We start from the raw sequence: 57,671 nt of genomic DNA on the forward strand, positions 1-57,671 counted from the left end.
CTGAGCAGGGCAGATATCGGATGCGGGGCACTACCGAACGTGTCCGGACACGTAGCACACAAGGTGCGTAGCGATATTACCCGGATCACACTTTGGTGATCACATTTTGATTACTCCCCGATTGGCCGTAGTGTCTCGCTCGGCCCTTCACCCGAGGGGTCGGGCGACCGCCCTGCCGAGGTCCGTCGGCGGCCGCTCAGTAAACCCAGACGGACGCCGGGGAACCACCTGGTACCGGATCCACCAGCAGTCCAGCAGCACCGGATCCGGGCCGCGGGGCGAAGCCGACTCAGCACGAGCCGGCCGGGCATCTTCCGCCCGAGCCCGTCAGCTCACCTGGTAGGCGAGGGAAGGACACCACCTCTTTGGAGAAATCGCGCGTTCGAAGATCCGTCATGCCGCTCGGCGCCGTGGTCACCGGAGCAGCGTTGACACTCACCGGAGGCATCCCGGCGCTCGCAGCCGACGGATCCACCGCCGCGGGCGGCACCGACGAGGCCCAGCAGAAGAGCGCAGGCCTGAAGACCGCCACCGTCAAGGTGAGCGACACCGAGACGGCGAAGATCACGCGCAAGGCGACTGCGAAGTCCAGCGCGCGGTACACGAAGAAGATCAAGGCGACCGCGAAGGTGACGGCCTGGTCCACGCGGACCGCCAAGGTCACCCGCACGGTCACGGTCACCACGAGCGCCTCCGACTACGACACGGCGGTCGCCGAGGCCCGGACCGAGGCCAAGAAGAAGGCGCACGCGCGGGCGAGGTCGGCCGCCATCGCCGAGGCCAAGAAGCAGGCCGTCGCCAGCTCCCGGCAGAAGGCCAAGCACCGCGCCGAGAACAAGGCGGAGCGGCTGGCCTTCGAGAAATTCGGCCAGGAGGTCGTGGCCGACGCCGCGAAGCTCAAGGGCACGCCCTACCGCTGGGGCGGCACCACCACCAGCGGCTTCGACTGCTCCGGCTACGTGGGTTACGTGATGCGCCAGTCCGGCGTGACGCACCTGAGCCGGACGTCGCACGCGATGCGGGGCGACACCAAGAAGATCTCCAAGCGCGCCAAGAAGAAGGGCGACCTGGTGTTCTTCGCCAACAGCGGGGGCAAGGTCTACCACGTGGGCATCTACGCCGGCGCGGGCAAGATCTGGCACTCCCCCGGCTCGGGCCGCTCGGTCACCAAGGCCGACATCTGGACCTCGAGCTACACCGTCGGGCGCGTGGCCTGACCGATCAGCACCCTCGGGGTCCAGACAGTGGGCCCTGATCGTCCACAACCCCCTCCGGTGGACGAAACAGAAGGCCGGGACCCGTAGCGCGGGTCCCGGCCTTCTGGCGTTCCTCAGGTCCGACCAGAGTCAGACCTGGATCAGATCAGGCCCAGCTTGGTGACCGCCTCGCGCTCCTCGGCCAGCTCGGCCACCGAGGCGTCGATCCGGCCGCGGGAGAACTCGTCGATCTCCAGGCCCTGGACGATCTCCCACTTGCCACCGGCCGAGGTGACCGGGAACGAGGAGATCAGGCCCTCGGGCACACCGTAGGAGCCGTCGGACGGGATGGCCGCGGACGTCCAGTCGCCCTCCGGGGTGCCGTTGACCCAGTTGTAGACGTGGTCGATGGCCGCCGACGCCGCCGAGGCGGCCGAGGACGCGCCCCGCACCTCGATGATCTCGGCGCCCCGCTTGGCCACCCGCGGGATGAACTCGTTCTCCACCCAGGCCTGGTCGTTGATCGCCTCGGCGACGCTCCGGCCGTCGACGGTGGCGTGGGTGATGTCCGGGTACTGGGTGGCCGAGTGGTTGCCCCAGATCGCGACCTTCTTCAGGCTCGCCACCGGCACACCGAGCTTGAGCGCCAGCTGGGCCAGCGCCCGGTTGTGGTCAAGGCGGGTCATCGCGGTGAAGCGCTCGGCCGGGACGTCCGGGGCGTGCGACTGGGCGATCAGCGAGTTGGTGTTGGCCGGGTTGCCGACCACCAGCACCTTGATGTCGTCGGCGGCGCCGGCGTTGATCGCCGCCCCCTGGGGCTTGAAGATGCCCCCGTTGGCCTCGAGCAGGTCGCCCCGCTCCATGCCCTTGGTGCGCGGGCGGGCGCCGACCAGCAGCGCGACGTTGGCGCCGTCGAAAGCCTTGGTGGCGTCGTCGAAGACGTCCACCCCGGCCAGGGCCGGGAAGGCGCCGTCGGTGAGTTCCAGCGCGGTGCCCTCGGCGGCGCGCACGGCCTGCGGGATCTCCAGCAGCCGCAGCTTGACCGGGACATCGGCGCCCAGCAGCTGACCGGACGCGATCCGGAACAGGAGCGCGTAGCCGATCTGGCCGGCCGCACCCGTGACGGTCACACTGACTGCTGACTGGGCTGAAGTCATAGCCTTCTCTTCCTCGAGGTTTCTGCCTGCCCAGTCACCCTATCCAGGCGACCGGCCCGGATCTGCAGGGTGTCCGGACAGCTACGTCACACAGCCGGGCGCGAGGCATCACGGGAGCGGCCGGAGCCCACGGCCAGGATCACCCGGTCGGGCCGCAGCAGCACGAAGTCCAGATCCTGGGCGTCCAGCCACTGCCGGACCAAGGGCAGCCCCCCGGCCCGCACCACCCGAGCCCCCAGTTGAGCCCCCAACCCTGCCCCCAAACCTGCCCTCAAACCGTCTGCCGGGACGTCCTCGCGGCGGGTCAGCAGCGCGAACCCGGTTCCGAGAAGGTCGTCCAGGCGAGTATCGGGGCCGACACCGAAATTGGGGACGAGGGTGCCCACCAACGACCGGAACGCCGGCCGGCGAGGTGCGAGCGGCCCAGAACGAAGGGGCGGGCTGGTGCCGGCCAGGATGCGGCTGGTGAGCTTCTCGGATCGCCCCGCGGCGCGCAGCACCGGGCCCAGACGAGCAGCGACGGGGGACGACATGAGGCCCCCGGCGAGGGCGGCGAGCCGGATGAGGGTGGTTGCGTGCGGGGCTCTTTCGGCCTGGTAGCTGTCGAGCAGCCGGTCGTTGGCCGCCCCGCGCAGCACCATGGCCAGCTTCCAGCTGAGGTTGGCCGCGTCGCGCAGCCCGGACCCGAGCCCCTGCCCGATGAAGGGCGGGGTGAGATGGGCCGCGTCGCCCACGAGGAACACCCGGTCGCGGCGCCAGCGGTCGGCGACGGCCGCCCGGAAGGTGTATTCGGCGGTACGCAACACCTGATGAGTGACCGCATGGGTCGCATGGACGGCGTGCACCGCATGGCGGGACGGACCGAGCCACGGGGCGACGAGTTCGGCCCGGCGCTCGGTGAGTTCGTCGATGGTCTCGCCCGGGCGCATACGGAACTCCCAGCGCAGCCGCTGCTCGCCCACCCTGAGGTAGGTGGCGGGCCGGGCCGGATCGCAGATCTGCTCCACCCCGTCCCACGGGCGCACCGGCGCCGGACCGAGAACATCCAGTACGAACCAGGTCTGGTCCGGGGCCAAGGTCCGGAACCTCGAGCCGATGGCACTGCGCACCAGACTGCCCGCCCCGTCACACCCCACAACAGCCTCAGCAGCCAGGACACCAGCCCCCACCTCGGCAGCACCCAACTCATCAGAGCTGGACGTTCGCACCCAGTGCACCCGGCAATCAGCACCCGCCCCGCCCCCCTCCACCCCGGTGACCGTCACCCCACGCCGCAGCTCGATCAGCGGATCCTGCGAAACCGCTTTCAGCAGGATCTCTTCCAGCGCGGGCTGATCGAAAAGGTTGGCCTGAGGATATCCGTGGGCACCGACAGTCTCGGAGCGCCGGAACTCGGCGAGGGGTTCGTGCCGGGCGTCCAGCAGTCGCAGACCGGCGGCCGGGCGGCTGATCCGGACGAATTCTGCGGCCACACCGGCGCTCTGGAGGATACGGACGCACTCGTCGTCCAGATGAACGGCCCGGGGCAGGGGGTACGGGCGGTGGTGGCGTTCCAGCAGCAGCACCTGCACGCCCTGGCGGGCGAGCAGGAGCGCGGTCACCATCCCGGCCGGCCCGGCACCGACGATGATGACCACGCCCCGACGCTACCCCGCCTTACGCTCCGGCGCCCCTGCGGAGGGTTCGGGTTCGGACTCGTCCTGCTCCTGGAACCAGACCCGGTTGCGGCCGTTCTGCTTGGCCTTGTACAGCCCCTGGTCGGCCCGGGAGAGCAGGGCGTCCAGGGCGGTGTCGTCCTCCAGCAGGAAGGTCATGCCCACGCTGACCGTGACGTCCAGGGGCCCGCTGCGGGTCTGCACCGGCTCCTCGGCGATGCAGGCACGCAGACGCTCGGGCAGCGTGCCGTCCGCCTGCTCGCCCTGCAGCAGCACCGCGAACTCCTCACCGCCGTAGCGGCCCAGCACGTCGGTCTTGCGGATCTGGGCGCGGAACCGCTCGGCCACCGTCTTGATCACGTCGTCACCGGTCGGGTGACCGTAGGTGTCGTTGACCTTCTTGAAGTGGTCGATGTCGATCATCAGGGCGGTGAGCGAGCGGCCCTGGCGCTTGGCCCCGGCCAGGTCGCGGGCGCCCACCTCGAAGAAGCGACGCCGGTTGGGCACCCCGGTCAGCTCGTCCACCACCGCCAGGTTCTGCACCTGCTGGAACAGCGTGGAGTTGTCGTAGGCGCTCATCCCCTGCGCGGCCAGCACCGCGGCCGTGGTGATGTTCTCCGACAGCGCGGCCGAACCGGTGGTGGCCACCAGCAGCACGCCCAGGTCGTTGCGGCGTGAGCGCATCGGCACCGCGATCCACGAGCTCGCACTGCCCAGCTGAGGCATCAGCCCGGCCGGAATCAGCTCGGGGTTGCCCACCCGGGGCTGCTGCAGGGCCAGCAGACCGCGCAGCCGGGCGTCCTCGTCGATCTTGATCGGGCGCTCGTCGCCGGCGTCGCGCAGCAGGAACACCCCGTCCCGGACCGAGAGCAGCCAGGCCCGGTCCGCACCGAGCACCGGCCCGGTGGCGTTCAGCAGCTCGGAGACCAGCTTCTCCGGGTCGTCGAGGCGCTCGGCCATCTCCCGCAGGGCGTCGCGCAGGTTGTTGGCCACCTCCCGCTCACGGTCGGCGGTCTCCACGGTGATCTGCAGCTCGGCCATCCGCGCGGTCTCCATCGAGGTCGCGATGTGGTTGGTCAGCGCCGACAGGATGTCCACGTCGCCGGAGGTGAAGATGCCCTTGGCCACCTGGCTGTCCAGGTAGACCACCCCGGTCATCCGGCCGTCCACCTTCATCGGCGCGGCCAGCACCGAGCGCAGGCCGTGCGCGACCACGCTCTTGGTGCCCAGCACGGCGCCCTCCTCGGTGCCGGTGAAGACCTGGGCCTGGCCGGTCTGGCGGACCCGGTCGACCAGGGTCGTGCTGTAGCCGGTCAGCTCGGGCACGTCCCGGCCGTCGGCGTCGCGGCCCAGGTAGGCCACCAGCCCGCCGGCCAGGCTGGCCTCGGCGTCGTCCTCGGGCACCAGGAACAGGTAGGCGCGGTCGGCCGAGAGCAGCTTGATCGTCTCGTCCAGGGCGATCCGGGCCAGCACCCGCGGGTCGAGCACCTTGCCCGCGGCGGCGCTGACGGTCTGCAGGGCCTGCAGCCGCTGCCGCTCGTGCCCGGCGCTGTAGCTGCCGCCGTGGCTGCTGCTGCTCGTGCCGCCGCCGGAGGTACCCAGCCAGTCGGTGCCGAGCGCGAACTCGGTGCCGACCTGCTGGGCCCGGTGCGGCCAGCCCTCGCCGACCGCGATCGCGTAGGCGTGCTGGGCCTGCCGGCGGGCCTCCGGGCTGCCCGGGGTGCCCAGGGCGGCCAGTGCCCGGGCCCGTACCCGGGCCACCTCGAACGCCACGGTCGGGGCGTCCGGGGTGAGGACCAGCCCGATCCCGGCCAGCTCGGCCAGGGCACTGCCGGGGCGGCCCTCGGCCACCTCCAGGTCGGCCCGCAGCAGGGTGGCCAGGGCCACCAGCTCGGGGGCGCCCCGGTGCCGGCCGGCCTGGCGCACCGCGTGCCGGGCCACCTCCAGCCGGGCCTCGCGCTCGTCCTCGTCGGCGTTGCGCAGCTGGCTGAGCCGGCCCGCCGCGATCAGGAAGAAGATCGGGTGATGGGCCCGGAAGACCTCTTCGGGCGCCGGGTGGGCGCCCTCGACCTCGGCCGCGACCGTGTCGAAGAGGGTTCCGAAGTCACGCTGCTCGGCCAGCTGGAACAGGGTGGCCAGCTGGCGCAGCATGTCCAGCGAGGGCACCCGCTCGCAGATCTGCCGGATCTGCCGCAGCTCGGCGCCGGCCTCGGGGAAGCGGCCCAGCAGCGAGAGGGTCAGCGGGGCGGCCACGACGAACGGGGTGGCGTCGACGTTGCGGCCGGTCTGCCGGTTGCGGCCGCGGTCCAGCCAGTGCTGGGCCTCGGTGGTGCGGCCCATCAGGACGGCGCGGGTGCTGAACACCGCCACGGCGTCCAGCTCCTGGCCCAGGTCCATCCAGGGCCCGTCGGCCTCCACCTCCCGGGTCCACTGCACGCCGTCGTCGAGACCGCCCCCGTACAGCGCCAGTCCGCGCACGTAGGAGTTGGACGCGCGCTGGCTGGGCAGTTCCGAGATCGGGTCGGCGTCCATCCTCCGGAACGCCCTCCGGGCGCTGGAACGCCGCCCGCCGAACGCCGCCACCATGCCGAAACTGGCCTGGGCGCTGACGTTCGCGGCCCCCGGCCCGAGCTGCACGGCCAGGGCCCGGGCCCGCAGCGCGTGGGCCAGGGCGAGCTGCCGGTCGCGCACGAACAGCGCCACGAACGACGCGGTGGAGTGCAGTTGCACGGTGACCAGCAGACGGACCCGCTGCTCCTCGGAAAGATCACGAGCACCAGTCAGACCAATGAGCCCCCGGAGCCGGGCCCCGACGAACCGCAGCCAGGAACCGGTCAGCAGCGCCGGCCGGGAACCGGGCAGCTCGACCCCGAGCTCGGCCAGGCCCAGCCCGACGGCGTGCAGCGCGGCCGCGTTGTCCCAGTCGTCCTTGTGCAGATCGGCCAGCAGGGCGAACATCTCGGCCCGGGTGATCGGGTCGGTCTCCCCGGCCAGCGCCTGCTCGGTCCGGTTGCGCGCGGCCTCCAGCCGGCCGTTCTGCTTCAGCGCGTGGGCCAGCTCGATCAGGAACGAGCCCGGCGGCCGGGCCCGCAGACCGGCCGCGAACTCCAGGAAGTTGATCGCCTCGTTGGGGGCGTGGTTGGCCAGGGCCAGCTGCCCGGCCCGCCAGGCGGCCTCGAAGATCTTGTCCAGACGCTCGTCGCTGTCCGGGTCGCACTGCATGTAGTGGTGCGCGATCGCGTACGTGTGCTCCGGCCGCGCGGTCGCCGTCGAGGGCGGGGCGTGCTCCAGCGACTGGGCGATCCGCAGGTGCAGGGCGGCCAGCTCGTCGTCACCGAGCTGGGCCTGCAGCGCCTGCCGCACCCGGTCGTGCAGGAACACGTAGGAACCGCCGTCGCGCATGTCGATCAGGCGCTGCCCGACCGCCTCGGACAGCGCCGGCAGCACCTCCTCGTCGGTCAGGCCGAGCACCGAGGCGAGGATGTCGCCGTGGAACTCGTTGCCCACCACCGCGGCGGTGACCAGCAGCTCGTAGGTGCCCGGGGCGAGGTTCTGCAGCCGGGTCAGGACCAGGCCGACCGCGTCCTGCGGCAGCTCCAGCCGGTCCAGCCCGTCCTCGTCGAGTTTCCAGCTGCCCCAGGAGGGTTCGAGCAGACCGGCGTCGATCACCGCGCTCAGGTACTCACCGGCCACGAACGGGTTGCCGTTGCTGCGCCGGGCCAGGATCTCGACCAGCCGGGAACCGGCCTCCAGGCCGGGGATCAGGGAGCGGATCTGCTCGCCGATCGCCTCCTCGTCGAGCTCCACCACCGGGACCTCGACGTCCAGGGCCAGACCGGCCGCGTGGTAGAAGGACCCCAGGCCCTCGGCGTACTCCACCTCGTCGCGGCTGGCCGCCAGGATCAGCACCTTGCTGCCCTTGCCCTCGGCGATCTGCCCGGCCAGGTGGGCCACCACCTGGCGGGAGCCGGCGTCCAGCCACTGCACGTCGTCCAGGAACAGCAGCAGGTCGCCCGCCTCCCGGGCGAGCGCGGCCAGGAATCCGGCGATGGCCACGGCGAACTGGCTCTCGTTCACCGGCTCGGGCTCGACGCCCGCTGAAGTGTCGGAACCTCCGGCAGCCCCCCGGGCGGCCGGCCCGACCAGCCCGGACCGGGAGGTCAGGTTGGCCTTGCCCTTGAGCGTGTCGGAGCCGTTGAGGATGGCCTCCAGCCCGGGCGCGATCCGGCCGAGCATCGAGGGGGACCAGCCGGCCGAGGCGGCGCGGATCCGGGCCCGCCGCCGCCAGCGGTCGCCCACCGGCATGCGTGCGATCTCCTGCAGGTAGTTCAGCACCGCGTCGCGGATCGGGGCGAACGGCACCGGGCTGTCCGGTACGCAGCTGGCCTGCAGCACCAGGCTGCCGGAGGCCCGCACCTGGCTGAGCAGCTCGCTGACCAGCCGGGTCTTGCCGGTACCGCCGCCGCCGTGCACCAGGGCCAGACCGCTGCGGCCGTTGCGCACCTCGTTCCAGCGCCCGGACAGGATGCTCAGCTCGGAATTGCGCCCGAACAGCGGGGGTTCGGCCCCTCCCGGGGTCAGCGCCTCGCCGCGGCGCGGGGCGCCGGTCAGCGCGCGCAGGTCGGCGGCCAGGTCACGACCGGACTGGTAGCGGTCGTCCGGGTCCTTCTGCAGCAGTGTGGCCACGATCTCGGCGAGCGCCGGCTGGATGCTCGGCACCAGCTCGGTCAGGTCCGGGGCGGGGGCCACCGCGTGCAGACGCAGCAGCTCACCCACGTCGCTGCTCTTGAACGGCAGCACCCCGGACAGCGCCTCGAACATGATCACGCCGAGCGAGTACAGGTCGGAGCGGTTGTCGACCGGGCGCTTGAGCGTGCCGCCCTGCTCCGGCGCGGAGTAGGCCAGCGTGCCCACCGCCACCCCGGCGTCGCTCTGGCCCCGGGCCGTCAGGCCGAAGTCGATCAGCCGGGCCTCGCCGCCGGTCATGATGATCACGTTGGCCGGCTTCAGGTCGCGGTGGACCAGGCCCTTGTCGTGCACCGCGGACAGCGGCTCGACGATGTCGAGGGTGAGCGCGACCACCTTCTCCGGGGTCAGCGCGCCGCCCTCCAGCACCTCCGACAGCGCCCGGCCCAGCACCAGGTCCATCACCAGGTAGGGCCGGCGGTCGAGGGCCCCGACCTCGTAGACCCGCAGCAGCCCGGGGTGGTTGACCCCGCCCAGCAGCGCCGCCTCCCGCCGGAAGGCCACCTCGGCCTCGTGCGAGTCGGCCAGCGGCTTGTCCAGGATCTTCAGGGCGTACTCGGCCCCCGGTCGTCCCTGGGCGTCGTCCTCGAGGCGGCGGACCTTGAACACGGTGCTCTCCGCGCCGCTGCCGAGCTGCTCGACGATCTCGAACCCGGCGAGCACCGGGTGGCCGTGCGGCGTCCGCCCGTCCCGGGACTCCCGGGCACCCGGGACGCGGGCGGTCGCACCGGCCCGGGACGGCGGAAGAACCTGGCGGCTGGAAGTCACGTTCCTCTTATCGGCCCAAGAGCTGCCGGTCATGAGGAATTCTGGAAGTCCCCCTCCCGGGGGACACATCTTCGCAGGTCAGGCGTTAGAACCGGGTGAGCGGCCGCGGGGTTTGAGGCGATATGAGGCCGGAGGGCACCGTCGGCGGACAGTGAGCACGGCCCGCCGCACTGCTCCGGACGAGCTACCCGGGCCGCAGGCCACGTCACTGTCTGCCCACGGCGAACGCGGAACTACGTAATCGTGTAATCGTCGTTGGAGCCGACATGACCAACCAGGCCCGTCCCGCCACCACCACCCTCCCCGTCCTGTTCCTCGACGACGCGGTCGTGCTCCCGGGCATGGCCCTGCCGATCGAGCTGACGGCCCAGGCCCAGCAGACCATCGACGCCGCCCGGGCTGCGCGGGCCGGCGAGTCCAAGCCCCTGCAGGTGCTCGTCGTACCCCGGATCGAGGGCCGCACCGGCGTGATCGGCTCGATCGCCCAGGTCGTGCAGATCGGCCGGCTGCCCAGCGGCGAACCGGCCGCGGTGCTGCGCGCCGACCGTCGCGCCCGGATCGGCCAGGGCGTGGTCGGTACCGGCGCCGCGCTCTGGGTCGAGGCCGAGCCGCTCTCCCCCGAAGAGCCCGACGGCCGCATCCGGGAGAAGGCCGCCGCGTTCAAGCAGGTCCTCACCGCGATCCTGCAGCAGCGCAACAACTGGCAGGTGCTGGACGCGGTGCAGCGGATGAGCGACCCCTCCGAACTGGCCGACGTGGCCGGTTACGCCACCTGGATCGAGCCCGGCGAGAAGGTCACCCTGCTGGAGACCCTCGACGTGGAACAGCGTCTGGACTTCCTGCTCGAACGCGGCCGGGCGCACCTGGCCGAGACCGAGATCAACGAGAAGATCCGCGAGGACGTCCAGGAGGGGATGGAGAAGACCCAGCGCGAGTACCTGCTGCGTCAGCAGCTCGCGGCGATCCGCAAGGAGCTGGGCGAGGAGGACGCCGGGGGCACGGGCGACTACCGCTCGAAGATCGAGGCCGCCGCCCTGCCCGAGAAGGTGCGTACCGCCGCCCTGGCCGAGGTGGACAAGCTGGAGCGGGGCTCCGACCAGTCGCCGGAGGCGGGCTGGATCCGCACCTGGCTGGACACCGTCCTGGAACTGCCCTGGAACGAGCGCACCACCGACAGCACCGACGTCAGGAACGCCCGCGCGGTGCTGGACTCCGACCACACAGGCCTGGACGACGTGAAGGAACGGATCGTCGAGCACCTGGCGGTTCGCGCCCGGCGGGCCGCGCGCGGCCTGGAGGTCGTAGGCGGACGCGGCTCGGGTGCGGTGCTGGCGCTCGTCGGCCCTCCCGGGGTAGGCAAGACCTCGCTGGGTGAGTCGATCGCGCGTTCCCTGAACCGGAAGTTCGTACGGGTGGCGCTCGGCGGCGTACGCGACGAGGCCGAGATCCGGGGGCACCGGCGCACGTACGTGGGTGCGCTGCCCGGGCGGCTGGTGCGGGCGCTCCAGGAGGTCGGCACGATGAACCCGGTGGTGCTGCTCGACGAGATCGACAAGGTCGGCTCGGACTTCCGCGGCGACCCGGCGGCGGCCCTGCTCGAGGTGCTCGACCCGGCCCAGAACCACACCTTCCGCGACCACTACCTGGACCTCGACCTGGACCTGTCCGACGTGGTCTTCCTGGCCACCGCCAACGTGCTCGAGACCATCCCGTCGGCGCTGCTGGACCGGATGGAGGTGGTCCGGCTGGACGGCTACACCGAGCGCGAGAAGGTCGCGATCGCCCGCGACCACCTGCTGGCGCGGCAGCTCGAGCGGGCCGGCCTGACCGCCGAGGAGGTGCAGATCGAGGACGAGGCGCTGCGCCTGGTCGCGGCCGAGTACACCCACGAGGCGGGCGTGCGTCAGCTGGAGCGGTCCCTCGCCCGGATCCTGCGCAAGGTCACCACCGAACTTGAGGACGTCCGTGAGCCCGACGGCTCCGAGAGGTCGCCTCAGGCGGTGGCCGGGGTGGTGGTCGGGAAGGACGAGGTGGCCAAGTACCTCGGCCGGCCCCGGTTCACCCCCGAGTCGGCCGAGCGCACCGCGGTTCCCGGCGTGGCGACCGGCCTGGCGGTGACCGGCGCCGGCGGTGACGTGCTGTTCGTGGAGGCCATCTCGATGGAAACAGGGATGGAGACGGGGGTGAGCCTGGAGCTCACCGGGCAGCTGGGCGACGTGATGAAGGAGTCGGCCCAGATCGCGCTCAGCTACCTGCGGGCCAACGCCGAGAAGCTGGACGTGCCGGTGCAGGAGCTGACCCACCGCAGGGTGCACGTGCACTTCCCGGCCGGCGCGGTGCCGAAGGACGGACCCTCGGCCGGCGTCACGCTGACCACCGCCCTGGCCTCGCTGCTGACCGGCCGGCCGGTGCGGGCCGAGGTCGGGATGACCGGTGAGGTCTCGCTGACCGGCCGGGTGCTGCCGATCGGCGGGGTCAAGCAGAAGCTGCTGGCCGCCCACCGGGCCGGGCTGACCGAGGTGATCATCCCCGCCCGCAACGGCCCGGACCTGGACGACCTGCCCGAGGACGTGCTCTCGCAGCTGGTCGTGCACCAGGTCAGCGACGTGGCCGACGTGCTCCGGATCGCCCTCGAGCCCGCGGCTGCGGCTCAGGGCACGGTTGCGGCATCCGAAGCCGCCTGATCCAGCGCCGCTCGCATTGCCGCGACGAGGGCCGCCGACGTGACTGGTCGGCGGCCCTCGTCGTAGGTCAGGGCAGGATTGGTGTAACGAGCGGCTGAGGCGATGCTTTCGGCCGCCCGGCAGTGCACTTCGGCCACTCCCGTCCGGCGTACCAGCTCAGCCACGTTCCCCGGCCGCACTCCCCCACCGGCCAGGACCATGATCCGCCTATCGGCCTGTTCGACCAGGGAGCGGAGCCCGGCTGCACCTTCGAGCGCCGTCTTCGCCCCACCGGACGTCAGCACCCGGGAAACCCCCTGGGAGATCAGGACGTCCAGGGCCTCGGGCAGGTCCCGGCAGGCGTCGAAGGCCCGGTGGAACGTGACCGGCGCATCACCGCAGGCCTCGAGAAGGCGCTCCAGCACGGCCCGGTCGATCTCCCCGGAAGGAGTGAGCGCGCCGATCACGAACCCGACGCGCCCCGGGGAGGCGAGCTGACGGACGTCTTCAAACATCACTTCGAGCTCTTCGGGGGTAAACACGAAATCCCCGGCGCGCGGCCGGATCAGCACCTGTACGCCGATCCGCGTGGTGGTGGCCAGCACTCGCCGCACGAGACCCGCGCTGGGCGTGAGACCACCCTCCGACAGGGCCGAGCAGAGCTCGACCCTGTCGGCCCCCGAGGCCTCGGCGATCACTGCACCACCGACGTCCTCGAGGCAGATCTCCAGTTGTGCCACCCGACGAGGCTAGCCGGGGTTCAGAACTGCTTCTCCTTGTTGCAGGTGACCAGCTGGTTCACGCAGCTCTTGACCAGGTCGGCCATGGTCTTGGTGTCCCAGGCGAAGAACGCGTCGCCGTGCATCGACGAGGCCAGCCCACTGGCCAGCTCGAAACCGGACGTGGTCCCGGGGGTGTCGTAGTTGATCACGAAGGTGACGGCCGGGATCCGGACCGGGAACTCCTTCGGGCAGGTGCCCGCGCCCCCGTAGCTGACGTGCGACTTGTGGTCCGGGCTGTCCAGGTTCTTGCCGTCCCAGCAGTCCGGGAAGCGCATCAGGAAGTGCAGGGAGCCCTTGGTCTGGCCGTCGTTCTGGCAGACCGGCCAGTTGCCGTCCTGGCTGCGGGCGACCCCGTCGACCGGACCACCGGCGCACCAGAACTGGTTCTGCGCCCCGACCGGGGTGGGCGCCTGCTTCTTGGCGTCACCGACCAGCATCCGCATGCCGTTGGGCATCGGGACGGTCTTGGTCTTGTCCTCCAGCAACGAGCCGTAGTAGACGATCATCTCCTTGGGCTCGACCGCCTTGCCCGTGCTCTTGTCGGTCAGCGTCGGGATCCAGTAGGCCGAGCGGTCCTCGACCGGGATGCAGGTGGTGGTGCCGGACTGCATCAGGTCGTCGGTGTCGGTGTTCGCGTCGGTCACCGCGTTGCCCATGAACGAGTGCAGGTGCGAGGCGCCGGTCTGACCAGGGAACACGATCGGGTCGTTCTTGCCCGAGTGGCTGTAGGTACAGGTGGCGTTGAACTCGGGGTTCTTCTTGGCGGTGGCCGGAGGGGTGCGCGGCTTGAGCGCCTCGAACTCGTCCAGCTGAGCCTTCCAGGCCGCCTGGTCGACCGGGAGCCAGGTGCCCGCCGGGACGGTCATCGTGCCGTCCGGGCCGACGGTGTGCCCCGGCATGGTCGGCGTCGGGGTGGCTTGGGTGCTTGAGGACGGGGTGGGCTGGGTGGTGGCGCTCGGGCCGGGTGCAGTGGTGCTCGGCTTGGTGGGCTTGGTCGGCTTGACCCGCTTGTTTGAGGGCTTCTTCGTGCGCTTGCGTTTCTGCTCCACGAACTTGGCTGCGTCGGTCGTGGTGACCTGCAGTTCGGACTCACCCGCCGAGCCGGCGACGGGCTGCACGGAGAGGCCGTGGTGCCCGCTCTTCGGCAGCTGGGCGGAGTTGCCGGGCAGGACACCGAACGCGATCGCCGCCGTCACCCCCAGGACCGAGGCGGTGGCCAGGGCGATGGCTGGACGCAGTACGCGAGGTCGTCGCGACACGAGGGACTCCTTGGTCAGGGACGGAGTTCTTCAGGGACGAGTTCTTCAGGGACAAGTTGTGTCGAGTTGTAACAAGTGGTCAGGAGCGCCCGGTCCGGACCGGAGGGGGGCCGCAGGCCGGGCGAGTCGAGCAAAGCGTGCGGCGGACGACCGGGGGTAGGCCCAAAGTCCTAAGCCGGTGGCGATGCCGGTCCCGTCGGCTTGGTACCTTCACGGCGACAAGAGCGGCCAGGAGAAGGACCAGGTGGACGAGCTTCCCCAGCATCGGGTGCAGCAGATCGTCGCCGTGGCCCTCAGTCGCACGGTGCTTCTCACCCGGGCCGCTGTCTGTCTGACCACGGCCGTGGTGAGCCTGCTGGTGCAGACCGACGGCGTGCGGTCGGCCGCGCTGATCGTCGTGCTGCTGCTCAGCACCGCGGCCGGCGTGGCCGCGCTACCCCGCTGGCCCACCCTCGTCCGTTCGCCCGTACCCCTGCTCACTGCCGACGCTGTGCTGGTCGTGGCCGTGTTGGCGCTGAGCAAAGGCGGCCTGACCTACTTCGTCTTTGCCGCCGGGGCAGCCGCACTGGCGGGGGCTGCACTCGGCTTCGCAGCCATCCCGCTCTGGACCGCGCAGACGGTGCAGGGGCTGGCGGTGGGGGCGGTGCTGCTGAACACCCAGGAAGTTCCGGCGTCCCTGGCGGGCTTCCTGTTGGCTGCGCCGCCCGCCGGGGTACTGGCCGGGATCGGCACGGTGCTGGCCCAACGGGTGCTTACCCGGCAAATGAGCCGAACGGTCGAGCTGATCACCGACGCCCAGCGATCCGCCGCCGCCGCCGAGCGCGCCCGCCTGGCCCGGGAACTGCACGACTCGGTCGCCAAGACGCTTCGCGCGATGTCCCTGGCCGCCGTTGCCCTGCCGGGTTCACTGCGGCGGCAGCCGGCCTTGGCTGAGCAGTTGGCCGACGTCATCTCGCAGGGGGCAACGGCCGCCTCGCAGGAGGCCCGGCAGCTGATCGAGGGCATGCGACTGGACGCCCCCGAGGAAGATTTCGCCACTACGCTGCGGCGGGTGTGCGCCCTTTGGTCAGCCGAGACCGGTATCAGCGCAACCGCCACCGTTGCACCGGTCGAACCCCCGGTCGCGGTGCGGTACGAGCTCACCCGGATCGTCGGCGAGGCGCTGGTCAACGTGCACCGGCATGCCGCGGCCACCCGGGTGGGAGTGACGGTCAGCGAGCGCGGGCGAGGGCTGGTGCTGACGGTGCGGGACAACGGCCGTGGGTTCGAGGCCCCGGTCGGCGGAGACCTGGCTGCCCTGCAGCAGCTCCAGCATCAGGGGCACGCGGGTATCGTCGGCATGATGGAACGGGCCCGCACGGTCGGTGGATCTCTTACTGTGGAGTCCGAACCCGGCCTGGGCACGCTGATCCGGGTGCGGGTGCCAGTGCTGTGACAGCGGACGACAGGGCAGAGAAGGCCACAGGGAATGAGGGCATGGACGCGGTCGCCTGGCTGAGTACCGGTGCGCTGCCGACCACCGAGTCCACCCCCAGCCGGATCACCGTGCTGCTGGTGGACGACAACGCCACCATCCGGGCCACCCTGCGTCCTCTGCTGGAGTCGGACCCGCAGATCAGCGTGGTGGCCGAGGCCGGCAACGGAGCGGCCGGACTGGCCGAGGCCCGGCGGTTGCGGCCGCGGGTGACGATCCTGGACTACCAGATGCCGGTGGCCGACGGCCTGTCGGTGATCGACCAGATCGCCCAGCACAGCAACGTGCTGGTCCTGACCAGCAACGACAGCCAGGAGATCATCGCGCCGATGCTGCGTGGCGGGGCCCGGGGCTACCTGGTCTACGGCCGGTTCGACCCGGCCGACCTGGTCAGCGCCGTGCGGGCGGTGGCGGCCGGCCAGGGCTGGCTGATCCCGGCGGCGGCCTCGGTGGCCACCGGCGCGGTGCGCGAGGCCTACGCCCGCGAGCGCGCGGCCGGGGCCCGGCACGGCAACCTACGGCGCACGCGGCGGGGTTTCGGGCTGAGCGAGCGCGAGATCGAGGTGCTCGAACTGGTAGGTGACGGCCTCTCCAACGCGGCTATCGCGCAGCAGCTGAAACTGTCCGAGAAGACGGTGAAGAACCACCTGAGCAACGTGTTCGCCAAGCTCGACGTGACCAGCCGGACCGAGGCGCTGGCCCGCTGGCACGGGTGGCGGTAGGCGAAGGTGGCCCGTTCGCGCCCGGTCTCCGCCCCCTGGCTGGGAGTCGGCCTGCTCTCCCTCGCGGTGGCCGGAACCTCCTTCGTAGTGCCGCAACTGCTGCCCGGGCAGTCCTCCACCACGGCCACCACCCCCAGCCCCACCCCAGCCAGCACACCCGCCACCACCTCGGCCACCACCTCGGCGCCCTCCACGACGAGCGCTCCGACCACCACATCCCCGGCGACCACCTCCCCGACCGCAACGCCGACGCCCGAGGCGACTACCCCGTCCTCAATTCCCTCCACCACCAAGAAACTTAAACCCAAGCCGACTTTCGAGCCGGTCACGATCAACCCCTGGGCCAAGACGCACGAAAGCTCAGGCATCGAGGTCATCGACTGCCCGCTGTGCGTCTCCGGCAAGCGCGTGCAGTATCTGGGGCAGGGGCACTACGTGATCGTCCGCCTCAAGGACGTGAAGGTGCCCGGCCGGCGCACCATGACGATCATCTACACCTGCGCCTGTGACGACGCCCCGCGCGAGCTGGACGTGATGCTCAACTCCGACCCGGTGCGCACCCTGGCCCTGAAAGGCGCTCGAAGCTGGGACTCCCCGGCCCGCACCACGGTGAAGGTGAACCTGGTGAAGGGCGAGAACGTGATCCGCTTCTTCAACCAGGAGGCCCCCGCGCCCGACCTGGACCAGATCCTGATCCGCTGAGGCTCTGACCGCAGTGGGGACGCTGCGGTTCCGGTCCGCGTGCTCGTCCGGTTCACGGTCGCCCGGCCGCACGCGAGCGGACCCGTCAGCGAAGGCCGCGCGGGCGAGTCACTGGCGAGCGGTTGATCCGAGCGCGGTTGCTGCTTTGGCCGCGGCCTCGATCCCATTTTGTCGGTGGTGCCCTTTAGTCTCTTTTTGTGGCGGTGGGGGCCGCGGAAATGCTTGTCGACGGGGGGCTTCCGGATGGGCGCGTTGGCGGAGGGTTGTTTCGAGGGACGTGTCCCCGGGCTGTCCATGGGGGTGTTCGAGTGGCTGCTGGAAGAGCTGGGGGCGCTCGGAATCCCGTCGGCGGATGCGGATGCGGGATCGGACGAGGGCGGGGCGTTCACCGGACCAGCCGAGGGAACGGGTACCGCCAAGGCAAGCGATAGGGCCAAGGCAAGCGGTACGGCCAAGACAGCCAGCACGACCAAGGCAGGCGGCCCAGCCGAGCCGGCCCGACGCACCAAGCGAACCGAGCCCTCCCCACCCGAATCGCCCGATGCGTGGGTCACCAACGTGATGGCCATGGAACTCGTGATGCGGCGTTTGCAGGCCGCGCAGATGCTTTCGCTCGCGACAGCGGTAGAAGCGGTGCCGTCGGCCCGACGTGGTGGCGCCCGCGTCGACGAGGACCACGAGGAACACGACGGACACGACGAACCCGAGGACCTCGACTCGGCGTTCTCGATCACCTCGCGTCGGCTGGTTTCCTCTCGCCTGGCGCCGGAGCTGAACCGTCATCCGCGTTCGGCCGCCGGAGATGTCGAGGTGGCAATGGGCCTGGTCCGCAACCTTCCCCGGATCTTCGCGTTGCTGGAGCAGGGCCGGATCGATGCGGACCGTGCTCGTCTGGCGGCGCGCCAGTTGCACGCAGCGTGCGAGAGGTATCCGCAGCTGCGGCCGGGCAACGACGTGTGGCAGCTGACAGAGGCCATGGTGACTGCCCAGGCCCCCGATCTGACCTTCGGGGAGCTGAAGCGTCTGATCCAGCGGCTGCTGATGGAACTGGATCCTGACGGGGGCGCCGCTCACCATGCGCAGGCGATGCGCGGCCGGCATGCGCGGATCTCGGCCCAGCCCGACGGCATGGCCCTGGTGACGGCCCTGGTCTCGGCCGAGACAGGGCAGTTGCTGGACGGTTTCCTCGACGCCGCGGCCGACGCAGCACGGGATCGGGCCGAGGCGGAGGGCCTACCGGACGGTCGCACTCATGATCAGCGGCGGGCCGATGTGCTGGCGCTGCTGGTGCAGGCGTTGGCGGAGGGCGTGCACATTCCGCTGGTCCCGGATCCGCGCAACGAAGCACGCGACGAGCCGAGCGCTTACGCAGCCGCAGGCGAAGCCAGCACGACGAGCGGAACCAGCGAGAGCGGCGCGACGAGCGAAACCGAGGGGAAGCTCAGGAAGCCGCGCCACGAGCCAGAGCACGCCGAGCCCCATACGACCAGTGACACCGTCCCCGAGTCGCTACGCCGCCGCCTGGAAGACGACCTGCAGGCCGTCACCGACGAACGTCACCATGCCCTGACGGCTCACGGGTTCCCACCGGTACCCCAAGGTCTGATGCCGGCCTGGTGGAAGATCCCCGACCTGCCCCGGCGCAAGGGACGAGGCACCCATCTGGTCGTGACGATCACCGACACCACGCTTCTGGGCCTGGACCAGATTCCCGGCCTGCTGCAGGGGCATGGCGTGATCAGCGCCGAGCACGCTCGCCGCCTGGCTGTCGCCCCCGGGCAGATCACTCTCCTGGTCCTGCCCGGAGCCTGTACCCATGACCATGCGGGCAACGACACCAGCCCAGACGATGGCACCGGCCCAGACAGCGACGCCGAGCCACAGCCCGCTGCGTCGGAGCCATGTCCCCTCGGCCGGGACCACACCCGGCCCCAGACCCGCCGCTACCGCCCCGACCGCACCCTCACCAACCAGGTCTTCGCCCGCTACCCCGTCTGCACATTCCCCGGCTGCACCACTCCTGCCAGCCGCTGTGACTTGGACCATCTCAAGCCTTTTCAGCGCGGCGGACCGACCTGCGCGTGCAATATGCATCCCGCCTGCCGGGGCCACCACCGTCTGAAGACCTTCGCCGGCTGGCATGCCCGGCCGGCCCGGCCCGGCGAGCCGCACCCGCCCGGCACCATCATCTGGACCACGCCCGACGGCACTGACCACGCCAGCGCTCCGCCATGCCTGCCCGGTATGCCCGGCTGGAGCCTGCGTGGCAGAACCACCGCCTCCTCTGACCAGCCCGAAAGCTTGACCAGGATCGACTTGATGCCCTCGGCCGAACGCACAGCCCGCCGCACCCGCCGCTGGAGTCGAGACCTGCAGTGGCAGGCAGACCGGCAGGACCGACTACGGCGCAGGGCCGCCGCCCGGCTGGCGGCCCAGCAGACAGCCAAGGCAGAGGCGCTCCGGTCGTCCGTGGCTCGCCCGCCGCACGCGCCCTGGGGCGAGGCCACCGGCATCTACCCAGAATACGGAGAACCCACCTTTTGAGATCCGCACTCGTTGCTAAGCGTTCTGGCGGTACTCGCGCGAGGCAGCCACCGCCGCCTTCAACAACTCGACCGCCCGGCTCAGGTCCTCCACGCCTACGGCCTTGCCCACCGCGTTGGCCCAGGCGTGCTGCCGGTCGCGCAGTTTCGCCACGGTCGCGCGGCCCTGCTCGGTGGGCTGCAGCAACTTGGCCCGCCGATGGCTGGGATTGGGCACGTACTCGGCCCAGCCGGCCTCGACCAGGATGTCGGCGGTGCGCTGAACGCTCTGCCGGGCCAGCCCCAGCCCCACCCGTCGGGCGATCTCGGCCACCGGTAGCGCGGTGTCCAGGGTTGCGCCCAGCACCTGCCACTGCGCGGGGGTCAGGCCGGCCGGCTCGGCGATCTCCTTGGCTGCGGCCAGGAACTCGCCGTTCGCCTCGAAAACCGGCATCACCAGAGCGGTCAGAGCATCACCTTCGGGACTTCTGGCTTCAGGACTTCTCAAGCCTCACCGCCCACGAGGAGGTCGTAGTACTTGCGCTCGCCCGTGGTGTACAGCCCATACCAGGCGTCGATGACCGGCTGCGGGAACACGCCGAGCACCTCGAAGACAGCCTTGGCGAACTCGAGTGGGGCGGTGCCCGGGGCCGTGATCACGTTGCCGTCGACCACCGTGCGGGCTTCTTGGTAAAGATCCTGGCCCGTGTAGTTCTCGGTGCCGGCCAGGGCTTCGAGGGCATTGCTGGTGTGCCGCCGTTGATTGAGCAGACCGGCCCGAGCCAGGCCCCGCGTGCCCCCGCAGATCCCGGCAACCGGCCTGCCGTTCTGCACCAGAGTCCTGGCCAGCGCCAGCACCTCGTCGTGCCCCTCGCCCCAGGTGTCGCCGCCCGGGAGCACGAGCAGATCGATCTGCTCCGGGTCGAGCCCGGCCAGGTCGGCCCCCGGCTGCACGGTCAGGCGCCCGGCCGTGGTGACGGCCTTGCCACCCACCGAAGCAACAGTGAGCCCGACACCGCCCGGCACGTCCTCATCGGCCATCGCCAACCCGGCCGTCAGGTACCCGTACTCCCAGTCGGCCATCGTGTCGGTCGCGTACAGCACCACGTTCGTCATGATCGTGCCCCCTTGATTGACTGACAGCAGACTGTCATTTTGACAGCACTCTGTCAATCCCCGGTTCACGGACGGACGCGAGAGGATGTGGGCATGCGGAACTCTGTGCAAGTGGTGCCCGAGCACCTCAGCGGTGTGGCGGCCCGGCAGTGGAGGGCCGCGTCCTGAACCCCCCGAAACTCCTGGCCACCGCCGAGAAGGCGCTCGAGACCGCACTCCCGGTCAGCGCCACCATTCCCGAACTACTGCGGCGTCTCGGCGATTTCGGCGCCGGAGTGCTGGTCTCACCGCCCGGCACGGGTAAGACCACGTTGGTGCCGCTGGCGCTGGCCGACCAGGTCGAAGGACGGGTGCTGGTCGCCGAGCCGCGCCGGGTGGCGGCCCGAGCTGCTGCCGCCCGGATGGCCTGGCTGCTCGGCGAGGAGGTCGGCGGGCTGGTGGGTTACTCGGTGCGCGGTGACCGGCGGGTCAGTCGGCGCACTCGGGTGGAGGTGGTCACCACCGGTCTGCTGGTGCGCAGGCTGCTGGAGAACGCGGAGTTGCCAGGCGTCGGGGCAGTGCTGCTGGACGAGTGCCACGAGCGGCATCTGGACACCGATCTGGCGCTGGCGTTCAGCGCCGAGGTGCGGGCCACGTTGCGGCCGGAACTCCTGTTGCTGGCTGCTTCGGCCACCGCGGACAGCGAGCGGCTGGCCCGGCTGCTGGGCTCGGGGGATGCTGCAGAAATTAAGGACGTCGGTAGCGCCTCGATCGGGAACGGCGAGTCGGGCGACGGCCCAGTCGGTAACGGCAACTCGGACGGCTCAAGCGGCTCAGGCAGCTCCGGTGACTTGCTCGACTCCGATAACTTGCTCGGCTCCAGTGGCCCCGCCGCATCGGCGCCGGTGATTGGCGCCGACGCTCCGCTGTATCCCGTTGAACCCGTCTGGTGTCCCCCCACCGGCCCCGTCGACCCGCCACACGGTCTGCGGGTCGACCCCCGCCTGCTCGACCACGTGGCCTCGGTGGTGCGGCGGGCGCTGGGCGAGGCCCAGGGGGACGTGCTGGTCTTCCTGCCGGGGGCGGGTGAGATCGAGGGAGTGGCCCGGCGGCTGAGTGGCGTTCAGGTGCAACGGCTGCACGGACGGCTCAGCGCCCGCGATCAGGATGCCGTGCTGAGGCCGGGCGCGGTCGGGTCTGCGCGGCGGGTGGTGCTGGCCACGTCCGTGGCCGAGAGCAGCCTGACCGTGCCGGGCGTGCGGATCGTGGTGGATGCCGGTCTGGCCCGCGTACCCCGTACCGACCTGGCGCGTGGGCTGAGTGGACTGGCCACGGTGCGGGTGTCTCGTTCGTCGGCTCACCAGAGGGCCGGGCGGGCCGGGCGGGAGGCTCCCGGGCGCGTCTACCGTTGCTGGTCGGCCGCCGATCATGAGCGTCTGGCGGCCCACCCGGAGCCCGAGGTGGCCATTGCCGACCTCACTGGTTTCGCCCTGTCGCTGGCGGTCTGGGGTACACCTGATCCGGCCGGGCTGCCGCTGCCGTCGCAGCCCCCGGCCTCTGCGCTGACCGTCGCTCAGCAGACGCTGCGGGCGTTGGGAGCGATCGATACAAATGGACGAGTGACGCGCCGAGGCGCTCGGCTCACGTCAGCGGGGGTGCACCCTAGGTTGGCCAGGGCACTGCTCGACGGAGCGGAGTTGGTCGGGCCCCGACGGACGGCGGAGATCGTGGCGTTGCTCGCCGACGATTCGCTGGGCGGGGGTACGGACGATCTGGCGGCCGCACTGCGCCGCCTGCGGAGTGGGGACGGGGCGTCCGGACGTTGGCGGGACGAGGTACGGCGTTTGCAGGCTGCGATTCCGGTCGAGCAGTCGTCGGGATCGACGGCCCGCGTGTCCGACGATCTGGCCGCGGGCATCGTCATTGGTCTGGCTTTTCCCGAACGTATCGCCCGGTTGCGCCGCACCGGCGGCTATCTCATGTCTGGAGGTACCGGGGCCGAGCTCTCCCCCGGCTCGGGGCTGACCGGCATCGGATGGCTCGCGGTCGCGGTGGCTCAGCGGCAGGCCGGGGCACAGTCGGCGCGCATCCGGATGGCTGCGGCGATCGACGAGAGCACGGCCATGGAAGTGGGCGAAGAGCTCCTGCGCACCCAGGACGAGGTGGTCTGGCTGAAGGGAGACGTGGTGGCCCGGCAGCGCGATCTGCTGGGGGCGATCGTGCTGGCCGAGCGGCCGCTCAAGAATCCGGCGCCGCACCTGGTGCACGCAGCTCTGCAGGAGGGCCTACGGAAGGAGGGGCTGGGTCTGCTGCGGTGGACGCCGGCCGCCCAGAAGCTACGGGCTCGGCTGGCCCTGCTGCACCGCGCCTTCGCAGCGTCGGGCTCGTGGCCGGACGTCTCGGACGCAGCTCTGCTGGCCCGCGCCGAGGAATGGCTGACCACTGCCCGCAACCGTGCCGACCTCCAGCGCATCGACCTGGTGCAGGCGCTGCGCCTCCTTCTCGATCACCGAGCCATCACCCAACTGGACGAACTCGCGCCGGAGCGGATCGACGTCCCTAGTGGTTCGACCGTGACCCTCACCTACTCCACCGACGTGAGCGACCCATCCGACCCCGTCCTTGCTGTGAAGCTCCAAGAGGTTTTCGGTTGGCCCGCAGTGCCGCGCATTGCCGGCGGACGCGTGCCGATCGTCCTTCATCTGCTCTCGCCCGCCGGGCGGCCCCTGGCCGTTACGTCCGATCTGGAGTCGTTCTGGCAGAACGCCTATCCGGGGGTAAGGGCCGAGATGCGGGGGCGCTACCCGAAGCACCCCTGGCCTGACGACCCGGCCTCGGCGGTGGCCACGAAACGCACCAAGAACGCGGCGCGGCGTTAATTCGTTCGACGGTTCCGGGCCCGAAGAGTAACGTAGCCCCTTGTGTCTGCTGCGATTGATGACGTCCTCGGCTCGGAGCAGGAGTATCTCGCCCGGGCCCGCGCCGACCTCGAAACCATGCGGCAGCAGGTGCTTTCGCTCGATGTGCAGGGCGGTAACGCGGTCTCCGCGGAGTACCTGAGCGCAGCTCTCTACCACCGGGCACAGGCCCTGATCGACGATCCGGGCACCACCCTGTTCTTCGGCCGGACCGACCACGACGACGGCAACCGCTGGTACATCGGCCGCCGGCACGTGGCGGACCCGAACGGCGACCCGGTGGTGATCGACTGGCGGGCCAGCGTGGCCACCGCCTTCTACCAGGCCAGTCGCAACGACCGGATGGGCGTGCTCCGGCGCCGCCGGTTCGGCATCGAGCACGGTTCGATCACCGCCTACGAGGACGAGCAGCTCAGCGAACAGCTCAGCGACCAGTCCGAGACAAAGAGCCAGATCCTGGCCCACGAGATCGAACGACCGCGCGCCGGGCCGATGCGCGACATCGTCGCCACCATCCAGCCCGAGCAGGACGTCATCGTCCGGGCCGACCTGGACACGTCGGTCTGTATCCAAGGAGCGCCGGGCACCGGTAAGACCGCCGTGGGCCTGCACCGCGCGGCCTGGCTGCTGTACGCGTTCCGCGAGCGCCTGGCCCGTTCCGGCGTGCTGGTGGTGGGGCCCAACGAGTCGTTCCTGGAGCACGTGAACGCGGTGCTGCCCAGCCTGGGAGAGGCACAGGTTCGGCACGCGACGGTCGAGCAGCTCGTGGTCACCTCACCGGGCGGGGCCGAGACCCTGCTCACCGTCAAGGGTTCCGACACCCCTCAGGTCGCCGGGCTGAAGGGCGATGCCCGGATGGCCGAGGTGCTGCGGCGGGCGGTCTGGTCCGGAGTGGTCCGGCCCACTGAGTCGATGATCCTTCCCCGCGGGGCGCACCGCTGGCGGGTGCCGGCGTATCAGCTGGCCGAGATCGTCGAGGAGTTGCAGAACCGCGGCGTGCGCTACTCGGCCGCCAAGGACATGCTGCCGCAGCGTATTGCGCACGCCGTGCTGGTCCTGATGGAAGAGGCCGGCGACTCCCCGGACGACCGGGTGCAGGATTCGGTGGCGCGCAGCCGCGAGGTGAAGAAGTACGCCGACTCGGTGTGGCCCACTGTGGATCCGAAGAAGCTTCTGCACTCGTTGTTCTCGGATCCTGAGGTGCTGGCCCGGCACGCCGAGGGCATTCTCACCGCCGAGGAGCAGAAGCTGCTGCTGTGGGAGAAGCCCTCCCGCACGGCCGGTTCGGCGAAGTGGAGCTCGGCCGACGCGGTACTGCTGGACGAGCTGACCGACCTCACCCGCCGCTCGGCCAGTATGGGGCACGTGGTGCTGGACGAGGCGCAGGACCTTTCGCCGATGCAGCTGCGGGCCGTCGGGCGGCGCTGCTCCACCGGTTCGATGACGGTGCTCGGCGACATCGCGCAGGGCACCACGCCCTGGGCCACCCCCTCGTGGGAGGTGACGCTGGAGCACCTGGGGCAGAGCGGCGCCGTGATCGACGAGCTCGACCGCGGATTCCGCGTGCCCGACGCGGTGATCCGGTACGCGGCCAGACTGCTGCCCAGCATCGCCCCGGGACTGAACGCACCGACGTCCGTTCGTGATTCGCCCGGCAGCCTGCAGATCGTGACCAGCGAGTCGGCCGCGCAGCGGTGGCCCGACGTGCTCACCGCCGTGCGCCGCTGCCTGGACGAGCTCGGCTCGATCGGGTTGATCGTGCCCGACTCGCTGGTGCCGACCGCGGCCGAGGAGCTGCGCGAGGCCGGGATCGAGCACTCGGTGCTCGGCCCGCACGGCAGCGAGCTCGACGGTCCGGCCGACGAGAACGCTGATCCACTGAGCATTCGGGTCAGCGTCGTGCCCGCCACCACGGCCAAGGGTCTGGAGTACGACTGGGTGGTCGTGCTCGAACCCACCCGGATCGCCGCCGAGGAACCGGACGAGCGCACCGGTCTGCGCCGGTTGTACGTGGTGCTGACCCGTGCCGTCACCGGGCTCACGGTGGTGCACCACGAGCCCCTGCCGGACGTCCTGGCCTGAGCGTTTCTGCCTATGGGCGGGCCAGTTTCGCGGCCCGGGCCCGGATGCCCTCGATCAGGATGTCCAGGCCCAGGTCGCGGTAGCCGGCCTCGTCGACCGGCCTGTCCACCAGGTCCTCGGCACAGATGATGATGTTCGGGTAGCGCTCCGGGGCCAGCGTCTGCAGCACCGCCTTCTTCTGCCGGGTGCGCAGGGCGATCTCCTCCTCGCTGTCGCGCAGGGCCCGCTCCCCCGGTTCCATCGTGACCAGGACGACCAGGTTGTGCAGCGCCTGCACCCCGATCGTGGCCATCTCGGTGCGGCTGAAACCGCCGTCGCGCAGGGCCGAGAAGGCGAACTCGCCGATGTTCAGCCCGGCCGAGGAGCCCAGGAACCGCTTGTGCACCAGGTCAGCGACCTCGGGGTGCCGGCTGAGGGCCTCGAGGATCGCGGCGAAGCAGTCGTGCAGCCGCACGTCCCACGCGGGCGTGTCGCCGGCCGGGTACGAGGGCAGCACGACCTCCTCGAGCACCTGCTCGATCACCCCGTCGAGCAGCACGTCCTTGTCCTTGAAGTGCCAGTAGAGGGCCATCGGGGTGACGCCGTGGTCGGTGGCCAGGCGACGGATCGTGACCGCGTCCAGCCCCTCGCGGTCGGCCAGGGCCAGCGCCGAGGTCACGATCGCCTCCCGGCTCAGCCGTTCCTTGGACGCCGCACTCCGCTTACCAGCCACGTTCTCGACTGTACCTCGTACAGGGCGAGTACGGGCCGGGGCTTGCGAGACGCCTCCTGTACGCAGTACATGTATGTCGTACATGTACGCCGTACAGTCCTTCTTCGAGAGGTAGCGACGCCATGAGGCGTAGTCCCTGGTCGACCCTCACCGTGCTGGCCCTGGCCCAGTTCATGGTGGTTCTCGACGTCACGATCGTGAACGTCGCCCTGCCCGACCTGCAGGCCGATCTCGGCTTCTCCGTGGACAACCTGCAGTGGGTGGTCAGTGCCTACGTGCTCGCGTTCGGCGGATTCCTGCTGCTCGGCGGGCGGGCCGCCGACCTGATCGGCCGGCGGCGGCTGTTCATGGCCGGTCTGGCCCTGTTCGGCGTGGCCTCGCTGGCCGGCGGCCTGGCCGACTCGCAGGGCATGCTGATCGCCTTCCGCGCCGTACAGGGTCTGGGCGGCGCAATGCTTTCTCCCGCAGCGCTTTCCATTCTCACCGTGACCTTCGCCCCGGGCCGCGACCGCAACATCGCCCTGGGCATCTGGGGTGGTCTGGCCGGACTGGGCGGCACACTCGGCGTGGTTGCCGGTGGTTTCCTGGTGGACGGCGCGAGCTGGCGCTGGGTGTTCTTCGTGAATGTTCCGATCACCGTGCTGGTGGTGGCCCTGACGCCGTTCATCGTGCGGGAGAGCAAGGCCGAGAGCACCGGAACTGCGCGCACTTTCGACGCTCTCGGGGCGATCCTGGCCACCACTGGCGTGCTCGCCCTGATCTACGGGGTGATCCGGGCCGAGACGCTGGGCTGGTCCGACGTCGAGGTGGTGGGTTCCCTGGCCGCCGCGGTGGTGCTGCTGGCCGGTTTCGTCTTCGCCGAGTCGCGTTCGGCCGACCCGCTGGTGCCGCTGCGGATGTTCCGCTCCCGCTCGCTGAGCGCGTCCACCGTCGCCCTCGGGCTCAACGGCGCGGCTTTCACCTCGATGTTCTTCCTGGCCGCGATCTTCCTGCAGCAGGTGCGGGGCGAGTCGGCGATCCAGACCGGCATGCAGTTCCTGCCGATGGGCCTGGCCGCGATCGTCGGGGCGATGTCGGCCTCCAGCGTGGTTACCCGGATCGGTACCCGCCCGGTGCACCTGGCGGGTGCGGCGATGAGCGTGGGCGGTCTGCTGCTGCTCACTGGCGCAGGCGCTTCCGGCTCTTACGTGGTCGAACTGCTGCCCGGGTTCCTGCTCTTCGGCTTCGGCATCATGTGGGTCGGTGTGCCGGGCCAGATCTCGGCGGTCTCGGAGGTCTCGCACGCCGATGCCGGAACCGCCTCCGGACTGGTGTCTGCGGGCTACCAGGTCGGCGGTGTGCTCGGCCTGGCGGTGGTGAACACGCTGTCGACGTCGCTGGCCGAGAGCCGTCTGGCGGAGGGGGCCAGCCCGCAGGAGGCCCTGGTCGACGCCTTCCACCGGGGCCTCCTGATCGCCGCGGTGCTGGCCGCCGTGAACATCGGGATGGCACTGATCGCCCGGCAGCGGGTGCCGGACGCCGAGGAACTGAACGAGGCCGTGCCGGTCTGAAGATCGAATTGAGGACGGTTGCGGTCGCCTCAGCGGTGATCGCGACCGTCCGTCGAGTCTCGAGTCGGGTCTCGAACCCCTACGGAAAAGTTGTCCACAGCCCTCTCCGGCCCGGCGCCGAATCCGGATAACATGCCTGAATCCGTGCTCCGCCGGAGCCCCGAGCCAGGGAGAGCCGATGCCACGCCGGTCCCGACCGTCCTTGCCCGAAGCCGCCCGGCCGAGTGCACGTCGCGGTCGCACCCGTGGCCTGGCCGTGCTCGGAGCGCTCGCGGTCTGCGCCCCGCTGGCCACCGCCACCTCGGCCTCTGCAGCTTCTGCGGCGAGCCCGGTTGAGCCCACCAGTGGGCCCACGGCGGCCCCGGCCCTGGGCATGGTCACCGGTCTCACTGCGCCGGAGAGCACGATCGCCGGCGCCACCGTGCCGGCCACAGCGCAGGACCCGACCCCGCCGGAGAAGCAGGCGGAGGCGATCGGCTACGGCGGCGCCGTCTCCTCGGTCGATCCGTATGCCACCGAGGTCGGGCTCGAGGTGCTGCGCAAGGGCGGTAACGCGGCTGACGCGGCGATCGCCACGGCGGCGGCGCTGGGCGTCACCGAGCCCTACTCGGCCGGCATCGGCGGTGGTGGGTTCCTGGTCTACTACAGCGCCAAGTCCAAGAAGGTCACCACCATCGACGGGCGCGAGACGGCGCCGAAGAGCTTCAGCCCCACGGTCTTCCAGAAAGAAGACGGCACCCCGCTCGACTTCGCCACGGTGGTCAGCTCGGGCCTGTCGGTCGGCGTCCCGGGCACTCCCGCGCTGTGGCACAAGGCCGCCGGCAAGCTCGGCAGCCGCAGCCTGAACGAACTGCTCGCCCCCGCCCAGAAGCTGGCCGAGCAGGGCTTCGTGGTCGACGAGACGTTCCACTCGCAGACCGCCACCAACGCCCAGCGCTTCGCCAAGTTCCCCGCCACCGCCGCGTTGTTCCTGCCCGGCGGCAAGGCGCCCGAGGTCGGCGACACCTTCCGCAACCCCGACCTGGCCAAGGCCTACGGCGTCCTCCGCAGCCAGGGGGTCAAGGCGCTCTACCAGGGCGAACTCGGCAAGGCCGTGGTGCAGACGGCGCGGGCGCCGCAGACCACCGACGGCTTGCAGGTCCTCGCCGGGCAGATCACCGCCAACGACCTGAAGGCCTACCAGGCGCTCACCCGCCGGCCCACCGTCGGCAAGTACAAGAACCTCTCGGTCTACGGCATGCCCACCCCCTCGTCCGGCGGGATCGCGGTCGGCGAGGCGCTGAACCTGCTCGAGGCCTACCCGGGCAAGCCGCTGAGCAAGCAGTCCGACGTGCAGTACCTGCACCGCCTGGCCGAGGCCTCGGCCACCGCCTTCGCCGACCGCAACCGCTGGGTCGGTGACTTCGGCGGTACGCCCACGCAGCAGCTGCTCTCCCAGGGCTTCGCCGACGAGCGCGCCTGCCAGCTGTTCGACGAACAGAAGGCCGCCACCCGCCCGGTCCCGTTCGGCAGGCCCGACGGCCGCTACGGCGACTGCGAGCTGCCGTTCGTGAAGCAGGAGGCGCCCCGCGACGACCACGGCACCACCCATCTCACGGTGGCCGACAAGTGGGGCAACGTCGCGGCCTACACGCTGACCATCGAGCAGACCGGCGGCTCGGGCATCACCGTGCCCGGCTACGGCTTCCTGCTCAACAACGAGCTCACCGACTTCAACTTCGCCCCGCTCACCGCCGGGGTGCCCGACCCCAACCTGCCGGGCCCGGGCAAGCGGCCGCGCTCGTCGATGGCCCCGACCATCATCACCAAGGGCGGCAAGCCCTACCTGGCCCTCGGCTCCCCCGGCGGCGCCACGATCATCACCACGGTGCTCCAGGTGGCCACCGGCACGCTCGACCGCAAGCTCTCCCTGGTCGACGCCATCGCCGCGCCGCGTCTGTCCTCGCGGAACGGGCCCACGAGCGACGCCGAGCCCGGTATCACGGGTGGGGAGCTGGGCCCGGCGCTGACCGGGCTGGGGCACTCGCTGAAAGAGACGGCGGAGATCGGCGCGGCCACGGGTATCCAGTTCCTGCCGGGCAAGCGGCTCGTCGCGGCGGCGGAGCCGACGCGGCGTGGGGGTGGCTCCGCTGCGGTGGTCAGCGAGAAACCGGTCAAAGAAAAAGCCGGGCGCAAGTAGCGCGCCCCGTTCTCAGCCCGCCAGAACTGCGTTCAGCAGGCCGGGCCAGCGCTGGTCCAGGTCGGCGCGCCGGAGCGAGAGCTGGCGTTCGCGGCCGGCCTGCACCGAATACGTGACCCCCGCCTCGCGCAGCACTTTCAGATGGTGCGAGCGGGTCGACTTCGGCATCTCCGGGCCCACCGAGGCACACACCAGTGGCGGCTCCCCCGTCTCCCACCGGGCGAGCTGGCCCACGATCTCCAGGCGCACCGGGTCACTCAGGGCGAAGAGCACCGCGGGCAGGTTCAGGTCCGCGACATCGGGGTGCTCGAACGTGGTCATGACGTCAGCGTAGTCCGGATCGACCCATCGTTCGACAATTGCCGAACGATGGGCCTACCCTGCAACGGTTCCATTGTCTTCGAACCGTCAGGTGGAGTCCGATGATCACGCAGTCCCGCCGGGCAGCCGGGTTCTGGCTCGTCGCCGTGACCGCGGTGGTGTTCCTCGCCGCAGCCAGCGCCCCTTCCCCGCTGTACGTCGTCTACCAGCAGGAATGGCACTTCGGGGCGCTCATGCTCACCGTGGTGTTCGCGGTCTACGCGGCGGTGCTGCTGCTCACCCTGCTCGTGGTCGGCGGTCTGTCCGACTTCGTCGGCCGCCGTCCGGTCATCGTCGCGGCGATCGCCCTGGAGATCGCTTCGCTGGCCGTCTTCCTGGTGGCCGACGACGTGGCCGACCTGATCGTCGGGCGCGGGCTGCAGGGCCTGGCCACGGGGGTGGGCCTGGGCGCGCTCAGCGCCGCGATCTCCGACCTGGCCCCGCCCGAGCGTCCGTCACTGGCGGCCGGGCTCAACGTCGCCTCCCCCACCTTCGGCCTGGCCTCCGGGGCCCTGCTGTCCGGCCTGCTGGTGCAGTTCGCCCCTATGCCCCGCACGCTGGTCTTCGACGTGCTCACGATCCTGCTCATCGTGCTGCTGGCCGCCTGCGCCGTGGTGCTCCCGGCCCCGTCCGAGCGTCGTCCGGGCGCCCTGGCCAGCCTGCGTCCCACCGCCTCGGTCCCGCCGGCCGCCCGCCGGGCCTTCCGCAACGCCCTGCCGGTGCTGATCGCGACCTGGTCGATCGGCGGACTGGTGCTCTCGCTCGGCGGTTCTCTCGCCGTCGGGGTCTTCGGGGTGGACAACCACGTGATCGGCGGGATCGTGGTCACGGCGATGGCCGGCTCGGGATCGCTGGCCGCCTTCCTCGCCCGAGCCCGGCCGGCCCGGGCCACCATGCTGTCGTCCTCGGTCGTGCTGGTGGCCGGCATGACGACGGTGCTGCTCGCGGTCACCGTGACCTCGCTGACCCTGTTCTTCACCGGTCTGGTGATCACCGGCTACGGCTTCGGGGCCGGTTTCGTGGGGGCACTCGGCTCGGTGGCCCAGCTGGCCCGGCCGCAGGAACGGGCCGAGCTCCTGTCCGCCGTGTTCGTGCCCAGCTACGGCGCTTTCGGTGGGGCTGCCGTGATCGCCGGGCTGGCCGTGCCGCAGTTCGGCCTGAAGCCCACCACGATGGTGTTCGGGGTGGTGGTGATCGCCCTGGCCCTGCTCGCCATCGCGGCCGAACTGACCGTTCGGCGACAGGAGTCGACTCACGAGGTGCCCGCGCTCGCAGTCGATCGCGGATAAAGACGCGGAAAGCGCCCCCTCGAAGGCCCGGAACGGCCAATACTTGCCTGCGTGGTAGCCACGGACGGGGTCGGCAGCGCACCAGACACAGCTGTCACTGCCGACCCTGCAGCCACCCCAGCTTTGGGTCGCCTGATCGCACCGCGCTCGATCGTCGTGGTGGGAGCCACCGACCGGCCCGGTTCCTACGCCGCCCAGACCCTGCTCAACCTGCAGCGGGCGGGGTTCGCGGGCGGACTGGTGGGAGTTCATCCGCGCCGCGGCGAGATCCTGGGAGTGCCGTGCCGTCCTGATCTGGCCGGGGCGCTGGAGGTGCTCGGCGAGACGGCCGACGCGGTGGTCGTGGCCACCACTGCGGCGACCGTGCCGGACTACCTCACCGAGGCCGGGCGGCTGGGCTGCGGTGGGGCGGTGGTGTTCGCCGGGGGCTTCCGTGAGAGCGGTGATCTGGGGGCCGAGCAGCGACTGGTGGCGGCGGCCGGGCGTTTCGGGCTGCCGGTGCTCGGGCCCAACACCAGTGGTCTGGTCAGCGCCCGCAGCCGGGCCCCGCTGTGGGGCGAGCCGGTCATGCTGCCCGCCCAGAACTCCGACCGACTGGACGACGGCATCGCCCTGGTCACCGAGAGCGGGGGCGCGGGCCTGCTGGCGCTGGCTCATCGGCAGGCTCAGGGCCTGCACACCGTGGTCTCGCTCGGCAACGCGGCAGTCGTCGACACACCGGCCGCCCTGAGCATTCTCGCTGCGACAGAAGGGGTTCGGGCGGTAGCGCTCTACCTCGAGCAGATCCCCGACGGCGCTCGGCTGGCGACGGCGCTGGCCGACTGCGCTCGGGCCGACGTACGGCTGGCGGTACTGCGCACCGGTCGCCGACGGGCGCCCGACCAGGTGCTGGACGCGCTTCTCACCGAGGCCGGGGCGGTGCCCTGCCGGGAGGTGCACCAGCTTCTGGAGACGACGCGGGCCCTGGCCCGGGTGCGGCGCACCAGCAAGGGCATCGCCGTGGTCACCTCTTCGGCCGGAGACGCCGCGCTCGCCGAGGACCTGGCCGGGGACGCCGGCGTCGAACTCGCCGAGCTGAGCGAGACCACGCGCAGGAACCTGACCGCGCGGCTCCCCCGCTCCGCCGTCGCGACCAACCCGCTCAACCACACCACCCATCTGTGGGCCGATTCCTCGACCCTCACCGAGATCACCGCGACCGTCGCCGCCGATCCGGGAGTGGGCGCCGTCCTCTATGTGCAGGACGAACCGCCCGGCCTGCACCCCGAGGACTCGGCCGAGTGGCTGGCCACCCGGGAGGGCGCCCGGCTCGGCGGCGCCCGGGAGGACGTCGACGTGCTGGTCGTGGCCGGGATGCCCGGCCAGGAACCGGTGGGGGCGGTGTCCGGCCTGTCCTCGGCCCTGGCCGCGATGGCCCAGTTGCGTTCACCGGCGCCGGATCCGCAACGCCTGGCCAAGATCGCCGCGGTGGCGGCGCTGGAGCCCGGACGTCGTCCGGCCAGCCGGCTTCTCGCCGAGCACGCCGCGAAGGCCGTACTCGACCAGGCCGGTGTCGACGTCCTGCGTCATGCCGTGGTCCCGCTGCCCGACAAGGACCGTGGGGACGAGGCGGCGGCCACCGCGGTGGCGCTGGCGGCCGCTCAGATCGGGTTTCCGGTGACACTGCGACTGTCTGTGCCGGGGGCCGGTTCCTCACCTGACACCCCCAGCCTGAGCAGCGGCGACAAGGTCAGCCTCAAGGTCTCCGAACTTCTCGCCGGAGCGAGCGACCTCGACGTCGTGACCCGTTGCGACACTGCATTTCTGGTGGAGGCCCTGGCCCGGCCCGGCGTGCCCCTGACGATGCTGGCCCACCGCGACGGCCCGGTCCCGGCCCTCACGATCAGCCTGGGCGGCGGCTGGGGGCAGGTGCTCGGCGAGACCCGGACGGTGCCGCTGCCCGCCGACGCCGAGCGCATCGCCCAGGCTGCGGCCTCCCTGCCCGGCACCAGCACGGCCGACCTCGAAGCCGTGGGCAAGGCGGCGGGCCGGCTGGCGAGGCTGTTCGTAGAGGGGGGCTTCGCAGAGTTCCGGGTCACCCTGACCAACGGGACGGCGGTGCGCGCCCAGGCCCGGAGCCTGAGCTGACCCCCGGTCCTTGGCGCGTTTCGGCTTCAACCCCGGACAGCTGTGCTTCCATGACGGGATGGCGGCGACAGATCAGGTGCCTCCGGCCAGTACCCGGGTCAGGATCGTGGAGGGAACGGCCGGACTGCTGGCCCGCCGCGGTCTGCAGGCCACTTCGCTGAATGAGATCCTGGCCGCCTCGGGGGCCGCCCGGGGCTCGATGTACCACTCGTTCCCCGACGGCAAGGAGCAGGTGGTCTCGGAGGCGCTCGGCCTGGCCGGGCAACGTACCCGGGACTGGCTGGAGCGCTGGGACGGCGACTCGGCCCTGCAGGTCACCGAGCGCTTCCTGCACGCCTGGCGCCTGCTGCTGTCCCGCTCGGACTGCGCGACCGGTTGCGCAGTGGTCGCGGTGACCGTCGCGGCCGACTCCAAACGTCTGCTGGACGACGCGGCCGAGGTGTTCCGCGGCTGGCGCACCCGGCTGGCCCAGCTACTCGAACGCGGCGGCCTTTCCGCGGAGACGGCTCCCGGCTTCGCCACGCTCCTGCTGGCCGCCACCGAGGGGGCCGTGGTGCTGGCCCGGGCGGAGCGCAGCCTGGAGCCGTTCGAGCTCACCGCCGAGCAGTTGCTCGACCAGGTCAGGGCGCTGCTGCTGCGTGAGCTGCCTACTCCCTGAGCCACTGGGTTCGAAAGGGCTCAGGGAGTAGGCGACTCGTTCAGCTGGCCTTACTCCTTCAGCTGGCCTTACTCGTTCAGCAGGCCGGCCCGCCGGAGCGCATCGGCGAGCGCCGTGTCCGGCACCGAGGCCCCACCGCGTCCACCCGAACCACCTCGGTTACCGCGGTTCTGGCCACCCTGACCGCCCTGACCACCTTGACCGCCACGGCCCTGGCCACCGGAGCCACCGGAACCCTGGCCACCGCCGCGCTGACCGCCGCCCGGCCGGGGCCCGCGGTCGCCACGGCTACCCCGGTCACCACCCCGGTCACCGCCGGCCCGCTCGCCGCCGCGGGAGCCGCGTTCACCCCGGCCACCGTTGGGCGCCCCGACCTCGTCGTCCAGGCGGAGGGTGAGCGAGATCCGCTTGCGCTCGACGTCCACCTCCATGACCTTCACCTTGACCACGTCGCCGGGCTTGACCACCTCGCGCGGATCCTTCACGAACTTGTGCGACAGGGCGCTGACGTGGACCAGGCCGTCCTGGTGCACGCCGATGTCGACGAAGGCACCGAACGCGGCCACGTTGGTGACCACACCCTCGAGCACCATGGCCGGCTTCAGGTCGGCCACCGTGTTGACGCCGTCGGCGAAGACCGCCGCCTTGAATGCCGGCCGCGGGTCGCGGCCGGGCTTGTCCAGCTCGGCCAGGATGTCCTGCACGGTGGGCAGACCGAAGGTCTCGTCGGCGAACTCGTCGGGCCGCAGCTTGCGGATCAGCGCCGTGTTGCCGATCAGCGCGGGCAGGTCGACCTCGGCCTTGGTCAGGATGCGCCGCACCAGCGGATAGGCCTCCGGGTGCACCCCCGAGGCGTCGAGCGGGTCCTCGCCGCCCTGGATGCGCAGGAAGCCGGCCGACTGCTCGAACGCCTTGGCGCCCAGCATCGGGACCTTGCGCAGGGCGGCCCGGCTGCGGAAGGGACCGTTCTCGTCGCGGTAGGACACGATGTTGCGGGCCACCGTCTCGCCGATGCCCGAGACCTGGCGCAGCAGCGGGGCCGAGGCGGTGTTCACGTCGACGCCGACCGCGTTCACGCAGTCCTCCACCACGCCGTCGAGCGAGCGGGCCAGGGAGGACTCGGGCAGGTCGTGCTGGTACTGGCCGACCCCGATCGACTTCGGGTCGATCTTCACCAGCTCGGCCAGCGGGTCCTGCAGGCGGCGGGCGATCGAGACCGCCCCGCGCAGGCTGACGTCGAGGTCGGGCAGCTCGGCCGAGGCGTAGGCGGAGGCCGAGTAGACCGAGGCGCCGGCCTCGGAGACCACGACCTTGGTGAGCGACTGGTCCTTCACCCGGGCGATCAGCTCACCGGCCAGCTTGTCGGTCTCCCGGGAGGCGGTGCCGTTGCCGATCGCGATCAGGTCGACGTTGTGCGCCCGGCAGAGCTTCTCCAGCACGTCGAGCGACTCCGACCACTGGCGGCGCGGCTCGTGCGGGTAGACCGTGCTGGTGGCCACCACCTTGCCGGTGCCGTCGACCACGGCCACCTTGACGCCGGTACGGATGCCCGGGTCGAGGCCCATCGTGGCGCGGTTGCCGGCCGGGGCGGCCAGCAGCAGGTCACGCAGGTTGGCGGCGAACACCCGGATCGCCTCCTCCTCGGCGGCCGCGCGCAGCTGACCGCGCACGTCCAGGCCGAGGCTCACCGAGATCCGGGTGCGCCAGGCCCAGCGCACCGCGTCGATCAGGAACTTGTCGCCCGGGCGGCCCTGGTTGCTGACCTCGAACCGGTGCGCGATCGTCTGCTCGGAGGCGCTCAGCTCGCCCGGGGCCGGCGGCGGGGCGTCGTCGGCCTCGAAGGTGAGGTCGAGGATCTCCTCCTTCTCACCGCGGAACATGGCCAGCACCCGGTGCGAGGGCAGCTTGGTGAACGGCTCGGTGAGGGCGAAGTAGTCGGAGTACTTCGCGCCCGCGGCCTCCTTGCCCTCGCGCACGGTGGCGGCCAGCTGCCCCCGGTTCCACATCCGCTCGCGCAGGCCACCGATCAGGTCGGCGTCCTCACTGAACTTCTCGACCAGGATCGAGCGGGCCCCCTCGAGCGCGGCCGACACGTCGGCCACGCCCTTCTCGGCGTCGACGTACTGCTCGGCGACCACCCGCGGATCCTGCGTGGAGTCGGCCAGCAGCCCGGTGGCGAGTGGCTCCAGGCCGGCCTCGCGGGCGATCTGGGCCTTGGTGCGGCGCTTGGGCTTGTAGGGCAGGTAGATGTCTTCCAGGCGGGACTTGGACTCCGCCTCGCGCACCTGCGTCTCGAGCTCGGGCGTCAGCTTGCCCTGACTCGCGATCGACTCCAGGATCGCCTCGCGCCGCTTCTCCAGCTCGCGCAGGTAGCCCAGCCGCTCCTGCAGCGTGCGCAGCTGCGCGTCGTCGAGGGTACCGGTGACCTCTTTACGGTAGCGGGCCACGAACGGCACGGTCGCGCCGTCGTCGAGCAGCCCCACCGCGGCGACCACCTGCCAGGGCTGCACCTGCAGCTCGTCGGCGATGCGCTGTTCGACGCTGACTGTCACAGATCTTCCACCTCTTGCTGATCTTGCCGGGGGTGCTCTTCAACGGCCACCGCAGACTCTAGGGGGTAGCACCGACAGGTTGCCGACTCGACGGGCAGCGCCTCGGGGATCAGCCCCGTCCGCCCCGGATCAGGTACCCAAATCCGCAGCAACCCCGCCGATCCGGGCCCCCGACCGAGCACGTCACCCGTTCGGTGGGCCGGACCGGGAATACCCGGCCGTCCTTCCAGCGCTCAACCGCCAGTTAGTTGCCGTTCGCAACGAACCCCCATCATGGGAGCGGCACCGACGCTGTTGCCCGGTTGAACGAGAACACAGCAAGAGAATGCGGAGTAACACCGTCATGGCCGCGGTCGAATCGTCGAGCCCCCCACCGTCCACCCCCGAAGCCCACCCCCGTCAGGGCCTGCTGATCGCCGGTCTGGCCATGGCGGTGATGACCGTCTCGCTGCTGCAGACCCTGGTCGTCCCCGTCCTGTCCCGGATCGCCCAGCAGCTCGACGCCGACCTCACCGCGGCCGGCTGGGTGCTCACCGCCAACCTGCTGGCCGCCGCCGTGGCCACCCCCGTGCTCGGGCGGATGGGCGACGTGTACGGCCGTCGTCCGGTAATGCTCGGCATCCTGGTCACCGTTCTGGTGGGCATCCTGCTCGCGCTGTTCACCAGCTCGCTGCCCCTGCTGATCCTGGCGCGGGTGCTGCAGGGCGCCTCCTACGGCCTGTTCCCGCTCTCGATGGGCGTGCTGCGCCAGGAGGTCCCGCCGCAGCGCCTGACCCAGTCGATGGCCCTGGTCAGCGCCACCCTCGGGGTCGGCGGCGTGGTCGGCCTGCTGGTCACCGGGCTGCTCACCCAGGGCGAGGCCAGCTACCGCCGGCCGTTCTGGTTCGGTCTCGCGATCACCGTGATCGCACTGGTGATCGCCTGGTTCACGCTGCCCCGCCGGCGTCCCGACGGTCACACCACCAGCGTCGACTGGCTCGGTGCGGGCATCCTCGGCGCCGGTCTGGTGCTGCTGCTCCTGCCCATCTCGCAGGGCCGGAGCTGGGGTTGGGGTTCGCCGCTGACCATCGGCCTGTTCGTCGCCTCGGTCGTGGTCCTGGCCGTCTGGCTCGTGGTCGAGGGCCGGCTGAAGCAGCCGCTCGCCTCGCCCCGTCTGCTGGCCGAGGGCGGCGTCGCGCGGGCCAACCTGGCCGGTCTGCTGATCGGCTTCGGCATGTTCGCCTCGTTCCTGGGCATCACCGACTTCGTCCAGACCCCGGACCGGATCACCGGTTACGGCTTCGGCGCCGACGTCCTGGCCGCCAGCGCCGTGTACCTGCTGCCCGGCGGTGTGGTCGGGGTGCTGGTCTCCCCGCTGATCGGCGGGCTGGTGCACCGGATGGGCGGCAACCGGGCCCTGACCATCGGCGCCACCTTCGGCCTGGTCGGCTTCGCCGGGATGGCGCTGTGGCACGAGCAGACCTGGCAGATGATCCTGTTCGGCATCCTCGTCCAGGTCGCCGTCACCTTCGGCTTCGCCACCCTGCCGGCCCTGCTGGTGCAGGCCGTGCCGCCGGCCGAGACCGGGGTGGCCAACAGCGTGAACTCGATCATGCGCTCGGTCGGCAGCGCGGTGGCCAGTGCGCTCACCGTCAGCCTGCTCACCGCGATGCTCGACGACACCACCGGCCTGCCCACCGAGGGCGCCTACGTGCTGATCTTCGTCCTGGGCGGCGCCGCGTTCGGCATCGTCGCGGTGATCGGCCTGCTCGGTGGTCGCAGCCGTAAACCGGTCTCGCCGGAGGAAGAGCGTGAAGAGGCGGCGGTCAGCCTGGCCGGCGAGTTCTCTTCGGTGTCGGGCCTTTCCCGCTGACCTGAACCACCTGAACCGCAGGCGCTGCGGCCCTGGCTCTCGAGCCGGGGCCGCAGCGTTTTTTGTGGGTAAGAGCTTGTGGACGCTCGTGAGCACCGGACGCGGTCGCGTCGGGTTTGCGAGCATGGGGGCATGCTGGACGAGACGGGGATCGCCGCAGTCGAGGAAGTCGTCCGCCGCACCGCCACCGAGGTGGTGGTGCCGCTGTTCGGGGCGTTGGCCACCGGCGACATCGAGGAGAAGGCTCCGGGCGACCTGGTCACCGTGGCCGACAAACGCGCCGAGGAGTACCTGACCCGGGAACTGACCCGGATCGTCCCTGGTTCGAAAGTGGTCGGTGAGGAAGGCGTCCACGCCGACCCGGACGTCCTTGATCTGCTCCAGGGCCCGGACCCGGTCTGGGTGATCGACCCGGTGGACGGCACCGAGGCCTTCGCCACCGGTTCGCCCCGGTTCTCGATCATGGTCGGGCTGGCCCAGCAGGGCCGGCTGCTGGCCTCCTGGATCCACGCCCCCGTGCTCGGGTTCATGGCGACGGGCAGCGCGCGGGGCGCCTTCGTCGACGGCGAACCACTCCGGGTGGCCCCCGCCGCCGACCAGCTCCGTCATCTGGATCTGGTGCTCCCCCGCCCGCGCTGGTGGCCCGAGCCGCAGCGGCCCAACTTCCACGCGCTGTTCGCCACCGGGGTCTCGTCCACGTTCTTCGACTACGCCGGGCTCAACTACGTCGACCTGGCCGCCGGCCGGCACACCGTCATGCTGCTGCCCTGGGAAGCGCCCTGGGACCACGCGGCCGGGGTGCAGCTGCACGAGGCGGCCGGCGGGGTGGTGATCGGTATGGACGGAAACCCGTTCCAGGTCGGCGGCGGCAACGCTCTACCCATGATTGCCGCGCCCGACCGGGCCAGCGCCCTGCTCGTCCGGGATGCCCTGCTGGTGGACCAGTGATGCTCAAGGTCTGTCTGAACGGCTCGCGCACCGCGTCGGAGCATCCCGGGCTCCCCGTCAGCCCTTCGCAGCTGGCTCGGGCAGCCAAGGAGGCGGTGGAGGCCGGGGCCGATGCCGTGCACCTGCATCCACGGGGCGACGACGGCCGGGAGTCTCTGCTGGCGGTGGACGTTGCAGCGGCGGTGACCGCCGTTCGCGAGGCCTGCCCCGGTGTTCCGGTGGGGGTCTCGACCGGGCTGTGGATCACCGCGCGGGACGTGCAGACGCGGGCCGAGCTGGTGCGCGGCTGGGTCGTGCTGCGCTCGGCCGAGCGCCCCGACTTCGCGTCGGTGAACCTGTCCGAGCCCAGCGCGCTCGAACTGGCCGGGATCCTGCACAACACCGGAATCGGCGTGGAGGCAGGAGTCTGGACCACCCGCGACGCGAAGCAACTGCTGAGCGAGCCCTTGCCCGGTCTGCTCCGCGTGCTGGTCGAGATCATCGGCGTACGGCCGGAGAACGCGGTTTCCGAGGCCGATGAAATTCTTGGACAGCTCGGCCGACCCGAAGCGCTCGGAGTGCCCGTGCTGCTGCACGGTGAGCAGGCGGCGTGCTGGCCGGTGTTGCGGCACGCCGCCGCCCGCGGCCTGGACACCCGGATCGGCCTGGAAGACACCCTGACCGGACCGGACGGCGAACCCGTCACCGGGAACGCCGCCCTGGTCCGCAGCGCAGGAACCCTTATTCGGCAGGGCGGACGGGGTGGGCCTTCAGCCGGTCCGTAGGCGCGTTCTCCGGGAAGTGACAGGCCACCTGCTGGTCGGGGGCCTTGTGCTCCAGCGGCGGCTCCTGGACCCTGCAGATCTCCTGCGCCTTCCAGCACCGGGTGTGGAACCGGCAGCCCGAGGGCGGGTTCAGCGGGCTCGGTGCCTCACCGCGCAGCCGGATCCGCTCCCGGTCGGCACGTACGTCCGGGTCGGGCACCGGCACGGCCGAGAGCAGGGCGTGCGTGTACGGGTGCATCGGCCGCTCGTACAGCGCGTCCCGGTCGGCGATCTCGACGATCTTGCCCAGGTACATCACCGCGACCCGGTCGGAGATGTGCCGCACCACCGACAGGTCGTGCGCGATCACCACGTAGGTCAGGCCGAACTCGTTCTGCAGGTCCTCCAGCAGGTTGATCACCTGGGCCTGGATGGACACGTCGAGCGCGGAGACCGGCTCGTCGGCGATCACCAGCTTGGGCCGCAGGGCGATCGCCCGGGCCACCCCGATGCGCTGGCGCTGACCGCCGGAGAACTCGTGCGGGTAGCGGTTGTAGTGCTCCGGGTTGAGCCCGACCAGCTTGAGCAGGTCCTGCACGGCCGGCTTGATCTTGTCCTTCGGCAGGGTCTTGTGCAGCCGGAACGGCGCCCCGACGATCGAGCCCACGGTGTGCCGCGGGTTCAGCGACGAGTACGGGTCCTGGAAGATCATCTGCACGTCGCGCCGCAGCGGGCGCAGGGCCCCCCGGGACAGGTGCGCGATGTCCTTGCCCTCGAGCGTGATCGAGCCCTCGGTGGGCTCCTCCAGCCGGGTCAGCAGCCGCCCGGTGGTGGTCTTGCCGCAGCCGGACTCGCCCACCAGGCCCAGGGTCTCGCCCTGGCGCACGGCGAAGTCGAGGCCGTCCACGGCCTTGACCGCGGCCACCTGACGGCGGAACACCGCTCCGCGGTTGACCGGGAAGTGCCGCTTGAGGCCCTTGACCTCGAGCAGCACCTCGTTGTTCTCGAACTTGCCGACGTTGCCCTCTTCGGAGGGGCTCTCGGAAACCGTGGTGCTCACAGTCTCGGTGACACCTCCTCCGACCAGATCTTCCGCCGTACTTCGGCGGGCAGGTGACAGGCCACGCTGTGCCCGGGCTTGCCCGGGGCCGCCTTCAGTTCGGGCACCTCGGTGAGGGCCCGGCCGTCGGTCTGGTCGTCGTAGCGGCAGCGCGGGTTGAAGGCGCAGCCGGACGGCAGGTTGATCAGGCTGGGCGGGCTGCCCGGGACCGGCAGCAGACGCTCGGCCCGGACCCGGTCCATCCGCGGCATCGAGCTGAGCAGGCCCCAGGTGTAGGGGTGCTCGGGGGCCTTGAAGATGTCCTTCACCGGCGCGTGCTCGACCGCCTTGCCGCCGTACATGACCAGCACGTCGTCGGCCACCTCGGCGATCACGCCGAGGTCGTGGGTGATCATGATGACCGCGGAGTTGAACTCCTGCTGCAGGCTGCGGATCAGCTCGAGGATCCCGGCCTGCACGGTCACGTCCAGCGCGGTGGTCGGCTCGTCGGCGATCAGCAGCTCCGGGTCGCAGGCCAGCGCCATCGCGATCATCGCGCGCTGGCGCATACCGCCGGAGAACTGGTGCGGGTAGTCGTCCACCCGCGAGGTCGGCTCGGGGATGCCGACCCGGCCCAGCAGGTCGATCGCGTGCTGCCGGGCGGCCTTCTTGCTGACGTCGTTGTACAGCCGGTACGCCTCGATGATCTGGGCGCCGACTTTGTAGTACGGGTGCAGTGAGGACAGCGGGTCCTGGAAGATCATCGCCATCTTGCGGCCGCGCAGCCGGCGCACGAAGTCGGCGCTGGCCGAGACCAGCTCGTCGCCGTCCAGCCAGATCTCGCCGGAGACCCGGGCGTTCGTGGTGCGGTGCAGGCCCATGATGCCCATGCTGGACACGCTCTTGCCCGAGCCGGACTCACCGACGATGCCCAGGGTCCGGCCGCGTTCCAGCGAGAACGACAGCCCGTCGACCGACTTCACCAGACCGTCGTCGGTCGGGAAGTGGATCCGCAGGTCCTGGACGTCGAGGAACGGACGCCGGCGCTCGGGTTTCGGTGCCTCGGCGGGCATGTCGATCAGTTCCTGTTCCATGGTTCAGAGCCTCACCCTCGGGTCGACCACCGCGTAGAGGATGTCGACGACCAGGTTGGCGAGCACCACGAAGGTGGCCGCCAGCATGGTCACCCCGAGGACCTTGGGCAGGTCGTTGCTGGAGATCGCCTGCACCGTGTAGGTGCCCAGACCGGGCAGCGAGAAGGTCGACTCGGTGAGGATCGCGCCGCCGATCAGCAGGCCCAGGTCGAGGCCGAAGATGGTGAGCACCGGGGTCAGCGTGGAACGCAGGGCGTGCTTGAGCACCACCGTACGCTCGGCCAGGCCCTTGGCCCGGGCGGTGCGGATGTAGTCCTCGTTCATCGTCTCGAGCATGCCCGCCCGGGTCAGCCGGGCGTAGCCGGCCGCGTAGAGGAAGGCCAGCGTGCACCAGGGCAGGACCAGCGAGTAGGCCCAGTCGAACGGGTTCTCGGTGATCGGGGTGAAACTGCCGCCCGGGGGGAAGATGTCGAGCGTGTAGCTGAACACCGACAGGGCGAGCAGACCGGTGAAGAACACCGGCAGCGAGACCCCGGCCAGGGCCACCGCCATCGCCGCGCGGTCGAACACCGTGCCCCGGCGCAGCGCCGAGAGCACGCCCACGCCGACACCGAGCAGCACCCAGATCACCGCCGCGCCGGCGGCCAGCGACAGCGTCACCGGCAGCCGGTCGAGCAGGTCCGGCAGCACCGCGTTCTGGTCGATGAACGAGAACCCCAGGCAGGGGGCGGGACAGTCGAGCGGTGCGGGGCCGCCCAGGTCGTACTCCCGGCCCGCGAAGATCCCCTTCACGAAGGCCAGGTACTGCTCGTGCACCGGGTCGGTGAAACCCAGCTGCACGGCACGTTCGTGGACCTGCTCGGCACTGGCCGACTTGCCCACGTAGCGCGAGGCCAGGTCGTCGGCACTCGCCCCGGCCAGCCTCGGCACCAGGAAGAAGATCGCGAAGGTGATGAAGCTGACCAGGCCGAGGATGACGACGGCGGCGGCCAGACGCCGTGCGATGAACGCGGTCACTGCTCAGTCCTTTCCGGTCGCCGCCGTCGGTGCATCATTTTCTCGGTACTGCCTTTCAGTCCTGCGCCACGCCGAGCGCGGAGTAGTCGTAGCCGTCGTAACCGCTGCTGACGAACACGTTGGTCAGCGTCTCCGGCCGGTAGAGCAGAACCTTCGCCCAGACACCCGGGTACACCCAGGCGCCCTCCATGACCTTGGCGTCGATGTCGGCCCAGGTCTGCTGACGCTTGGTCTCGTCGGTCTCGTTGACCGCGGCGTCGATCATCTTGTCGATCTCCGGGTCCCGGACGCTCAGGTTCGAGGCGCCACCGGTCTCCCGGATCACCCGGCTGTCGACCAGCTGGGCGAGGAAGCCGTAGCCGTCCGGCCAGTCGGCCGCCCAGCCGTTGGCCAGCAGACCCAGCTTCTCCTTCTTGGCGAAGGACGGCTTGCCGGCGTAGAGCGCGAAGTAGTCGCTCTGCGGGTAGGGCTTCAGCGTCACCTTGATGCCGACCTTGGCCAGCGACTGCTGCATCGACTCGGCCGCGGCCTTCTCGGCCGGGCGCTCGGCGCGGTAGCTGTAGCTGGTCTCGAAGCCGTTCGGCTGACCGCAGGCGGCCAGCGCCTCCTTGGCCTTGGCCTCGTCACCGGTGGGCGCGCTGACCGGGTACGGGTCGATCTTCTGGGCACCCGGGATGGTCTGCGGCAGCAGCGCGGTGGCCACGTCACCGCCGCCGATCTCGCCACCGAACGCGGTCTGGTAACCGGTGCGGTCGGCCGCGTAGATCACGGCCTGGCGGCACTCGAGCTTGTCGAACGGCGCGACCTCGCTGTTGATCGAGGTGAACCAGGTGCGGTTCAGCGGCGCCGAGTCGGCCAGCTTCTTCTGCTCCGGGTCGGCCAGGACCTGGGCGCGGGCGGCGGAGCCGACACCGAGCTGGGTGACCGCGACGTCGATGTCACCGGACATCAGCCGCTGGTCGAGGTCCTCCTTGTTGACGTTGAGCGCGACCTCGATCTGGTCCGGCAGGGCCGGGCGGACCTCGTCGGTGCTCTCGTCCCACTGGTCGTTGCGGACCAGGGTGAAGCTCTTGCCGTCCTGGTAGTCCGAGAACTTGTACGGACCGGAGGAGACGATCTCCTCCTTGTACTTCGAGCCGGTGTCGGCATCCTTCGGCACCGGGGCGGTGGCCACCAGGCCGGCGAAGTAGTCGAACCCGCTGAACGGCTGGTTCAGCTTGAAGACGATGGTCTTGTCGTCGGGGGTCTCGATCGAGTCGAGGGTGTCACCCTTGTAGACCGAGAAGCCGTCCTTGACGCCCTCGAGGAAGTCGTTGAAGTACGTCGGCCCGTGCGGGAACGTCTCCTTGTCGAGCTGCCGCTCGACCGCGTACTTGATGTCCGCGGAGGTGATCGGCTTGCCGTCCTCGAACTTCACGCCGTCCTTCAGCGTGTACGTCCAGGTCTTGGCGTCGTCGGAGGACTCGCCCAGGCTGGTGGCCAGGTCCGGCACCAGCTCGGCGCCCTCGGCGCCCGGGGCCGACTTGAAGGTGACCAGCGTCCGGGAGTAGTACCGGGCGAAGTTCCAGGAGTAGCCGTAGTAGGTGTCGCCGGTGTCCAGCGAGTCCCACTCACCCTCGTTCGCGTAGCGCAGGGTGCCGCCCTTGGCGTCGGACGCGTTGACGACCGAGTCGACCGCCGCGTCGAACTCGGCGCCGGCCGAGCCGTTGCCGGAACCCTCGCTGGACGAACTGTCGTCCCCACCTCCGCAGGCAGCCAGACCCATGGTCAGGGCGGCAGCCGCGGCGACGGCGCAGATCGTGCGCCTTCTTCTCATCTGTGGACCACCTTCACTAGTCGTCGAGCTCTGGTCGCAGTCAGCGGGCGCGCGGGTCGAGGGCGTCCCGCAGACCGTCGCCGAGGATGTTGAAAGCCAGCACGGTCACGAAGATCGCGATGCCGGGGACGAGCATGAACACCGGGTCGACCCGGTAGTAGGTGGTGGCGTCGGAGAGCATGCCGCCCCACGTGGCGGTGGGGGCCCGCACGCCGACGCCGAGGTACGACAGCGCGGCCTCGAACAGGATGTTCGTCGGGATCAGGAGCGTGGCGTAGACCAGGATCGGCGCGGCCAGGTTGGGCAGCAGCTCGCGGAACAGGATGTACGGCGTGCGGGCGCCGAGACTGCGCGCCGCGTCGACGAATTCCCGTTCGCGCAGGGACAGCGTCTGCCCCCGGACGATCCGGCCGATGTAGGGCCAGTTGAAGAACCCGATGATGAAGATCAGCAGGGCGATCCGCAGCGCGTCGCCGCTGAGACCGAACGCGGCGTCCGGCACCACGCCGGCCAGGGCCAGCGCGAAGACCAGCAGCGGGAAGGCCAGGAACAGGTCCATCGTGCGGGAGATCAGGGTGTCCACCCAGCGGCCGTAGTAGCCGGCCACGACCCCCAGCACGGTGCCGATCAGGACCGACAGCACGGTCGCGAGAAACGCGATGAGCAGCGAGATCCGGGCACCGTAGACCACCCGGCTGAACAGGTCGCGGCCGTTCAGCGGCTCGACACCGAGCAGGAAGTCGCCGCTGATGCCGCCCCAGGGACCGATCGGGGTGGACAGGTTCGGGTCGATCTGGTCGGGGTGGAACTCGTTCGGGGGGTGGCCGAGCAGCTTCACCACCAGCGGCGCGAAGATCGCCAGCAGGATCAGGAAGAGCACGACGACGCCGCCGGCCAGGGCCCAGCGGTCGCGCTTGAGCCGCAGCCAGGCGATCTGGGTGAGCGAGCGCCCCTGGACGGCCACCCCGCCACCGGCGAGGACGGCCTCCGGCTGGGCTTCGGTGGCACCCCCGGGGACATCGAGTGGAGCGGTCATGCGGGTACGACTCACTTTCTGGACCAGCGGATCAGGGCGGATCAGGGGGCGGATCAGGTGGGATTACTGAGCAGGCAGAGACGCTTGGAGCAGAAGAACAGGTGGACCGTGACGCCGGCCCGGGATGAACGGTCCGTGGCGGTAGGCGGAAAACTTCCTGCTACCCGCGGATTTCGGTGCACGTTAGTCATTCGGACGGCGTCTGGCCAGTAAGGTTGCCCTTACTTCGGCCCATATGTCAGTCCTGTGGGCCTCCTGTCACCCGATTGTGATGAATCGGAAAAACGGACGACACCGGAGGGACCCGGGCCGTAACAATCGGAGGCGGGCACCGACGGGCGCACCTGGGCACAGCCGGGCGACCGGCGGACCTCGGCCGACACTGGACCAGCCTGGCTCATTCGTTGGGCGAAACCGCCTCGCCCGTCCGGGAAGGCGCCCGTCCCGACTCCCACCGCGCGGTCAGACCGGTTCGGCCAGATCCGCCACGATGCGGTCGATCTCGGCCAGCGCGTAGGCCGCGATCCGGCGCTGCCCGGCCTCGGCCTGCGGGTCGGTCTCCTCCAGATCCCCGATCACGATGATGTTCTCGTCGTTCAGGGTGGTGGCCGGGCCGGTGTAGTTGAAACTGCCGATCACCACCAGTCGTTCGTCGATCACCATCAGCTTGTGGTGGAGCTTGCGCACCCCGGTGCCGGGCCGGTTCTGGTGCAGTTCCACCCCGGCCGCCTTCAGCGGCTCGGTGGCCGCCCAGCGCTGCACCCCCTGGCCGCGGTCGAGGACGCCGCGCAGCCGGTCCAGGGCGGGCGCCAGGCGGATCATGGTGTCGTCGATGCCGGACGACTTGGCGAAGGTGAACATCGCCCAGTCGATGCTGGTGGCCGCCTTCAGCATCTGCTTCATGATCTCCATCTCGGGCCCCTGACGGGGCGCGAAAACCGGCTTGACCCGCACTTTTCCGAGCCGGAACTCGACCGGCCGGGGTTCCACCCGCTCGTGCCGGTCACCGAACGTGCCGGCCCGCATGCGCTCGAACTCGGCCAGGTAGGTCCGGGCCGCCGTGCGCCCGTAGAGGATCGCCACGTGGTTGAGGTTGTTGCCGGTGACCCCGGCCGACTCCTCCTGGCCGGGAACGTTGGTGCCGGTGTCGGTGCGGGTGAAGTTGGCCGACCCGGTGAGGACGGCGGCCGACGGCTCCCCCGGGTCCCGCACGATGAACTTCTGGTGGAAGATCGCCGGGTTCAGGTCGGTGACCACGTCCACCCCGGCCCGCAGCAGGGCCGCGTGGACGACCCGGTTGGTCTCGTGGTCACCGGTGAGCGACCACGGGTCCCCGGAGGGGCGGGACTCGAGGAGGTAGTCGCCCTCCAGGATCACCCGGACCTGCAGCCGGGCCGCCCGGGCGGCCAGGACCGCCTCGGCCACCGGCCGGGAGTCCAGTTCCTGCACGGCGACGGCCAGGCTGCGTTTGGCCCCGCCGACGAAGTCCCGCACCACGGAGTCCAGGTCGTCCGGCCCACCCAGCACCGACGGCCCCATGAACAGTTCGATCCCGCCGACCTTGATCCCCATCCGGCCCTCCCCCCGGCCGCGCGGCGGACCGCCACGCGGTACAGGGGCCATCACACACCCGTGGCCGGGCGCACGGCCGGACCCGGGCCGGTGCGATCGCCGAGCGGTTGGGCCGGACCGGGCCGGGTGAACCGGGCCTGAACAGCGCGGACACGAGGGCCCGGACGGCCGGAAGTCAGTGGAAAGCAGGTTTCCGCTTCGCTACCGTGTTCCGGAAATCCTTCTCCACTTTTACCCGGGGACCTTCATGTCATCCACGCAACCCGGCCGTGACGCGGCCGAACCCGACTACGGCAGCCCGGAAGGGAGCCCGGGACCCGGCACCCCGGCCACCGGCTCGAACGGCGGCCCCCAGGATCCGTCCGGGCCCGCGAAGCCGGCCACCGACCCGCAGGCCCTCGACCGCGGCCTGCTGCTGGTGGCGGCCTGCGTCGTGCTCGGCGCGATCATGTCGATCCTCGACGTGACCGTGGTCAACGTCGCCCTGCCGCAGCTGGTCAACGACTTCGAGTCGAACCTGGCCACGATCCAGTGGGTGGCCACCGGCTACACCCTGGCCCTGGCCACCGTGATCCCGCTGACCGGCTGGGGCGCGGAGCGGTTCGGCACCAAGCGCCTGTACATGACCTCGATCTTCCTGTTCGTGGTCGGCTCGGTGCTGTCCGGCCTGGCCTGGAACGACACCTCGCTGATCTTCTTCCGGATCCTGCAGGGCCTGGGCGGCGGCATGGTGATGCCGGCCGGGATGACGATCCTGACCCGCGCGGCCGGCCCGCAGCGGCTCGGCCGGGTGATGGCCGTGATGGGCGTGCCGATGCTGCTCGGCCCGATCCTCGGCCCGATCCTCGGCGGCTGGCTGGTCGAGGACTTCAGCTGGCGCTGGATCTTCTTCATCAACGCCCCGATCGGCGCCCTGGCGCTGGTGATGTGCTTCCGGATCCTGCCCAAGGACGTGCCGACCCCGGGCCACCGCCTGGACTGGCTGGGCCTGGCCCTGCTCTCCCCCGGTCTGGCCCTGCTCATCTACGGCCTGGCCGAGTCCTCCGAGGAGGGCGGTTTCGGGCACGCCATCGTGCTGGTCCCGATGCTGGCCGGCGCCCTGCTGCTGGCCGCGTTCGTGGCCCACGCCCTGCGCCGCGGCGACGACGCGCTGATCGACCTGCGGCTGTTCACCAACAAGGTGTTCGCCGCCTCCTCGGTGACCATGCTGCTGATGATCATCTCGGTGTTCGGCGGCATGCTCCTGCTGCCGCTGTACCTCCAGCAGGTGCGCCTGGAGGGCGCTTTCGACACCGGTCTGCTGCTCGCCCCGCAGGGTGTGGGCGCGATGATCGCGATGCCGATCGCCGGCACCCTGGTCGACCGCACCGGCGTCGGCCGGGTCGCCCCGGTCGGTCTGCTCTGCGTGGCGCTCTCGTTCGTCGGCCTCACCCGGATCACCGCCGACACGGGTTACTGGGAACTGTCCGGCTACCTGTTCCTGATGGGCGTCGGCATGGGCTTCTCGATGATGCCGCTGATGACCGGGGCCATGCAGACCCTGCGCCGCAACGCCGTGGCCAAGGCCAGCACCACCCTGAACATCATCCAGCAGACCGGTTCCTCGATCGGCACCGCGGTGATGGTGGTCATCCTGACCGCCGCGATCAGCGACCGGATCCCCGGTGCGGGCTCGATGGGCCCGGAGAGCGCCGGTGCTGCCACCGACGCGCAGGCCCCCGACCCGGCGGCCGTGCAGCAGATGCTGAACCTGATGGCCGAGGCGTTCGGGCACACCTTCTGGTGGGCCGCGGGCATGGTGGCGATCGCCTTCGTGGTGGCGCTGGTCCTGCTGCCCAAGCGCAAGCCGCAGCTCAGCGAGGAGGACTCGGCCGAGATGCAGGCCCACATGATGATGGGCTGAGAACCAGCTGGGCAGCAGTCAGGCAACAGTCAGGCAGGCAGCCGGAAGCTCGCGATCAGCGAGTTCAGCTCCTGCCGCAGCGAGGCGATCTGCTGGGCACTGCCGGTGCCCTGCTGCATCGAGCCGGCGGTGGTCGCGGCGGCCTGGGCGGCCGCCGCGATCGACCCGGCGATCTCGGTGGAGCCGTTGGCGGCCTCGTTCACCCCGGAGTTGATCGCCTGGGTGGTGGCGCTCTGCTCCTCCACCGCCGAGGCGATCGTGGCCTGGTACTCGTTGATCCGGTTGATCACCGCGGCCACCGACTGGATCGACTCCCCGGCCTGGATCGCGTCGGCCTGGATGGTCTCCACCCGCGCCGAGATGTCCTCGGTGGCCCGCGCGGTCTCCTGGGCCAGCTGCTTCACCTCGTCCGCGACCACCGCGAAGCCCTTACCCGCGTCCCCCGCCCGGGCCGCCTCGATGGTGGCGTTCAGGGCCAGCAGGTTGGTCTGCTCGGCGATCGAGGTGATCAGCTTGATCACGTCGCCGATCTCCCGGGACGACTCCCCCAGCTTGTTCATCGTGCTGGTGGTCGACTCCACCGCGCTCACCGCCGCGGTGGCCTCGCGGGCGGCGTCGCCCGCGCTGCGGGCGATCTCGCCGATCGAGGCGCCCATCTCCTCCGAGCCGGCCGCCACCGTCTGGATGTTCGCCGAGACCTCGTTGGCCGTGGCCGAGACCGAGCCCATCTGCGCCGACGAGCGGTCCGAGGTGGCCCCGACCTCGGTGAAGATGCCGCTCAGGGTGGTCGCCGAGTCGCCCAGCCGGTTGCTGGAGTCGACCAACTGCCGGAAGATCTGCGCCAGCTTGAGCCGCATGTTCTCCAGTGCCCCGGCCATCTGGGCCAGTTCGTCCTTGCCGTGCGCCGGCACCGGGTGGGTCAGGTCCCCGGCCGAGATCTGCTCGACCGCCGTCTTCAGGGCCTCGATGCCACCCGCGATCCGCCGGCCGTAGGCCAGCAGCAACCCGCCGATCAGCAGGGCGGTGACCACGCACAGGGTGAGCGTGGTGATGTTGCTGCTGCGGCCCGCGTCGTCGATGTCCGCGTCGAGCTTCTGCACCCGGGCGTAGGCGGTCTCCAGCGCGGCGGCGATGGCCTCGTTGGCCGCCGTGCTCTTGGCGGTGAAGTCCTCGCCCTGCTGCGCCGTCTCGGCCGCGTTCTTCGGCGGGGCCAGGCCGACCAGGAAGTCGCCCAGGTCGGTGTAGGCCGTGCCGACGGCGGCGATCTGCTGCTTCAGGTCGTCCGGGATGTCGAGGCCGGCGCTCGAGGCCACCAGTTCCTTCATCTTCGCGATGTCGGTGTCCAGGACCGAGCGGTACTGTTCGGAGGCCTGCGGCACGTAGGTGATGATCGTGTTGTCCAGCACGATCTTCGTCCCGGTGTTCTCCATGTCCTTGACGTTCACGTACGCGACGATCGTCTGCTCGTACTGGTCCCGGGAGTCGGTCTGGGAGCGGTGCGAGACTGTGACCGCCACCACGATCGCGGCCAGGGCCAGCACGGTGATGGCGACCAGGACCCGGAACACGATCCGGATCGGCCAGGCCGAGAGACGAGACATCAGGCAGCAACTCCGTTCAGCGCAGAGCGCGCCCGCGGGTACGCGGAGCGGGCCCCTCGGGTGGACGTAGTTGACATCGACGCGCGGCAGGCTTTCTGAAGGCGCCCGACGCGGCCGTACGCCTAGGGGCGGGCCGTGATCTCCACCAGATCGGGACGTTTCGGCAGAAGCGCGTCACCGCTGGAGACGCCCCGCAGCCGCCGCCCCACCCAGGGCAGCAGGAAGGTACGGGCCCAGCGCAGGTCGCCGGCCAGGTCGTTGACGCGCCCGGCGGCGACCTTGGCCGGGAGCGGTTCGCGCCACCAGCCGGTGTCGCCGGCCAGGAGGGCCGGGTCGTCCAGGCCGAGGCTCTCCATCACCGCCGCCGCGATCCGGGCGTGACCTTCCGGGGTCAGGTGCAGGCGGTCCTCGTGCCACAGCCGGCGGTCGCGCAGCACCTGCACGTCGCCGATGTCGGCGAGAACGCAGCCGTACCGGTCGGCCACCCGCCGGGCACAGGTGCTGAACGCGGCGAACGGCCCGTCCAGCCGGCTCCGGCGCGGGCTGCGGCTGGTGTCGCGGGGTGTGCCGCCGACCGTGAACAGCAGCACCTGGCTGCCGTTCTCACGCAACCGGGCCACCGTCTCCTCGTACTTGCCCAGCAGCCGCGGCACGTCCACGCCGGGGCGCAGGATGTCGTTGGCGCCGGCGTGGAAGGAGACCAGGGCGGGCTTGAGCGCCATGGCCACCGGCACCTGCTCGGCGATCACCTGGTCGAGCAGCCGTCCGCGGATGGCGAGGTTCGCGTAGCGCACCCGGCCGTTGGCGGTGGCCAGCCCCTCGGCCACCCGGTCGGCCCAGCCGCGGTGCCGCCCGTCCGGTCCCAGCTCGTCGTGCAGGCCCTCGGTGAACGAGTCGCCCAGGGCGACGAACGTGTCCAGGGTCGAAGCGTCGGCGTCCATGGCCATCAGTGACTCCTTGAGGACGATCGGTCGGGCTTTGGGCGAGCCGGTTCAGTAGGGGCTGTTGCGGGCGTGCGCCTGCAGACGTTCGGCGCGTTCGGCCGGGGTCTGGCGGGGGCAGCTCAGGCACTTGCCCATCGGGACGCGGTAGAGCAGACAGCACGAGACGCGGTGGACGTAGGTGCGCGATGCACCGGCCCGGCCGGGAACCCGGACGAAGCGGGGAGACGGCTTCAGCCGGAGGGAACCGGCCGCGATGTCGTGGGCGAGCCGCTCCGCGGCGTCGGCAGCCCCGGTGACCTGCGTCTCAGCCAGCAGACGGGTGGCCAGGGAATCCGACGTAATCGCCCACAACGACTGGGGAGTGACCCCACCGACGCGCCCGAGAGCGTCCACCATCGGGGCGACCGCGTGATCGAGGTGAGCCCCGAACGCCGACCCGCCGGGCTCGAGAGCCGGGCCCGGGACGACGCGTTCGAGACCGGCCCGCCGGGGCGACAGACGCACGTCCTGGGCCCGCACCGAGGTGGCCCGGCCGAGCAGCACGTACTCGTGCACCGAGGGGCCGAGCAGGACGGCGCTCGCCGAGTACCACCAGAGGGTGGCGTTGAGGCGGGGTTCGGTGCAGCCGTAGAAGGTGCCGGTGTCACGCACCTGGCCGGACAGCCAGTCCTCGTCGAGCAGCAGGCTGCCGGGCAGCAGGGCGACGGGTCCGGGCAGGCCGCCGGTGCTGGCAGCGCCCATGGCCCGAACTCCCATCGAAGGATCTGATGTTCCCTCCCGGGTGACGAAGGTCACGGCAAGAAGCCAACGACCGTAGCGGTGCAGGGACCCAAAGTTCCGGGCCCTGCACCGCGTACGTCACCCGTGGAGGTGAACAGTCAGAGGTCGTGCTGGTCGTGCTGGTGGTGCGGGTACTACGGGCGGATCAGCGCGAGTAGTACTCGACGACGAGCTGCTCGTTGCAGGTCACCGGAACCTCTTCGCGCGCCGGCTGGCGGACCAGACGGGCGTGCAGCTGCGGCAGCAGCACCTCGAGGTAGGGCGGCGTGGTGGCGAGCTGGTGCGCACCGGCGGCGGCGACCTGGAACGGCGTCTTGTTCCGGCTGCGCGGCGCGACCGCGATCACGTCTTCCGGCTTGACCTGGTACGACGGCTTGTCGACGAGGATGCCGTTGACGGTGATGTGGCGGTGCGTGACGGCCTGACGGGCCTGGTAGATGGTGCGGGCGAAGCCGCTGCGCAGCACCAGGGCGTCGAGCCGGGTCTCCAGCGAGGTGACCAGCGCCTCACCGGTCTTGGCGGCGCTGCGGTGGGCCTTCTCGAAGGCCCGGGCCAGCTGCGTCTCGCTGATGTTGTACTGGTAGCGCAGGCGCTGCTTCTCGAGCAGACGGACCTTGTAGTCCGAGGTGGACTTGCGGGCCCGGCCGTGGTCACCCGGCGGGTAGGGACGCTGCTCGAAGTACTTCACGCACTTCGGGGTGAGCGGGATGCCGAGGGCGCGAGACAACTTCGCCTTGGGACGGGGGTTATTCACTGACTGATCTCCACGGTAGGTTAGGTAAGGCTTACCTATGTTGCTGGAGGCGCAAGTGGACACTCGCACGCACACCCCCACCCGCCCGTCACAGGCGGAAAGAGCTCGAACTGTTCTGGCCGCGGCCGCCTCGGTGTCGGTCCGGTGGGACGGCGGTCGCGTCGACCTTCTCGGGTGTCATCACGACGACCCGTTGGGCGACGTGATCCTAACGCTTGAAACGAGCAGCACGTTAGCTCGGGCAGCGCAAGCAGCCCGAGGGACTTCCGAAGAAGATATTGCAGTCACCGTAGAGCTTACCGAACTCTGCGCGGTCAGTGTGCGCGACCGGGTCCGGTCGAGGGTCTGCCTGGGTGGCTGGATGTCGATCCCTCACCCGGTCCGGCCGGGGCGCGCCGCCTCCACCGGCTCGGTGGGCCTGCGGATCGACGTGGCCGAGGTCATGCTCGAGGGGGACGGCCGCCACGACTGGGTCACGGTGGAGGACTACCGGCGCGGCGAGCCGGACCCGCTGCACCTGGGCGCCGCCGAGCAGCTGCAGCACCTGGTCGCCCACCACCCGGACGCGATCGACACGCTGTCCCGGCTGTGCGAGCCGCAGGCCCTGCTCGGGGTGGTCCGGGTGCTGCCGGTGGCCCTGGACCGTTACGGGATCGTGCTGCGGGTGGAGAAGCTGCGCGAGCACTGCGACGTGCGCCTGCCGTTCCGCCGCCGGGTCGACACCGGCACCGAGGCGGCGGCCGAACTGCGTCACCTGCTGGCCGAGGGCAGCCGCCGGCGCCCGTGCGCCCGCTGAGAACACCGAGGGGTGGGGCGTCTGCAATGCTGGGCGCCCGCTCTTTCCGCGTTTCCTCCCCCTTACCTTTTTGCGAAGGATCGTCTTCATGACCGAGCGCTCCGCCCTCACCCCGGCCGACGCCGCCGCCCCCACCCTGCCCTTCTCCGTCGGGGTGCGGGTGGGCAACACCGTGCAGGTCTCCGGTCAGGCGCCGACCGACCCGCAGACCGGTGAGTTCGTCTTCGTCGGCGACGTGAAGGCGCAGACCGTGCGCGTGCTCCAGAACGTCGAGGCGGTGCTCACCGCGGGCGGCGCGACCTTCGACGACGTGATCATGCTGCGCGTGTACCTGACCACCCGCGACCACTTCTCGGCGATGAACGAGGCCTACGCCGAGTACCTGACCGGCCGCTGCGCCTCCGGCGTGCTGCCCTCGCGGACCACCGTGATGGTGGGCCTGCCGCACCCGGACATGCTGGTCGAGATCGACGCCCTGGCCGTGGTCGGCTGAACCTGGTGAACTGACCGCATGGCTGAGCTGCTGACCTCGCTGACCTCACAGACCTCGCCCGGCTCACCGGCGCAGGACCGGGCCGAGGCCCTGAGGGTCGGCGAGGTCGGCCTCGGCCGGGCGCAGTTGCTGGCCGCCGCCGGGGCGGTGGCCGATCGGGTGCACGGCGCCGGCGCGGTGGCGGTCGAGGCCACCGCGGACGCCCGTACCGTCACCGCGATCGTCGGGTGCCTGCTCGCCGGGGTCCCGGTGGTCCCGGTCCCGCCCGACAGCGGGGAGACCGAGCGGGCGCACATCCTGAACGACTCCGGTGCCGAGCTCACCCTTCGCGCCGAGGACGTCGACCTCACCGCCCAGGGCCGGGGCAGCCACCCCGAGCCGGCCGGGGAGAGCACGGCGCTGATCCTCTACACCAGCGGCACCACCGGTGCACCCAAGGGCGTGCCGGTCACCCGCTCGGCCATCGCCGCCGGTCTGGACGCACTGGCCGACGCCTGGTCCTGGACGCCGGAAGACCGTCTGGTGCACGGGCTTCCGATCTTCCACGTGCACGGCCTGGTGCTGGGCGTGCTCGGCCCGCTGCGGGTCGGCTCGCCGCTGGTGCACACGGTCCGGCCGAGACCGGCCGCCTACGCCGAGGCCGCACAGGCGGGCGGGTCGCTCTTCTTCGGCGTGCCCACGGTCTGGTCGCGGATCGCGGCCGACCCGCAGTCGGCCGACGCCCTGCGCGGGGCCCGTCTGCTGGTCTCCGGCAGCGCTCCCCTGCCGGTGCCGGTCTTCGAGCGCCTCACCCGGCTCACCGGGCACCAGCCGGTCGAGCGCTACGGGATGACCGAGACGCTGATCACCGTGAGCAGCCGGGCCGACGGCGAGCGCCGCCCGGGCCAGGTCGGGGTGCCGGTGCCGGGCACGCAGACCCGGCTGGCCGACGACGACGGCACGGTGCTGCCGCACGACGGCGAGGCGGTGGGCGAGCTGCAGATCCAGGGGCCCACCGTGTTCTCCGGTTACCTGCACCGGCCCGAGGCCAACGCGAAGGCGTTCACCGCCGACGGCTGGTTCCGCACCGGCGACGTGGCCACGATCGGCGCCGACGGCTGGCACCGGATCGTCGGCCGGGCCTCCACCGACCTGATCAAGAGCGGTGGCTACCGGATCGGCGCCGGTGAGATCGAGGACGTCCTGCTCGGCCTGGCCGGGGTGCGTGAGGTGGCCGTGATCGGTGTGCCGGACGAGGACCTGGGCGAGCGGGTCCGGGCCTTCGTGGTGGCCGACGGGCTCACCTCGGAACAGGTGATCGACCATGTGGCGCAGCGGCTTTCGGTGCACAAGCGGCCGCGTGAGGTGGTCTTCGTGAGCGAACTGCCGCGTAACGCCATGGGCAAGGTGGTCAAGCAGCGTCTGCGCTAGGGTCTGCGCATGTGAGAGACATCGCCATCTTCTCCGGCAGTGCCCACGTCGAGCTCGCCGAGGAGATCTGCCAGTACCTCTCGGTGCCGCTCCTGCCCTCCCGCACCTCCCGCTTCGCCAACGACTGCCTCGAGGTGCAGTTGCAGGCCAACTGCCGCGAGCGGGACGTCTACCTGATCCAGCCGCTGGTGCCGCCGGTCCAGGAGAACCTGGTCGAGCTGCTCCTGCTGCTGGACGCCGCGCGGGGCGCCTCGGCCGCCCGCACCACCGTGGTGATGCCGCACTACGCCTACGCGCGCTCGGACAAGAAGGACGCGCCGCGGATCTCGATCGGCGGCCGGCTGGTGGCCGACCTGCTGAACACCGCCGGGGCCGGGCGGGTGCTCACCATGACCCTGCACTCGCCCCAGGTGCACGGCTTCTTCAGCGTGCCGGTCGACCACCTGCACGCCCTGCGCGAACTGGCCGCCCACTTCCAGCCCTACGACCTGTCCAACACCGTGGTGGTCTCCCCCGACCTGGGCAACGCCAAGGCGGCCACCGCCTTCGCCCGCATCCTCGGGGTGCCGGTGGCGGCCGGGGCCAAGCAGCGCTTCTCCGACGACCAGGTGGTGATCACCGACATCATCGGCGACGTCACCGGCCGGGACGTGATCGTGCTGGACGACGAGATCGCCAAGGGCAGCACGGTGTTCGAGCTGCTGG

General features: G+C 70.8%; 41 protein-coding genes and 1 riboswitch (1 of these 42 cut by a window edge). Of the genes, 21 read left to right on the forward strand and 20 right to left on the reverse strand.

What is annotated here, in order from left to right:
• The first annotated feature begins 222 nt into the window (after nt 1–222).
• A riboswitch (cyclic di-AMP (ydaO/yuaA leader) is annotated at nt 223–357 on the forward strand.
• Nucleotides 358–395: 38 nt separating this feature from the next.
• A complete protein-coding gene (locus QSK18_RS26500) occupies nt 396–1,217 on the forward strand; it encodes a C40 family peptidase (protein WP_232813116.1) in 822 nt (273 codons plus the stop codon).
• A 140-nt stretch (nt 1,218–1,357) separates the two neighbouring features.
• Here QSK18_RS26500 and QSK18_RS26505 read toward each other — a convergent pair whose 3' ends face one another.
• From QSK18_RS26505 to QSK18_RS26515, 3 genes are all read right to left on the reverse strand, one after another.
• Complete coding sequence (locus QSK18_RS26505) at nt 1,358–2,353, reverse strand: malate dehydrogenase (RefSeq protein WP_232813117.1); 996 nt, start codon at nt 2,351–2,353, stop codon at nt 1,358–1,360.
• A gap of 86 nt (nt 2,354–2,439) precedes the next feature.
• Nucleotides 2,440–3,990: a bifunctional 3-(3-hydroxy-phenyl)propionate/3-hydroxycinnamic acid hydroxylase gene (locus tag QSK18_RS26510; RefSeq protein ID WP_285624547.1), complete on the reverse strand. Its 1,551-nt coding sequence runs from the start codon at nt 3,988–3,990 to the stop codon at nt 2,440–2,442.
• A gap of 9 nt (nt 3,991–3,999) precedes the next feature.
• Nucleotides 4,000–9,522: a diguanylate cyclase gene (locus QSK18_RS26515; RefSeq protein WP_285624550.1), complete on the reverse strand. Its 5,523-nt coding sequence runs from the start codon at nt 9,520–9,522 to the stop codon at nt 4,000–4,002.
• Between the two features lie 266 nt (nt 9,523–9,788).
• Here QSK18_RS26515 and lon point away from each other — a divergent pair, with 266 nt between their 5' ends.
• A complete protein-coding gene (gene lon / locus QSK18_RS26520) occupies nt 9,789–12,206 on the forward strand; it encodes an endopeptidase La (RefSeq protein WP_285624553.1) in 2,418 nt (805 codons plus the stop codon).
• Here the strand turns inward: lon and QSK18_RS26525 are convergent.
• Together QSK18_RS26525 and QSK18_RS26530 are read right to left on the reverse strand one after the other, a co-directional pair.
• On the reverse strand, nt 12,173–12,925 hold the full coding sequence (locus tag QSK18_RS26525; RefSeq protein WP_232813121.1) for a copper homeostasis protein CutC: 753 nt from the start codon (nt 12,923–12,925) through the stop codon (nt 12,173–12,175). The genes lon and QSK18_RS26525 overlap by 34 nt on opposite strands.
• A 20-nt stretch (nt 12,926–12,945) precedes the next feature.
• Nucleotides 12,946–14,226 (reverse strand): DUF1996 domain-containing protein, encoded by a 1,281-nt coding sequence (locus QSK18_RS26530; protein WP_232813122.1) that lies wholly within the window; start codon nt 14,224–14,226, stop codon nt 12,946–12,948.
• A 184-nt stretch (nt 14,227–14,410) separates the two neighbouring features.
• Between QSK18_RS26530 and QSK18_RS26535 the strand changes: the two genes are divergently transcribed.
• The 4 genes from QSK18_RS26535 to QSK18_RS26550 all read left to right on the forward strand — a co-directional run bounded on the left by QSK18_RS26535 (nt 14,411) and on the right by QSK18_RS26550 (nt 19,668).
• Nucleotides 14,411–15,661, forward strand: a complete 1,251-nt coding sequence (locus tag QSK18_RS26535; RefSeq protein ID WP_232813123.1) for a sensor histidine kinase — start codon at nt 14,411–14,413, stop codon at nt 15,659–15,661.
• A gap of 41 nt (nt 15,662–15,702) precedes the next feature.
• Nucleotides 15,703–16,422, forward strand: a complete 720-nt coding sequence (locus tag QSK18_RS26540; RefSeq protein ID WP_232813124.1) for a LuxR C-terminal-related transcriptional regulator — start codon at nt 15,703–15,705, stop codon at nt 16,420–16,422.
• Between the two features lie 6 nt (nt 16,423–16,428).
• Complete coding sequence (locus tag QSK18_RS26545) at nt 16,429–17,124, forward strand: carbohydrate-binding protein (RefSeq protein WP_285624560.1); 696 nt, start codon at nt 16,429–16,431, stop codon at nt 17,122–17,124.
• A 294-nt stretch (nt 17,125–17,418) separates the two neighbouring features.
• A complete protein-coding gene (locus QSK18_RS26550; RefSeq protein ID WP_285624564.1) occupies nt 17,419–19,668 on the forward strand; it encodes an HNH endonuclease signature motif containing protein in 2,250 nt (749 codons plus the stop codon).
• A gap of 15 nt (nt 19,669–19,683) precedes the next feature.
• Here QSK18_RS26550 and QSK18_RS26555 read toward each other — a convergent pair whose 3' ends face one another.
• Together QSK18_RS26555 and QSK18_RS26560 are read right to left on the reverse strand one after the other, a co-directional pair.
• Nucleotides 19,684–20,100 (reverse strand): MarR family winged helix-turn-helix transcriptional regulator, encoded by a 417-nt coding sequence (locus tag QSK18_RS26555; protein WP_232813127.1) that lies wholly within the window; start codon nt 20,098–20,100, stop codon nt 19,684–19,686.
• Between the two features lie 50 nt (nt 20,101–20,150).
• The gene (locus tag QSK18_RS26560; protein WP_285624570.1) at nt 20,151–20,762 is read right to left on the reverse strand and encodes a DJ-1/PfpI family protein; all 612 of its coding nucleotides are present in this window, start codon (nt 20,760–20,762) and stop codon (nt 20,151–20,153) included.
• A gap of 233 nt (nt 20,763–20,995) precedes the next feature.
• Here QSK18_RS26560 and hrpB point away from each other — a divergent pair, with 233 nt between their 5' ends.
• A complete protein-coding gene (gene hrpB / locus QSK18_RS26565; RefSeq protein WP_352396658.1) occupies nt 20,996–23,620 on the forward strand; it encodes an ATP-dependent helicase HrpB in 2,625 nt (874 codons plus the stop codon).
• Between the two features lie 42 nt (nt 23,621–23,662).
• Entirely contained in the window at nt 23,663–25,741 is a 2,079-nt protein-coding gene (locus tag QSK18_RS26570) for a HelD family protein (protein ID WP_285624576.1), read from the forward strand.
• A gap of 10 nt (nt 25,742–25,751) precedes the next feature.
• Here the strand turns inward: QSK18_RS26570 and QSK18_RS26575 are convergent, their stop codons facing one another.
• On the reverse strand, nt 25,752–26,453 hold the full coding sequence (locus QSK18_RS26575; protein ID WP_232815310.1) for a TetR/AcrR family transcriptional regulator: 702 nt from the start codon (nt 26,451–26,453) through the stop codon (nt 25,752–25,754).
• Between the two features lie 122 nt (nt 26,454–26,575).
• On the opposite strand from QSK18_RS26575, the gene QSK18_RS26580 reads away from it, so the two are divergent.
• A complete protein-coding gene (locus QSK18_RS26580; RefSeq protein ID WP_285624582.1) occupies nt 26,576–28,003 on the forward strand; it encodes an MFS transporter in 1,428 nt (475 codons plus the stop codon).
• A gap of 373 nt (nt 28,004–28,376) precedes the next feature.
• Nucleotides 28,377–30,182 carry a gamma-glutamyltransferase gene (gene ggt, locus QSK18_RS26585; RefSeq protein WP_502894273.1) on the forward strand — a complete coding sequence of 602 codons (1,806 nt, stop codon included), beginning with the start codon at nt 28,377–28,379 and terminating at the stop codon, nt 30,180–30,182.
• A 12-nt stretch (nt 30,183–30,194) separates the two neighbouring features.
• On the opposite strand, the gene QSK18_RS26590 is transcribed toward ggt, so the two are convergent.
• On the reverse strand, nt 30,195–30,503 hold the full coding sequence (locus tag QSK18_RS26590; protein WP_232815307.1) for an ArsR/SmtB family transcription factor: 309 nt from the start codon (nt 30,501–30,503) through the stop codon (nt 30,195–30,197).
• Nucleotides 30,504–30,604: 101 nt separating this feature from the next.
• On the opposite strand from QSK18_RS26590, the gene QSK18_RS26595 reads away from it, so the two are divergent.
• The 3 genes from QSK18_RS26595 to QSK18_RS26605 all read left to right on the forward strand — a co-directional run bounded on the left by QSK18_RS26595 (nt 30,605) and on the right by QSK18_RS26605 (nt 34,616).
• Nucleotides 30,605–31,831 (forward strand): MFS transporter, encoded by a 1,227-nt coding sequence (locus QSK18_RS26595; RefSeq protein ID WP_285624588.1) that lies wholly within the window; start codon nt 30,605–30,607, stop codon nt 31,829–31,831.
• Nucleotides 31,832–31,954: 123 nt separating this feature from the next.
• Nucleotides 31,955–33,958 (forward strand): CoA-binding protein, encoded by a 2,004-nt coding sequence (locus tag QSK18_RS26600; protein WP_285624591.1) that lies wholly within the window; start codon nt 31,955–31,957, stop codon nt 33,956–33,958.
• A 58-nt stretch (nt 33,959–34,016) separates the two neighbouring features.
• A complete protein-coding gene (locus QSK18_RS26605; protein ID WP_232815304.1) occupies nt 34,017–34,616 on the forward strand; it encodes a TetR/AcrR family transcriptional regulator in 600 nt (199 codons plus the stop codon).
• Nucleotides 34,617–34,684: 68 nt separating this feature from the next.
• Here the strand turns inward: QSK18_RS26605 and QSK18_RS26610 are convergent, their stop codons facing one another.
• Nucleotides 34,685–37,168: a Tex family protein gene (locus QSK18_RS26610; RefSeq protein ID WP_285624594.1), complete on the reverse strand. Its 2,484-nt coding sequence runs from the start codon at nt 37,166–37,168 to the stop codon at nt 34,685–34,687.
• Between QSK18_RS26610 and QSK18_RS26615 the strand changes: the two genes are divergently transcribed.
• The 3 genes from QSK18_RS26615 to QSK18_RS26625 all read left to right on the forward strand — a co-directional run bounded on the left by QSK18_RS26615 (nt 37,143) and on the right by QSK18_RS26625 (nt 40,732).
• On the forward strand, nt 37,143–39,020 hold the full coding sequence (locus QSK18_RS26615; RefSeq protein ID WP_269811361.1) for an MFS transporter: 1,878 nt from the start codon (nt 37,143–37,145) through the stop codon (nt 39,018–39,020). The two genes, QSK18_RS26610 and QSK18_RS26615, sit on opposite strands and share 26 nt — an antisense overlap.
• A gap of 132 nt (nt 39,021–39,152) precedes the next feature.
• Nucleotides 39,153–39,968, forward strand: coding sequence for an inositol monophosphatase family protein (locus QSK18_RS26620; RefSeq protein WP_232815302.1), 816 nt, complete (start codon nt 39,153–39,155; stop codon nt 39,966–39,968).
• Nucleotides 39,968–40,732 (forward strand): 3-keto-5-aminohexanoate cleavage protein, encoded by a 765-nt coding sequence (locus QSK18_RS26625; RefSeq protein ID WP_232815301.1) that lies wholly within the window; start codon nt 39,968–39,970, stop codon nt 40,730–40,732. Before QSK18_RS26620 ends, QSK18_RS26625 begins: the two co-directional genes overlap by 1 nt.
• Here QSK18_RS26625 and QSK18_RS26630 read toward each other — a convergent pair.
• From QSK18_RS26630 to QSK18_RS26655, 6 genes are all read right to left on the reverse strand, one after another.
• Nucleotides 40,689–41,705 (reverse strand): ABC transporter ATP-binding protein, encoded by a 1,017-nt coding sequence (locus QSK18_RS26630; RefSeq protein ID WP_352396659.1) that lies wholly within the window; start codon nt 41,703–41,705, stop codon nt 40,689–40,691. The two genes, QSK18_RS26625 and QSK18_RS26630, sit on opposite strands and share 44 nt — an antisense overlap.
• Before the next feature lie 62 nt (nt 41,706–41,767).
• Nucleotides 41,768–42,844, reverse strand: coding sequence for an ABC transporter ATP-binding protein (locus QSK18_RS26635; protein ID WP_232815299.1), 1,077 nt, complete (start codon nt 42,842–42,844; stop codon nt 41,768–41,770).
• Nucleotides 42,845–42,847: 3 nt separating this feature from the next.
• On the reverse strand, nt 42,848–43,861 hold the full coding sequence (locus QSK18_RS26640; protein ID WP_232815298.1) for an ABC transporter permease: 1,014 nt from the start codon (nt 43,859–43,861) through the stop codon (nt 42,848–42,850).
• A gap of 55 nt (nt 43,862–43,916) precedes the next feature.
• Nucleotides 43,917–45,677 (reverse strand): ABC transporter substrate-binding protein, encoded by a 1,761-nt coding sequence (locus QSK18_RS26645; RefSeq protein ID WP_232815297.1) that lies wholly within the window; start codon nt 45,675–45,677, stop codon nt 43,917–43,919.
• 40 nt (nt 45,678–45,717) lie between these two features.
• On the reverse strand, nt 45,718–46,713 hold the full coding sequence (locus tag QSK18_RS26650) for an ABC transporter permease (protein WP_232815296.1): 996 nt from the start codon (nt 46,711–46,713) through the stop codon (nt 45,718–45,720).
• Nucleotides 46,714–47,175: 462 nt separating this feature from the next.
• On the reverse strand, nt 47,176–48,285 hold the full coding sequence (locus QSK18_RS26655; RefSeq protein WP_232815295.1) for a phospholipase D-like domain-containing protein: 1,110 nt from the start codon (nt 48,283–48,285) through the stop codon (nt 47,176–47,178).
• Nucleotides 48,286–48,532: 247 nt separating this feature from the next.
• Here QSK18_RS26655 and QSK18_RS26660 point away from each other — a divergent pair, with 247 nt between their 5' ends.
• Nucleotides 48,533–50,188: a DHA2 family efflux MFS transporter permease subunit gene (locus QSK18_RS26660; protein ID WP_232815294.1), complete on the forward strand. Its 1,656-nt coding sequence runs from the start codon at nt 48,533–48,535 to the stop codon at nt 50,186–50,188.
• A gap of 29 nt (nt 50,189–50,217) precedes the next feature.
• On the opposite strand, the gene QSK18_RS26665 is transcribed toward QSK18_RS26660, so the two are convergent.
• The 4 genes from QSK18_RS26665 to rpsD form a co-directional block, all read right to left on the reverse strand.
• Entirely contained in the window at nt 50,218–51,789 is a 1,572-nt protein-coding gene (locus QSK18_RS26665; protein WP_285624610.1) for a methyl-accepting chemotaxis protein, read from the reverse strand.
• Nucleotides 51,790–51,911: 122 nt separating this feature from the next.
• Nucleotides 51,912–52,736, reverse strand: coding sequence for an SGNH/GDSL hydrolase family protein (locus QSK18_RS26670; protein WP_285624613.1), 825 nt, complete (start codon nt 52,734–52,736; stop codon nt 51,912–51,914).
• A gap of 45 nt (nt 52,737–52,781) precedes the next feature.
• Nucleotides 52,782–53,474 (reverse strand): (2Fe-2S)-binding protein, encoded by a 693-nt coding sequence (locus QSK18_RS26675; RefSeq protein WP_232814000.1) that lies wholly within the window; start codon nt 53,472–53,474, stop codon nt 52,782–52,784.
• A gap of 184 nt (nt 53,475–53,658) precedes the next feature.
• Nucleotides 53,659–54,267, reverse strand: a complete 609-nt coding sequence (gene rpsD, locus QSK18_RS26680) for a 30S ribosomal protein S4 (RefSeq protein WP_232814001.1) — start codon at nt 54,265–54,267, stop codon at nt 53,659–53,661.
• A 361-nt stretch (nt 54,268–54,628) separates the two neighbouring features.
• Here rpsD and QSK18_RS26685 point away from each other — a divergent pair, with 361 nt between their 5' ends.
• From QSK18_RS26685 to QSK18_RS26700, 4 genes are all read left to right on the forward strand, one after another.
• Nucleotides 54,629–55,063 (forward strand): DUF2470 domain-containing protein, encoded by a 435-nt coding sequence (locus QSK18_RS26685; RefSeq protein WP_232814002.1) that lies wholly within the window; start codon nt 54,629–54,631, stop codon nt 55,061–55,063.
• A gap of 88 nt (nt 55,064–55,151) precedes the next feature.
• Nucleotides 55,152–55,556, forward strand: a complete 405-nt coding sequence (locus QSK18_RS26690; protein ID WP_232814003.1) for a RidA family protein — start codon at nt 55,152–55,154, stop codon at nt 55,554–55,556.
• 18 nt (nt 55,557–55,574) lie between these two features.
• Nucleotides 55,575–56,966 carry an acyl-CoA synthetase gene (locus tag QSK18_RS26695; RefSeq protein WP_232814004.1) on the forward strand — a complete coding sequence of 464 codons (1,392 nt, stop codon included), beginning with the start codon at nt 55,575–55,577 and terminating at the stop codon, nt 56,964–56,966.
• An 11-nt stretch (nt 56,967–56,977) separates the two neighbouring features.
• On the forward strand, nt 56,978–57,671 hold the 5' portion of the coding sequence (locus QSK18_RS26700; protein WP_232814005.1) for a ribose-phosphate diphosphokinase. It continues 245 nt past the right edge of the window; only the first 694 of its 939 coding nucleotides appear in the window; the start codon lies at nt 56,978–56,980; its stop codon lies off the right edge, out of view.

The organism is Kineosporia sp. NBRC 101677 (assembly GCF_030269265.1).
Lineage (GTDB): Bacteria > Actinomycetota > Actinomycetes > Actinomycetales > Kineosporiaceae > Kineosporia > Kineosporia rhizophila.

Excerpts from the sequence above, each read along its gene's own strand:
- QSK18_RS26500 (WP_232813116.1), top strand. The coding sequence starts at position 396 with ATGCCGCTCGGCGCCGTGGTCACCGGAGCAGCGTTGACACTCACCGGA.
- QSK18_RS26505 (WP_232813117.1), bottom strand. The coding sequence starts at position 2,353 with ATGACTTCAGCCCAGTCAGCAGTCAGTGTGACCGTCACGGGTGCGGCC.
- lon (WP_285624553.1), top strand. The coding sequence starts at position 9,789 with ATGACCAACCAGGCCCGTCCCGCCACCACCACCCTCCCCGTCCTGTTC.
- QSK18_RS26535 (WP_232813123.1), top strand. The coding sequence starts at position 14,411 with ATGCCGGTCCCGTCGGCTTGGTACCTTCACGGCGACAAGAGCGGCCAG.
- QSK18_RS26540 (WP_232813124.1), top strand. The coding sequence starts at position 15,703 with ATGGACGCGGTCGCCTGGCTGAGTACCGGTGCGCTGCCGACCACCGAG.
- QSK18_RS26550 (WP_285624564.1), top strand. The coding sequence starts at position 17,419 with ATGGGGGTGTTCGAGTGGCTGCTGGAAGAGCTGGGGGCGCTCGGAATC.
- QSK18_RS26555 (WP_232813127.1), bottom strand. The coding sequence starts at position 20,100 with ATGCCGGTTTTCGAGGCGAACGGCGAGTTCCTGGCCGCAGCCAAGGAG.
- QSK18_RS26560 (WP_285624570.1), bottom strand. The coding sequence starts at position 20,762 with ATGACGAACGTGGTGCTGTACGCGACCGACACGATGGCCGACTGGGAG.
- QSK18_RS26580 (WP_285624582.1), top strand. The coding sequence starts at position 26,576 with ATGAGGCGTAGTCCCTGGTCGACCCTCACCGTGCTGGCCCTGGCCCAG.
- ggt (WP_502894273.1), top strand. The coding sequence starts at position 28,377 with ATGGTCACCGGTCTCACTGCGCCGGAGAGCACGATCGCCGGCGCCACC.
- QSK18_RS26590 (WP_232815307.1), bottom strand. The coding sequence starts at position 30,503 with ATGACCACGTTCGAGCACCCCGATGTCGCGGACCTGAACCTGCCCGCG.
- QSK18_RS26595 (WP_285624588.1), top strand. The coding sequence starts at position 30,605 with ATGATCACGCAGTCCCGCCGGGCAGCCGGGTTCTGGCTCGTCGCCGTG.
- QSK18_RS26605 (WP_232815304.1), top strand. The coding sequence starts at position 34,017 with ATGGCGGCGACAGATCAGGTGCCTCCGGCCAGTACCCGGGTCAGGATC.
- QSK18_RS26615 (WP_269811361.1), top strand. The coding sequence starts at position 37,143 with ATGCGCTGTTCGACGCTGACTGTCACAGATCTTCCACCTCTTGCTGAT.
- QSK18_RS26620 (WP_232815302.1), top strand. The coding sequence starts at position 39,153 with ATGCTGGACGAGACGGGGATCGCCGCAGTCGAGGAAGTCGTCCGCCGC.
- QSK18_RS26625 (WP_232815301.1), top strand. The coding sequence starts at position 39,968 with ATGCTCAAGGTCTGTCTGAACGGCTCGCGCACCGCGTCGGAGCATCCC.
- QSK18_RS26635 (WP_232815299.1), bottom strand. The coding sequence starts at position 42,844 with ATGGAACAGGAACTGATCGACATGCCCGCCGAGGCACCGAAACCCGAG.
- QSK18_RS26645 (WP_232815297.1), bottom strand. The coding sequence starts at position 45,677 with ATGAGAAGAAGGCGCACGATCTGCGCCGTCGCCGCGGCTGCCGCCCTG.
- QSK18_RS26650 (WP_232815296.1), bottom strand. The coding sequence starts at position 46,713 with ATGACCGCTCCACTCGATGTCCCCGGGGGTGCCACCGAAGCCCAGCCG.
- QSK18_RS26655 (WP_232815295.1), bottom strand. The coding sequence starts at position 48,285 with ATGGGGATCAAGGTCGGCGGGATCGAACTGTTCATGGGGCCGTCGGTG.
- QSK18_RS26660 (WP_232815294.1), top strand. The coding sequence starts at position 48,533 with ATGTCATCCACGCAACCCGGCCGTGACGCGGCCGAACCCGACTACGGC.
- QSK18_RS26665 (WP_285624610.1), bottom strand. The coding sequence starts at position 51,789 with ATGTCTCGTCTCTCGGCCTGGCCGATCCGGATCGTGTTCCGGGTCCTG.
- QSK18_RS26670 (WP_285624613.1), bottom strand. The coding sequence starts at position 52,736 with ATGGCCATGGACGCCGACGCTTCGACCCTGGACACGTTCGTCGCCCTG.
- QSK18_RS26675 (WP_232814000.1), bottom strand. The coding sequence starts at position 53,474 with ATGGGCGCTGCCAGCACCGGCGGCCTGCCCGGACCCGTCGCCCTGCTG.
- QSK18_RS26685 (WP_232814002.1), top strand. The coding sequence starts at position 54,629 with ATGTCGATCCCTCACCCGGTCCGGCCGGGGCGCGCCGCCTCCACCGGC.
- QSK18_RS26690 (WP_232814003.1), top strand. The coding sequence starts at position 55,152 with ATGACCGAGCGCTCCGCCCTCACCCCGGCCGACGCCGCCGCCCCCACC.
- QSK18_RS26695 (WP_232814004.1), top strand. The coding sequence starts at position 55,575 with ATGGCTGAGCTGCTGACCTCGCTGACCTCACAGACCTCGCCCGGCTCA.